Here is a 41,005-nt window from a genome sequence, read left to right as displayed (position 1 = left end):
AAAGTCCCAGAATATATTTCTGAGACTTTTTTTCGTCCGGTCTAATCCAGTAATTTCGCCACGAGCTTTACCGTCGAAATGCAGTCCATCAGGCCGTCGACCTGACGGGATTCGGAAATACCCGTCTTGCACCACAGGGCGAAATGCTCGCAGTTGTTTTCCAGCAAATCGTAGGATTTCTCGCCAATGCGCCGCCTAGCCCTGGCTATGGTAGACCGGGGCGTATACAGATGAAACTGTTCTTTCGGCTCTTCTTCGCCGACGATAGCTTCCAAGGCCGAGCGAAACATGTCCCACCACGAGTCATCCTCGTCGTCTCGATGGTCGTCCTCCGAAAAATCGCATACATAATAGGTTTCATCGCCGTCTAAAAACTCCTCCATGGAAGCCTCGTGGATGCAGGCCTCGTCAGCGTCAAACTTGAATTCGCCCTTCGGCGGCGCATAATGTATGACCCGGTCGTGGCCGACATATACGCCGAAATGGCGAAACAACCCTCGGTCTACGAATATGACGTCGCCTGCCTTTGCCTTCTTCTTTGCCATCGTTTCTACCTTCCTGTCTGTCCCATTGCGCTAGAGCCGCCGCTCAGCGCCTGCTTATCTCTATTATATCATATCGACTCAACCATAAACGCACAAAAAAACGCGGCCCCTCTGCCGGGACAGCCGCGTTTTGCCTTGCTTATAGAATTTTCGAAAGGAAGGACTGTGTCCGTTCTTCCTGAGGATGGAAAAAGATATCATCAGGCTTGCCTTCTTCGAGGATATAGCCGCCGTCGATGAATAAGACGCGGTCGGCCACTTCACGGGCAAAGCCCATTTCATGAGTAACGATAGCCATGGCCATGCCTTCCTTGGCCAGGTCCTTAATGACGTCCAGTACTTCCCGGACCATTTCCGGGTCGAGAGCCGACGTCGGTTCGTCGAAGAGCATGAATTTCGGCTTCATCGCCAAGGCGCGGGCAATCGCCACGCGCTGCTGCTGGCCGCCGGACAGCGTGCCCGGGTAGGCATCCTTCTTATCGGCCAGGCCGACCTTTTCCAGAAGCTTAATCGCCGTTTTTTCCGAGTTTTCCCGCGATTCGCCTCTTGTTTTCATCGGTGACAGGATGATGTTTTCCAGTACGGTCATATGAGGAAACAGGTTGAAGCGCTGGAACACCATGCCGACTTCCTTGCGGATGTTGTTGATGCTCTTGGCGTCGCTCATGCTGATGCCGTCGACGATAATTTCGCCGGCCGTCGGTTTTTCCAGATAATTGATGCAGCGCAGGATCGTGCTCTTGCCGGAGCCGGACGGGCCGATGATGACGACGACTTCCTTATCGTGTATGGTCAAATCGATGCCCCGCAGGACATCGTGCTTGCCGAAGCTTTTTTTCAATCCTTTAATTTCTATCATCCGTTGCAAACCTCCGTTCCAAGAAGCTGACGAGCTGGGCGATGCTCAGGGTCATGATTAAATACAGGGCCGCGACGGTCATCCAGATTTCAAAGGAGCCGTAGGTCTTTGCGATAATGAGCTGACCGCGGCGCGTCAATTCTTCAAAGCCGATGACCGAAACCAAGGACGTTTCCTTGGTCATGGAAATGAATTCGTTGCCCAAGGGCGGGATGACATTTTTAAAAGCCTGAGGCAGGATGATGTACCGCATCGTCTGCATCCACGACAACCCCAGGGAACGGCCTGCTTCCATCTGTCCCTTATCGACAGCCTGAATGCCGGCACGGAAGATTTCCGATACGTAGGCGCCGCTGTTGATCGAGCAGGCGGCAACGGCGGCGACAAAGGGATTGATGCGCTCGCCGATAATCATAGGCAGGGCAAAGTAAATCAGGAAGATCTGTACCAGCATAGGCGTACCGCGGATGATATTTACATAGCAAATCGCAATGACCCGCAGGATCTTAATGCTCGACAGGCGGCAGACGCTGGTGATCAGGCCCAGGATAAAGCCTAAGGCCACGGCAATAGCCGTGATTTCAATCGTAACGGCAGCACCGGTGAGCAGCAAGGGCAAGGAGTCTATAATAAGACTAAAATCAAATGACATAAAAAACACTCCTATTCCGCAACAATATGCATAAAACATGCAATTACCAGATAAATTATACCTTGACCTATTATAATTGCATTTTTATGCGTTGTCAACGCATTATTCCCTTATCGGCCCAACATATGAACAAGTTGGTACATATTATCGCTGATGGGGAAATGGAAATGCGGCGCTTCGGAATACGGCGTCGCGGCGATGCGGCGGCCAATGAGTCCGATAACGCAGTTATATGTTCCCGCCAGCAGGGAATCAATGGCTTTCTGAGCGTATAAGCCAGCCATGGTAGCGTCGAGGGCGCTGGGCGCGCCGCCGCGCTGTACATATCCGAGAACGGTCAGATTCGGTTCGAGATAGGTGTGCTCTTTGATGTAATCCACGACATCCGTTCCCTTAGCCGCACCTTCCGCAACAACGACGATGCTGCTCAGCTTGCCGATACGGTGCGATTCCGCCAGATGTTCGCACAGGCGCGGCAGGTTGACTTCGTGTTCCGGCACGAGGACGGCTTCGGCCCCTGATGCCATGCCGGCGTACAAGGCGATGAAGCCGGCGTTGCGGCCCATAACTTCGATGACGGCAACCCGTTCATGAGACGACGCCGTATCGCGGATTTTATTGATCGATTCGAGAACGGTATTGACCGTCGTATCGAAACCGATGGTGTACTGGGTTCCCATCATGTCGTTGTCGATAGTTCCGGGGATAACCATCGTTGGAATCCCGCAGTGGCTCAGCGCCTGGGCACCGCGCATGGAGCCGTCGCCGCCGATGACGACGAGGGCGTCGATTTCCAGGGACCGCAGGTAATCTGCCGCTTCCTTCTGCACGTCTTTTTCCATAAATTCCAGACAGCGGGCTGTGCGCAGGATCGTACCGCCGCGGTGGATGATGCCGCCGACAGTCCTGCGATCCAAGGTTATCGTTTCATGACGAAGCAGTCCTTCGTAACCGCGGATAATCCCTTCAACAGCCAAACCCTTTTCAATCGCATAGCGCGTTACGCCGCGAATAGCCGCATTCATGCCCGGGGCGTCGCCGCCGCTGGTCAATACGCCGATTTTACTAATCATAATGACATCATACTCCTTTTTCTCTGGCAATAAACTGCACTTTCTTTTCTTCTATCTTCTGGACAATCGTATCAACGATTTGCGATGCTCCGCCCCGCGTCGTATCGACGACACAATCGCAGTAGGGATAGATTTCTTCCCATTGGCGCATCATGTTATGGACAAATTCCCGTAAGTTGTCGTAATCGACGGTAGGCCGCTTCCCGATGTGGCGGCTCACCCGTTCTTCCACGCGGAACGGCTCCGACAAAAGGGCGATAATGAAACCATGGCGGTGTAAAATACGGTAGGTCTCTATACTCATGGGAAAATTGCCGCCAAAGGAAATAACCGCTTCGTGATAGCGGCTGACCTGCTGCAGGACGTTGAGCTCCCGTTCGCGAAACCCCTTTTCGCCGGCATGGGCGTAAAATTCGGCAATAGTCATGCCGACGGCCCGTTCGATACGCCGGTCCGTGTCGACAAACTGCCAGCCCAGCCGCTGGGCCAGTTTTCGTCCTATATGACTTTTGCCGCTCCCCATCATGCCTACGAGAACAATATTCCGTTTCATCGTCGCACCTCCCTTGCTTAGTATTCTCCATCTTTGGGTACGCTTTCTATTATAGCAAAATTTTTCTATCTTGCCACATGAAAATGATAGAAAAAGGCGCATTTTACATATAATTTCTTTCAAAAATATGTAAGATGCGCCTTGTATTTCTTTTTGGTCCCAATGATACTGCCGGATGACCGACGGACGAGGCGGGCTGTTCGCGACCCTGCGGGGGACGAAATGTCTACCCTACTCCGGGTAAATGCGGAACCATGCCGCATACATCGTCGGCAGGACTAGTAAAGTCAGCACGGTCGCGCCGAGAAGGCCGCCGGCAATGGCCACGGCCATCGGTCCCCAGAAAATGCTGGTCATGAGGGGAACCATGCCGAGAATCGCCGCCGCAGCCGTCAGCATGATCGGGCGGAACCGCAGGACGGCCGAGTCGATGACGGCGTGCCACGGGTCTTCGCCGGCAGCCAAATGCTGCTTGATCTGGTCGATGAGGATGACCGAATTGCGGATAATCATGCCGCCCAGGGCTAATATACCCAGGTAAGCCACAAATCCCAAAGACTTGCCGAGCAGCAGCATGGCAACGGCTACGCCGACGATGCCCATAGGAGCTGTAATCAGGGTCAGGGCCATGAGAGAGACGCTGCGGAGCTGGATCATGAGCAGGGTCATGATGAGCAGCACCATGTCCGGCACGGGCTTGAGCAGATACCCCAAGGATTTCTGGCTGTTTTCCAAATCGCCGTCTATTTCAATAGAGTACCCGAAGGGCAGACAGCTGCGAATGGCCGCCGTGTCATCGTAGGCCTTCTGCGTCGCATCGTTGGCCGTACCGGAGCGGATCGTCCCTTCGACGGTAATAGTCGGCTTCAAATCGCGCCGCCAGATAAGGCCCTCTTCGGCACCGTAGGAAATCGTCGCCACCTGCTCCAGCGGCACGTAGCCCGCCGTACCGGCATAGACGGGCAGGCTGCGGATACGGGATAAATCATTCCGCCCGTCCGGCGAAAGGCGAAGCTGGATAGCGATAGTCTTATCGGGAGCCCCGTAATACTCGGCAATCGTCGCGCCGCTCAGTTCCGTATACAGCGTCTGGGCAATGGTCTGGCCTGACGCGCCCATAGCCCGCAGCTTGTCCTGATCGAGGCGGACTTGGACGATTTCGCTCTTCTGCTCCCAGTTGAGGAAGACCTGGCGGACGTTCGGGTCCTGCCGCACCGCGTCGGCAGCTTGGGCGGCGTAGGCCTTCACCTTGTCGACGTCATAGCCGGACACGCGCAGCATGATGGGATAATCCGAAGGCGGCCCCAGAGGGATGCTCTTGATATTGCAGCGCACGCCGGGCTGTCGTTCTTCTATTTCGCGCCGTATATCCTCGGCTAGGGCTTCCCGGCCCTCTACGTCGGACGCTACGACGACGAACTGGGCGTAATTGTCGGCCGGAAGGACGGGCTCCAGAGTCAGAACGAAGCGGGGAGCTCCTTCGCCGACATAATAAGAATAATTTTTTATCTGGCCGGGCTTCGTATCCAGATACCGGGCCAACGCAGCTGCTTCCTTTTCCGTCGCCGCCAGCGACGAGCCTTCCGGCAAGGTCATTTCAACGATGATTTCCGGCCGCAGGGACGGCGGAAAAAATTCCTGGGGAATATACTTCATCAGCCCTGCCGAGGCAATACACAACACCGCCGTGCCGCCTATAACGGCCCGCCGATGAGACAGGCACCATACGAGAACGGCGCGGAACCCATCGTAAAAGCGGTTTTGGTACAGCGTCTCTTCCGTCTTAACCTCTTTCACCCGGATAAGATAGTACCCGAACAAGGGCGCAGCCATGACCGACACGAGCCACGACAGCACCAGAGCCGACAAGATAACCGGGAACAAGGCCTGACAAAATTCCGATGCCGCGCCGTCGGAAAAGGCCACGGGGATAAAACCGGCGCAGGTGACGAGGGTCCCCGTCAGCATGGGCTTGGCCGTCACCTTAAAGGCATGACAGGCCGCGTCGAGACGGTTCATGCCCCTCTCAAGCTGGACGCTCATCATTTCCACGGCGATGATGGCGTCGTCGACGAGAAGGCCCAGGGAAATGATCAGGGCCCCTAAGGATACCTTGTGCAGGTCAATGCCGGCCACTTCCATGACGCAGAATACGCCCGTCAGGACCAGGGGAATACAGCAGGCTACGACAAGGCCCGTCCGCAGGCCCAGGCTCAGGAAGCTGACGGCCAGCACGATGAGGATAGCTTCGCGGAGGGTATCGACGAAATCGTCGATAGATTCCTCGACGACCTTAGGCTGGTCCGATACCTGATGGAGCTCCATGCCGGCCGGTAAATTTTGCTTGACGTACTGCTGCATCTCTTCCAGATTGCTTCCCAGCTCCAATATATTGCCGCCGTTTTTCATAGATAAAGCAATGCCTACGGCAGGTTTACCGTCGAAAAACATCTTCGGGTCCGCCGGCTCCGTATAGCGCCGTTCGACAGAGGCGATGTCGCCGAGACGGAACAGGCGGCCGTTGGCGTTGATGGGCAGGTTGCGGATGCTTTCCAAATCGTCGAAAACGCCGCTGACGCGTAGGTATACGTTGTCCGATTCCGTATCGACCATGCCGGCCGGCGTCATGGCGTTCTGCCCGCTGACGGCGTCGGAAATAGCCGTCGGCGGAATTCCCAGCTCGGCCAATTTATCGTTGGCAATTTCTATATAGACTGCTTCCGACTGCTCGCCGACGAGCTCTACCTTGCTCACGTCCTCGACGGTCAGCATGATGCGGCGGATTTCCTCGGCCTTCTGCCGCAGCTCTTCATAGGAGTAGTCGTCGCCGGTCACGGCATACACCGAGCCGTATACATCGTCAAAGCGGTCGTTGAAAAACGGCCCGACGACGCCGTCAGGCAGCTCCGATTTCATGTCTTCCGTCAAGTTTCGCACCTCGTGCCACGTGTCGCGGATGGTGTCCCGCGGCGCCTGGTCAGTCAGGTACACGTAAATGACCGTCTGGCCGGGGCGGGAATAGCTTTTCAGGTAATCGAGGTTCGGCGTATCCTGAAGCTTCTTTTCGATTTTATCCGTCACCTGTTCTTCCATCTGCCGTGCCGTCGCGCCGGGCCAGGCGGCGGTGACGACCATTTGCCGCACCGTATAGGCCGGGTCTTCCATGCGGCCCAGCTTCATATAGGAAAAAACGCCGGCAATGGCGATGACGATGATGAAATACCAGACGAGGGTTCTGTTTTTAATAGCCAGTTCCGATAAGTTTCTCATGTGCCCTCACCTTCCGTCCGTACCTTCTGCCCTTCGCGCAGCATGTGGACGCCGGCTGTGACGACGACGTCGCCGGCGGCAACACCCGTCACGGCGACGGTATTATCGCCGAAGCCTTCGACGGAAACGGTCTTCAAGGACAAGGTCCCGTCTTTGCCGACGACCCAGACCTGCGGTGCATCGCCTGTCTGGTACAGGGCAGATAAGGGCAAGGTATACGAGCCGCTCCCGTCTGCCGCGCCGACATGCACGCTGGCCGTCATGCCCAGCTGCATGCCTTCCGGAGGCGACGGGACGGCAACGCGCACGGCGTAGGTACGGGAAGCCGCATCAGCCATGGGCGATACTTCCCGTACTGTCCCCTGAGCCGTCTGACCGGGCAGGGCCCAGAAGGAAAGGGTTACAGCCTGTCCGACAGGGAATTCAGCCAGCTTGTTTTCAGGCACGTCGATCTGCACCTCCAGTTCGCCCGAATGAACGAGGGTCAGCACAGTCTGGCCGGCGGCAACGACCTGCCCTACTTCGCCAGAAAGAGCTGATACGACGCCGTCGGCGTCAGCCGTCAAATTCGTATAGGACAGCTGGTTCTCCTGAGCCTGCTGCAGAGCCGCAGCCTGCTGGTATTGGGCAGCCGCCTGGTCGTAAGCCGTCTGGTACTGGTCGAGGGCGGCGGCGCTCACGGCGTCCTGGGAAAAGAGCTGCTTGTAGCGGGCCAGATTGGCTTCGGCTAATTGAAGCTGGGCTTGGGCCGCATTGACCTGGGCCTGAGCCTGATATACGGACTGGACGACATCCTTTGGGTCCACCGTCATGAGGACGTCTCCGGCATGGACGACGCTACCAAGCTGGACGTTGCGCGCCGTAATGCGTCCTCCGGCCTGAAAGGCCAGGGCGCTTTCATAGCGGCCCCGCACCGTGCCGGAGTAAGCGCCGGCTGCCCTTTCAGCTTCAGCGCCGACGGTAACAGTGCGGACCAGCTGCGGTCCTTCCGTCTGCGCCGGCTGCTGGCCGCATCCGGCCGCCGCTGCGGCAAACACGACGAGAGCCGCGACGTACAGCCACGTTTGCGATGCCTTCATATGTCATCCCTCCATTTCTCCGTCCCTTGCATCCCACGTCAGGACAGCAGCATTCTGCGCCGCCTGCTGCAGCCCCTGCAAGGTAGAGGCCAGCATCCTTTCATCCATATTCCGAGTCAGGGCCTGAATCCATACTTCCGAAATGTGCAGCAGTCCATCCCGTGCCTGCTGTCCCTGCTCCGTCAGATAAATATATTTAAAGCGCTTGTCCTTTTCATCCTGCCTGCGCCGTACATAGCCTTTTTCTTCCAGCGATTTGACGCAGCGGGCGATTAAGCCTTTGTCGACGGATAATTGCCTGCTCAGCTCATCCTGGCTGCAGCCGTCGCCGCGGTACAGCTCGACGAGCAGCACATATTCGCTGTAGCCGATGCGCCACGGCCGGCAGGCGTCGGTAATATAAGCCTGGGAACGGCGGTTCAGCACGCCGAAGGTATATCGTATCTGCGAGTAATCCATAGGTAAGGCCTCCTTTTCGCCAACCATTCAGTTGACTTAATCAACTATCTATATATAGTATAACAGAGTTATCCCATTGGCACAAGAACAAACAAGCCTGTCCTTCCCCCTATATCGTCATCACGGGGAAAGACAGGCTTTACGAATACATATATTGATGAAGTCAGGCGTTCCGCGTCAGCTTGTACAACAGGGCATTGCAGATCGCCGCGGCGACGTTGCTGCCGCCCTTGCGGCCTTTAGCGGCGATATAAGGCGCCCTGCCGGCCATAATAAGCTCCTTGGCATAGACGACGTTGACGAAGCCTACGGGAACAGCAATGACGAGCTCCGGCCGTATGTCTCCCTGCTCCATGAGCTCATGAAGGCGGATGAGGGCTGTCGGCGCGTTGCCGACGGCGATGATGACCGGCCCCTCGAGTCGGCAGGCCTTGTCCATGCAGGTGGCGGCCCGCGTCGTCCCCTTGGCCTTTGCTTCAGCAGCTACGTCGGCGTCGGCCATAAAGCAAACCTTGCGGCAGCCCAGCTTGTCGAGAGCGGCCTGGCTGATGCCCGTACAAGCCATGTTCGTATCGGTCACGATAGTACAGCCTTGCCGCAACGCAGCCAATCCCCGCTCCACGGCGGCATCGCTGAAGCGCAGCGTCCGGGCGTAATCAAAATCGGCGCTGGTATGGATGACCCGCTTAATGACGTCCTTTTCCATAGGCGGCAGGCAGATTTCCCCCAGCTCCTCTTCGATGATTTCCATGCTGCGCCGTTCGATGTCGGCCGGCAAAATATGTTCAATCTTCATGATGGCGTTCCTCCCTGTACATACGGCATGCGGCGACGAACCGGCGGGCCCAGTCCGGATTGCCCCAGAAATGAATGTGCGGATACGCCGCAACAATGCGGCCTTCGCTGTGCCCGCAGGGCCACGATCGCCTTCCCGACGCCTTTCGGGCCGTAAAGGCAGCGCCGTTGTCCGTGCTGTCGGAATAATGAAATTCGTGGGCGCAGATGGTATCGCCGCGGCGGCAGAGCATCGTATCTTCTTCGGCTGTCAGCGTGACGTAGCCGAATCGGGTCAGGTGATCCGTCATCTTCGAACTTCCCGGCAGGACGCCGCACCAGGAAACGGATTGCTCTCCTGCGGAAAATTCTTCCAACAGGTACATAAAGCCGCCGCACTCAGCAACACAGGGCATGCCATCTGACAAAGCCCGTTTTAAACTGCCCTTCATCGCGGCGTTGGCTGCTAAGGCTTCTGCGTAGAGCTCCGGATAGCCGCCGCCGAGGTACACGCCTTCGCAGTCAGGCAGCCTTTCGTCGTGGAGGGGACTAAAATATACCAGCTCCGCTCCCAGCTGCTTCAGCAAGGTCAGGCTGTCTTCATAATAAAAGCAGAAGGCTTCGTCCCTGGCCACAGCGATGCGGGCAGGCCCTGCCGGCTCCAGCACAGGCACTTCGTACGGCAAAGGCTGCGCTGACCGGGCCAGGGATACGAGAGCGTCCATATCGACAGACTGCATTGCCTGCTCGGCCAGCGCGTCTATTTTACTTCGGAAATCTTCAATCTCCCCGGCTGTGACCAATCCTAAATGGCGGCTGGCAAAGGCGCAGCCGGCCATGTCGGGAAAACAGCCGAAGGCGGTCAGTCCTGTCTCTTTCTCCCACGCGTCCTTAAAGTAGGCGTACACGCCGGGCTTGACGTGATTGACGATAAACCCGGCAATCCGGCTGTCCCGCCGGAAGGCCGCCGTCCCCTTGATTTGAGCCGCCAGGGACAGTCCCGCGCCGGAGCCGTCGACGACGAGGACGACAGGCGTATTCGTGACCTTAGCCAAATCATAAGCACTGGCCTCGCTCGTCGTGCCGACGCCGTCGTAATAGCCCATGGCTCCTTCCAATACGGCGATATCTGCGCCGTCGCTGCCTGAGGCCAGCAGATAGCGGGCCGTCGCCGCCCCCTGCCCGCCTCTTCCGAATAAAAACAAATCCAGAGTATGAGACGCTGTCTGGAGGACGCGGCTGTGAAATAAGGGGTCGATGTAATCGGGGCCGCTCTTAAAAGCTGCCGCCGTCAATCCCATCTTCTGCAGGGCCCGCAGAAGCGCGCAGACGATGGTCGTTTTGCCGCCGCCGCTTTTAGGGGCGGCAATCATCAGCCGCGGCGTCCTCGTCTCCTTCATAGGCGTCCCTCCTTCGGCAGCGCCGTCAGGATATAGACGGGATTTTGCCCCGTCATCATGTGGTACGGGCCGACGCGCCGGCTCTCTGCCGCGCTGAGCTGCGTAATATCCAGCGTATATCGGGTCTCATCTTTATAATAGGCCGTAATGTCGGCCAGCGTCTCGATGGTAATAGCCGTCATGACGATGCGGCAGGCCGCGTTTTTTCCGTATATGCCGTCCAGGATATTCGCCATCTTTCCCTTCGTGCCGCCGATAAAGGCGCAGTCCGGCGCTGGAATAGGCTCCATCGTTTCGGCGGCGTCGCCCGGGACGATGGAAACGTTTTCCACGGCGAAGCGGCGGCAGTTTTCCTGCACCAAGGACAATGCCTCTTCGTCGATTTCAAAGGCGTATACCTGTCCGAAAGGAGTCTGGCGAGCCAGCTCGACCGTGCAGGACCCCGTACCGGCTCCGATATCGTACACGCAGTCACCGGCCTGCGGCGCCAGATGGGAAACGGCGACAGCCCGGACGGAACGCTTGGTCATAGGCGCGCCGCCGCGGACAAAGGCATCGTCGGGCAGGCCATGGACCGGCGTCGTCGTCGGCAAGGGATGATCGTTGTATATCATCATGACGGCCAGGCCGCCAATATCCTGCCCCGCCATCTCGTCCGCCGTGCCGGACAGGATTTGCTCGTCTCCATAGGATAGATTCTGTCCAACATCGACGCGGACATGGCCCAAACCGGCCTGACACAGCTCCCGGCAAATCAGAGATACTGTATCGCTGCCGCCGGTCAGGCAGAATACCTTCTGATGGCCGTATACGGCGGCGGCGACAGACTCCCGGCGGCCGTGCCGGCTGACGCAGTATGCGTCGTGCCATGGCGTCCGCACCTTGGCGGCAAAATACGCGAGGCTGCTGATACCCGGGCAAGATATGACCGTACAGCCCGGAATGTCTGTCAGCAGCCGACCTAAACTAAAAAAGCCGACGTCGCCGGACACAACGACGGCCGCCGGCCCGTCTCCGTCTTCCATAGACGCTAGGACGCGCCGTATTTCCGACGGTTTATACGTTGAAATTATGTTCTTTCCCAAGGAGGAAAAGGCCTCGGTCATGCGCCTGTCGCCCAAGATAACCCGGCTTTCTTCGACAGCCCGTTTCCCCTGTATCGTCAAAAAATCAGGATGTCCCGGCCCCATGCCGACGATGTATACCTTCATGCCCTTTCCTCCCCGCAAGCTGCCTGCCGCAGCCGTTTTATTACGTCTTCCAATGAAATTCCCCTTTCCGCCGTCCGCTTCACGACGATAAGGACGGCGCCGGCCCGACGGGCTCCTTCTTCCTTTTCGCCATAGCCGCCGGCCTGCCCTGAGTCCTTGGTGACGACATAGGCCGCCTGGGTCTGGGCAAACATTGCGGCGTTCAGGTCGGCCGAAAAGGGACCCTGCATGCAGATAATATGGGCCGGGTCGTAGCCCAGAGACAGGGCTCGCTCCAGCGACGACGGCAGAGGCAGGATGCGCAGGTACATGCGCTCCCTGTAATCGGGAACGGCGGCAAAGATATCCAAATCCTTGCTGCCTGTCGTCAGGAATATCCTTCCCGTCGTATGGCTCAGCATGTCCGCTGCCTCTTCCATCGAGTCGACCGTGACGACGCCGCCGTGCTCCGTACAGGGCCGGACGACGCGGCAATAAGGAACCCTCCCTTCCCGACAGGCGGCTTGTATGTTGTCTGTCACTGCAGCGGCATAGGGATGGGTCGCGTCGACGGCCAGCCGTATATGATACTCGCGCAGAAAGGCAATCATAGCCTGCCGGTCCATGCGCCGCCGGACAATGCGGATATGATCGGCCTTCGGCAGCAGGGCCGCGCCGTAGTCCGTCGCGACGGACACGTATACCGTCAGAGGCAGTCCCGCCGCGTATTCCGCCAGCAGCCGACCTTCCGTCGTGCCGCCGGCAATCCAGACGGCCGTCACAGGACGTACCCGCGCGGCGTCACCATCTTGTCCTTCAGCACTTTGGTCTGGCTGTTGCCGATAAAGACAGTGGAAAACATATCCAGCACCATGTCCTGCAGCTGTGTCAGCGTCGTGATTTCCGCCGTCTCGCCGTCGCGGCCGATATGGCGGACGATGCCGGCCGGCGTATTCTTCGGCCGATAAGGCAGGATAATCTGACAGGCCTTGCGCAGGTAGCCGGCCCGTTTTTTGCTGGCCGGATTGTACAGGACGATGACGAAATCGCCTTCAGCGGCGCAGCGCAGGCGCTTTTCAATGACCTCCCAGGGCGTGAGCAAGTCGCTGAGGGAAATGAGGCAAACATCGTGTGTCAGAGGCGCGCCCAGCAGAGCCGCTCCCGAGCAGGCCGCCGTCACGCCGGCCACGACGACGACGTCGATGTCATCGCAGTCCGCCGCCATTTCATGCATGATGCCGGCCATGCCGTACACGCCGGCGTCGCCGCTGGAAACGAGGGACACGATCTTGCCTTCGCGGGCCTTGTCTATGACCAGGCGGCAGCGGTCTGCTTCCTTCGTCATGCCCGTATCCAACAGTTCTTTATGAGAATATTCCTCTTTTATCAGTCCAATATACGTAGTATATCCGATAATGCAGTCGCAGCGGTCCAGCACCTGACGGGCCTCGGCCGTCATGCCGGCAGGGCCGCCCGGCCCGATGCCGACGACATACACCGTATGCTTCATACCTTGTCCTCCTTCTTGCCGAACTGGACGACGTATTCTTCGCAGGCAATGGCTACAGTCACGCCGTCGCGGCCCGATTTTTCCAGCAGCAGCCGGCCGCCATGGCTGGATAAGACAGCAGCCCGCTCGCAGACGTTGTCCGTGCCGACAACGCGGCGCACAAACCCTGACGAAATGAATTTTCCCGGCGCGTCGTTGAGCTGCCGCGCCGTATAGTAGCGTACCGGCAGATGGCGTGCCCGGGCAAATTCCGTAATGCCTGCTTCGTCCCTTTTTATATCAATCGTGCTGACATCGGCTACGGCGTCCCAGCTCAGGTGGAGCCGTTCCATATCTTCACCGACGCGGCGGGCAATGAAATCGGCGCTCGCGCCGCGGCGGCAGCCTACGCCGATATGCAGGATCGGCGGACGGGCCACGACGGTCACGGCAAAGGGACGGCACTCGTCCTTTACCGTAACGGCCAGACCAGCCGGGCCCTGCCCAGCCTGCACCAAGCTGGCCGGCACGTCGCCGCTTAAGGGAAAGTCGCTGTACAATCCAGCCTGTCCCCGTTCGAGAAGCGCCGCGGCGAAGGCCTTGGCGTCGCTCAGGGACGACAGGCGCAGTCCCTGCACCGCCGCCCATTCGTCGACGGCAAAGAGATTGTTGACATCCGTCGCCGTCGTGATGACGGCATGGCCGCCCAGCCCCTTCGCCAGATACCGGGCGATGTTGTTCGCCCCGCCGATATGGCCGGATAACAGGGGAACGACGTATTCCCCTTTTTCGTCGACGACCAGCACGGCCGGGTCCTTCTCCTTGCCCCGCAGCTGCGGCGCGACAGCGCGCACAGCGATGCCTGCCGCACCGACGAAGACGAGGGCTTCGGCATTTCGAAAGGCCAGGCGGACACTTTCGGCTACATTCAGGGGAAAGGGCCGCAGCACGGCCGGATTCATAGGAATAAATTTATTCATCGTTTCATGGGTTACGACGAATCCCAATTCAGATAACACGGGGCCGATGCGCAGGCTCAGCGCCGTCCCCGCGGCGGTAAATGAAAAAACGACTGCTTCCATACCAATCTGCCTCCTCGTACGGGCATACCTTGCCGTATCCGGGCCGCCTTATTTCGTCTTTCCTTGGCGGTATCCATGGGTAAACGCAGGATCATATAATAAGCTTCTGTCATAGGCGCCGCCGAGAAACTCACCGACGAGGATGAGCGCCGTCTTGTCGATGCCCTGTGTTTTGGCCGTCTCGGCCAGCGTGCTGACAGTGCAGCGGCAGACCCGTTCTTCCGGCCACGACGCCTTGTAGACGATCGCTGCCGGCGTCTGTCCGTCGTATCCGCCTTTCTGCAGCTCCTCCTGCAGTCCTTCCAGCAAGCCGGCGCTGAGGAAAATGACCATCGTCGCCTTGTGGGCGGCATAATCGGCGATTTTCTGCCGGTCCGGCACAGGCGTACGCCCTTCCATGCGCGTGATGACGACGGACTGGCTCACGCCAGGCAGGGTGTATTCGGCCTGCAGGGCCGCCGCCGCTGCACAGAAGGAGCTGACGCCGGGCACGACGTCGAAGGCAATTCCCTTTTCCGCCAGGATATCCATCTGCTCGCGGATCGCTCCGTATACGGACGGGTCGCCCGTATGCAGGCGGACCGTGACCTTTCCTTCCGCCTCGGCTTGTTCCATGACAGAAATGACCTCTTCCAAGGTCATGGATGCGCTGTTTTTCACGACGCATCTCTCTTTAGCATACTCCAAAAGAACCGGATTCACCAGAGATCCGGCGTAAATAATGACATCGGCCTGTTCCAGCAGGGATTTTCCCCGCAAGGTGATCAAGTCGGGCGCGCCTGGTCCGGCGCCGATGAAATGTACCATGGCAGCCTCCTATTCCTTGACCAGAACGACGGAAAAATACGGCCCGTCTTCTGCGTCCTTCAGCGACGTATATATCTTCTCCCCGGCCATGCCGCACCGCTCGACCATAGACGCGGCGTCCAGCCTGCCGGCGGCGGCCAAATCCTGTTTCAAATCAGCCAGCGGCCCCGCCGGCTTCATGACGACCTTGCTTCCGTCCATGGCCAGCAATTCCCGGCGGTCGCTCCGATTTCCGGGAATAATCGTCAGCGTTTCGTCCCTTTCGCACAAGGGCCGTCCCAATCGGGCCGCGGCGGCGCAGAAGCTGGGCACGCCGGGGATGATCTCCGTCTTGTAGCCGTGTTTCTCGACGATGCGCTGGACGTACAGGCTTGACGCGTAGATCGTCGGGCAGCCTAGCGTAATGAGAGCCACGTCCAGTCCGGCCGCCAGATTTTCTTCCAAAGCCGACGCGCCGTCTGCATGGGCTTTAGCCAGAGCGGCTTCGTCGCGGGTCATAGGAAAATCGATGTTCAATATGTCTTTTCCCTGCAAATCTACGTCGGCCATCGCGGCGACGGCCTGCAGCAGAATGTCCTTGGCCGTCCCTACGCCGGCCCGTCCCTGCGGAGCAGCCAGTACCGGGCAGGCTTGAATTCGTTTTAATGCCTTGACCGTAATGAGCTCCGGGTCGCCCGGCCCGACGCCGATGCAATATAAGGTTCCCTTCATCATGGTATCTCCCTTGTCGTATGATGTAAAAGCAGCTTCTTCGCCCGGCTCGTACAGCCCAGAACGCCGTACGTATTAGAAAATAGGACGGCGCCGGTCTGCACTTCGCCGTGAACGCGCTGCTCCATATAATATTCTATCTTTTGGCACGTAAAAGCCATGACGGCCTCCCGCAGTCCTTCCTGCGTCAGGATGCGCACGGCTTCGTCCGTCGTCACGGCATCGTACACGGCCTGACCCGTCCGTCGGGACGCGCCGCACAGCATAGCCGCCAGAGACAGAAAGGACGTGCGCCCGTCGGCATAAGCCGAATGCGTATTCATAATCCCCTGGGCCACCTTGACCAGCTTGCCCAGATGGCCGATGAGCAGGATATCCTCAAAGCCGCAGTACAGGCCGTAGTCCAGGAGCTCGCCGACGTAGTTGCTGATCGTCACCCGCCTGGACACGTCAACGCCCAGCCGGCTGCGGCTGAAATCAACGCCGTAGTTGCCGAAGAAGGCTAGCAAATGCCTGTCACCGGCAGCCTTGCGGGCGTCCATTTCCAGCCGTATCGTGTCGACCAGAGCTTTCTCGCTCATGGGCTCGACGATGCCTGTCGTCCCTAAGATGGACAAACCGCCGACGATGCCCAGACGGGGATTGAAGGTCTTCTTCGCCACCGCTTCGCCGCCGGGAATAGAAATCGTCACGGCAAAGCCGCCGCCATAGCCGCAGGCCGTCTTCACGTCTTCCAAGGCCTGGCAAATCATGCGGCGCGGCACGGGATTGATAGCCCATTCGCCGACAGGGCAGGCAAGGCCCGCCTTGGTCACCGTGCCGATACCCTCTCCGCCTCGAATGTCGATACCTTGATCTGTCAAGGCCACGTCGGTATAGACGAACAGGCCGTTTGTAATATCCGGGTCGTCTCCGCCGTCCTTGACGACGGCGCAGCGCGCCCTGCCGGGATGTACGGCGCTGTCATGGATTTCCAAGGTCAGTACAACGCCCTGCGGCGTCGTAATCGATACGGCGGCTGCGGCCTCTCCCGTCAGGGCCATATGGGCCGCAGCCTTCGCCGCCGCAGCGGCGCAGGAACCCGTCGTATAACCGCAGCGAAGCTTTTTGCCGCCTGTTACGGAAAATAAATCCATAGACTCCTCCTTATCGTTCCAATCCCAGAGGAATCAAGGCCCTGCGGCCATCTGACGTCTGTACCAGCTCGGCCTGTACGCCGAAGACGCGGCACATCAGGTCCGGCGTCAGCACGTCGGAGGTACGTCCTGTACAGACGATTTCTCCGTCTTTCATGACGATGGCCTGCTGCGTGTACTGCAGGGCCTGATTCATATCGTGAAGGACGACGACGATGGTCAGTCCTAATTTTTCGTTTATATGGTTCAGAAGGCGCATCATGTGCAGCTGATGGCGCATGTCTAAATACGTCGTCGGCTCATCCAAATATAAAATCGACGACCGCTGGGCTAACAGCATAGCCAGCCAGACGCGCTGCTGCTCACCGCCCGATAACTGCTGAACCACGGCGTTGGCCTTGTCTTCCAGCCGGACGGCATGCAGGGCCTTTTCCACATACAATTCGTCCTTCGGCGACGCCGGGCGGTAAAACGTCCGATAGGGAAACCGCCCCATGCGCGCCAATTCGCGGACCGTCATGTCGTCGGGAGCCTGATGCAGCTGAGGCAGCACAGCAATATGACGGGCCAGCTCCCGCCGGCTGAAGGAAGTGATGTCCCGTCCGAAAATAGTAATCGTCCCCTTGTCCGGCCGCAGCATGCGGCTCATGGTCTTGAGAAGCGTACTCTTGCCGCAGCCATTGGGCCCGACGACGGCCGTGATGCTGCCCGTTTCAATGGAAAGGGTAACATCGCGCAGGATATCCCTGCCTCCTAGGGAAAGGGACAGATGCTCTGCCGAAACGGCGTAATCCATGGCTGTCACACTTCCTTCCGCAGGAGAAATAAAAAGAACGGCGCGCCGATAAAAGCCATGATCAAGCCTGCCGGCAGTTCGACCGGCGCGAAGATCACCCGGGCCAGCGTATCGCTCAGCGTCACGACGGCCATGCCCAGCAAGGCCGAGCCGGGAATGATATAGCTGTAATTCGTGCCGACGAGAAGGCGCACCATGTGCGGCACGACGAGGCCGACAAAGCCCAGCAGGCCGGCTACGCTGACCGAGCTGGCGGCCAATAAGGCGGCCACTGCCGTGAGCAGCACCCGGGCCAGCTCAATATTCAGTCCCAGCGCCCGGGCCATGTCGTCGCCGAGCTGCAGGACGTTGAGGTAATAAGCACCAATCAAAGCCAGCAGCAAGCCGGCGCACCAATAGGGCGCGACGACGGCCGCTTCATTCCAGCTGGCCGCCGAAAAACCGCCGACCATCCACAACAACGCGCCGTGTACCCTGTCGCTGTAAAATACGAGAATCCCCGAAATGCCGGCGCTCAAAAAAGCCGAAACGGCTACGCCGGCCAAAATAATCCGTACCGGCTTGATGCCGTTTTTCCAGGCCAGGGCGTAAATCGCTCCGGCCGCCGCCATCGCCCCGAGAAACGCCACGGGTGTCATGAGATAGGTCATGGCCGGAAACAGGACGAGAACGGCGATGCCTGTAATGCCCGCGCCGGCAGAAATGCCGATAATATGCGGGTCTGCCAGAGGATTGCGCATGACCGCCTGTAAGATAGCTCCGGCTACGGCCAGATTCGACCCGACCATGGCTCCCGTCAGCGCCCGGGGCAGGCGCAGATTCCACACGATCTGGTCTGCCGTCTGGGCCATTGGATTCCATAAAATAGAAAGCACCTGACCGGGAGGAATCACCGCCGCTCCCTGGGCAACAGACGCGACGACGCCGGCGAGGGCCGCCGACGCAAAAAGAGCCAGCATGAGGCAGCGCCAGGCCAGGCGGTTGCGCGGCCCTATCATGAGAAGGCCTCCGGATAGGCAAGCCGGGCCATATAGGCTACGGCGTCGGGATACTCGAGGCCGGGATTCAGGAGGAAGTACCGCTCAGGCAAAACGTATACCTTTCCTTCCTTTACGGCCCGCAGCGTCGCCCAGGCCGGATTCGACATGACATCCTGACGAATCCGCTCTTCTATTTTTTCCGCCGGCCCCATAGAGGTGAAGAAGATAATGTCGGGATCCTTTTCCGCCAGCGCTTCCATGCTGTAGGGAACCTTTTCCATCGTTCCGCTGGTCTGGGCGTCGGCGGCGACGTTATCCAGATGAAGCATTTTGGCCGCGCAGCCGGCAATGCTGGTTTCGAGCTGTACCGTCACCGAGCTGGGCGTCGCGTGGATGATAGCGACTTTTTTATGGTCCTGCGGCGCTTTGGCGACGATGGCCTCTATGGCCTCATCCATTTCCGCCGCCCGAGCCTCGGCCGCCTCTTTCTTGCCGTAAATCGTCCCGAAGACGGCTAAATTCCGCTTTACGTCGTCATAGGTCTTGCTGCGCAGGGCGATGACGGGAATGCCGTTCTGCTCCAGCAAGGACACCAGCTTTTGGTGCTGCACCTCGCTGGCTACGACCAGATCGGGCTGGAGCTCGATGATTTTCTCAACGCTCACGTTGTACACAGGCCCTACGTCTGGCACCGCTGCATATCGCTCAGGCAGCTCAGCGTCTTCGGCCTTGACCGTCGCCCGGCCGGCCAGCTCGCCGTCGAGGGCGTCGGCCATATTCAATAGGGACGTAGACAGGACGACGACGCGCCGGGGCTTCTCTGCCAGCCGTACGTTCCGGCCCATATCGTCCGTAATGACAGCATAGGCCCCGTCAGCCTGCCCGCTTCCCTGGGCCGTCGCGGCGTTCTGCGGCGCGCAGCCGGCGGCAAGCAGGGCAACCAAGCACAAACACAGACCGGCCCAAAGAAACCACCGTTTCGTATGCATCCTATCCCCTCCTGTCATCTGCTAAAAGCTGTATTTCGCCCCAGCCAGCCAGAACCGCCCGGCCGACGGGTAATCGTGGTACATGTCGTACCCTTCGTTGGTCAGGTTATTCACTTGGGCGTATACGGTAAAATCTTTCGTAACGTCATAGCTTACGCCGAGATTCCACGTCACGTAGGAGCCGTGCATGTAGTAATCGTCGTCGCGGCCCGTGCCGGCGTTCATGGTCATATTGACCTTCCAGGCCTTGTTGTGAAAATGCAGGCCTGCATGGTAGCCGTTGGGGCGGTTGAATGATTCGTCGGCATGCATTCCCTTGCCATCGCCTTCATCAATTTTCGTATGAATATAAGAATAGCCTAATTCATAATCCCACTTGTCGTTGATGGTCTTATTCATAGAAATTTCTACGCCGCGCTTTTCTTCTTTATTGAGATTGCGTACATAAGATTCTATCTCTCCTCTATCCCAGCGAATTGCGTTGGTCAAGCTACTACGGAAGAAATTAACGTCAAACTGAGTTTTTTCATCATATTGATATGTAATACCAAAATTCTGCGTATATCCTGTTTCAGCCTCTAAATCAGGATTTCCATACGAAGTTTTAGTATAAGAATTACCATGTTCATCTTTTTTTGGGGTTTCTAAATAATAATACAAATCATTCAGTTTCGGTGCGGCAAAAACGCGGCTCCAATTCGCATACACATTCCATTTTTCATTAGGCTGATAATTCATGGCAATGCGCGGCGTCTTGTGGAAGCCGAACTCGCTGTTGTCGTCCAAACGAATGCCCGGCGTAACATTCAATTTACCGAAAGTCATGACATTTTCCAAATAAACGGCCCGGTTTGTCCGTTCTTTATCAATATATCCCGAGGACACATTGGTTCCCTCATCCTTCGTCCATTCTACGCCGGCCGTCAGCACATTGTGATCGTCCAGCTTCCAGCTGTTTTCAGCCTGTACACCCTGATAGCGGGAATGGAAATGGTAGGTCCAAAGATTTTTGGAATAGTTATTGAAATAGCGGATAAAGCCCGGCGTATCGCCGTCTTCACCAAAGGTATACGTAAGGCTGTAGTTGTTGTTCAGCCGCTCAATCCGCTTGTTGGCCGTAATCGTCTGCAAGCCCGGCTGTTCATCGGAGTCGTCGAAGGTCGAGCCATGGCCCTGAAAATTCGTATGAGTAGCCCAAAAGGTCAAGGAGCTGCTGTCGTTCAGTTTCTGGTCGATGCGGGCCGTCAGGGAATCCTTATTGTAATCGCCGCGGCTTTCATCCGTATCGTATCCGTCGTCGTTGAACTGGTAATACTTCCGATGGCACAGGCTGCCCGTGACGTACCATGACGTATTGCCGCTGGAGCCGCTCGTCGTCAGGGAATAATTGTGCGTTCCCCACGAGCCCGTATTGACGTCCAGCGTCGTCCGGTTTTGACCGCCGCGTTTCGTAATGATGTTGACGACACCGCCGACAGCGCCGCTGCCGTAACGGACGGACCCGCTGCCCTTGGTCACTTCAATTCGTTCGATGTGGTCGACGCCGGGCAAGGTCTGCAAATCGACGGTCCCACGGCCATAGGCGGCGCTCTGAGGGTTCGTAATAGGCTGGCCGTCGACGAGGACGAGGACCCGGTCGTCGCCGTTCAGGCGGATGTAGGCCGACGTTCCCGGCACCTGTTCCGTCACGGTGACGCCATTTACCTGTTCCAGCGCCGTCTGCACGTCGATATATTGATTGCGTTCCAAATCTTCCGCCGTAATGACCGCCGTGTTCGACTGTTTTCCCTGCAACGCCTGAGCCGTCAGCACCGGCTGATAGCGATCAGCCGTTACGACGATTGTATCTGTATCTGCGTCCGTTGCCGCCGCGCCGACAGGTATGCTTCCTGCCAGCGACAAGCAGATCAGCGAAAGCAGCGTTTTATGTGATGTCATATATATGCTCCTTATATACTATATAGTACCATTAACGTATTCGAAAGGGAATATTCAGCTCTCTTTCCGAAGCTACAGCCTGACCGTAGCTGTTCTGCGCCGGTTCGTACACGCAGCCGTAGGCGATCTGCACGGCCGCCTCGTCCATGGCCGCATATCCCGACGAAGCGGAAACCGACGCGCTGGCGACGGAGCCGTCCGCACTGACGACGATGTGAACCGTCACGGTTCCGCCGATATTTTTCCGCCGCAGTTCTTCCGGATAGTAAGAATTCACGTCGGGCACCGATACGAGGCGGGCTTTCGTCGCCGGCCGCAGTCCGTCGCCGCCGGGAATACCGACAGCGCTTCCGCCGGAGCCGGGCTCGCTCCCCGAACCAGACGCTCCCTGCCCTGCGCCGCGGCCCTTTCTGTCCGACGAAAGTCCTTGCCCAGCCGCGGATTGCGTCTTATGAGCCGCCGCGATTTCCTTAGCCTGAGCGGCGTCGACGCCCGTCTCGGCCATGATCTTCTGTACCTCCCGCTGTTCCTGCACCTCTTCGGTATAGGACTCGTCGATGGCCGGCATCGGGCTGGCCGGCGCTTCATACGTCGGGCCGCTGTCTCCGCCGCCCAATTTCGGCAGGTTGTTTACCGAATCTTCATTATATACCGTCACGTCGATTGGCTCGGCCTGGGAACGGGTCTGGATAAAGGTGAACACGCCGGCCGCCGCCAGTACGACGAACAGCGCCCCATGGACGGCCAGCGAGACGAACAGAGCCAACCTCTTATCCTTTTCCTCGCGCCTCACTTCGCACCGCCGCTTTCCGCAGCCAGGCCGAAATGGGTAACGCCTGCGCCCTTCAGCTCATCGAGCAGGGCCATAACCTGTCCGTAATCCAGTCCCTGATCGGCCCGGATGACGACGGAAAACTGCCCGCTGCGGCGCTGCGCTTCGGCAGCCTGCCGCAATAAGTCGCCGCGGCTGATTTCCTTATCTTCCAGCCACAGCGTCCCGTCTTTTTTCATCGTCACGACGTAGTTGACCTTCGTCTGCGCCTCGGCGTGGACAGCCTGGGGCAAATCAACGCCTACCGTCTTCAAGTCGACCATGTACAGCGTGCTGATCATAAAGAAAACCAGGAGGAAAAACATGATGTCGATCATGGGGATGATCATGACCTCCGGCTTCGTAAATTGCCGTCTGTCCCGCAGTCTCATGATACTCGCTCCCGTTCCTTGGGCGGCATCAGCTCAAGAGCAGAAAAACACAGTTCCATGTCCGTGATGATGCGGTCCAGGCGCTGCGTAAAATAGGCGTGAACGGCCAGAGCCAAAATAGCTACGCACAACCCGAAGGCCGTCGCCACGAGAGCCTCGCCGACGCCGCCCGTAATGGCGATAGCCTGCCCCGATTCGACGTTGAAAATGCTGAACGACGTAATCATACCGCTAATCGTCCCGAGAAGCCCCAGCAAAGGAGCCATGGTAACGATGACGCTCAAATAATACAGGCGGCTGCGCAATTTAGCCAGCAATACGCCCGACTGTACTTCGACGAATGCGCCGCGCCGCTCGTCGTCGCAGGCAAAGGCGTCGGATAAAATCAACGCCAGACCGCCCTGCCCTTGACGGGCCGCTTCGCAGGCTTCATCATATTTTTTCAATTTCATGTACGTGTAAAATTGCTGGGCAAAGACCTTTCCGGCATCCATACGCTGATAAAAGAGCCAGCGTTCAACGCCTACGTACACGACAAACAACGAACAGGCCAGCAGGGCGTACATGACGATGCCGCCCCTTTGAAACAACTGCAGGCCTTCTGCTATGGATTCCATATCTCCCTCCCCGGCAATGCCGTCACCGTTTCCTAAATAAAAAAAGCCGCAGGGATATCCCTCACGGCTATTCGCGCACCATTGAATCTCCATTCCCATCGCTCGCAGGTCTATCGGTGATTATCAGTCAGGCAGTTCTTCTGGCTCGGATTCATAGCTCCGCTGCGCCTTCCCATACCTATGGGGTACAGTGACATATTGCAGCGTCGCTCCTCATTACAGCGGCGGGACCGCGCCGGAGTTTCACCGGACTTCTCTATTAAGTCTGCGACACCTGACCTGCATATAAATAGATTTCAATTAACTATAGCATGCCCCCTAGAGCCTGTCAATACGCGGATTTCTGTACGAACGGCTCCGTTTCGTCATAAAAGACGAAAAAAAATCAATACCATGTACATTCCCGACAGTATCAATGGTAGATGGGATTTATTCGATGGGGACGTCGCAGCGTCCCTTTCCTTCCTTCGGCAGCTGTGATCTACCTCATGTACGCAATACGGTACCCGCCGCCATTTTCTGCCAATGTCCGCAGCCGAACGATTCGTTTCGCCCTAGTTTTCACACAACTTCAATTTTTTAAACTGCCTATGCGGCAGACAACGATATTATCGCAGGTCAGCTCAATACCTTCATTTTCTAAACTGCCTATGCGGCAGACAACGCAATTTTCTTCTGGTTCCCGCCCTGTATAATTTTCTAAACTGCCTATGCGGCAGACAACGGGTCGCGGCCATGCATACCGTGCCCGATGAATTTCTAAACTGCCTATGCGGCAGACAACTACAGTATGTATCCGCTCGATTTGGAATTAAATTTCTAAACTGCCTATGCGGCAGACAACGCGTAGTACGTATGCGCAGAGCTTGGATATTTTTTCTAAACTGCCTATGCGGCAGACAACTCCATTTCGTTGCCGTTTTCGTCTCTCTGGATTTTCTAAACTGCCTATGCGGCAGATAACTATGATGATACTGCTGGTCGGATTTTTCCATTTTTCTAAACTGCCTATGCGGCAGATAACCTAATCACACACACATGTTCATGCATACCATTTTTCTAAACTGCCTATGCGGCAGATAACTTGATCATCGCCAATTCTTCATCCGTGCAATATTTCTAAACTGCCTATGCGGCAGATAACTATAAGCAGACGTAGACGGCATAGCACCAGAATTTCTAAACTGCCTATGCGGCAGATAACGCGTTCGACATATGCGCAGTCTTTGGATGTTTTTTCTAAACTGCCTATGCGGCAGATAACTTATCCCTTTTTATATCGATGAGGTCTTGCCTTTTCTAAACTGCCTATGCGGCAGATAACTGAAATAATCATGACGCTTGCAGCGATACAATTTTCTAAACTGCCTATGCGGCAGATAACTGTAAGAAAACATACTGCCATACGGCATACATACTGGCATGGCAGTATGTTTTCCTTATTTTACCCTAAATTTTTCCAGATAGCAAAAATCCGCATATTTCCAAGGATTTTCCTTTACTCATTTTATTTTGGTTAAAATTCGGGTACTGCGGAATGAGGACTCAATCCATAACTGCCAAAATGATTTTTCTCTCCTGGTTCAGCTTTCGTCCGTTTAATGAACAATCGGAATGGATTGTGGTTCGTCATGCTACACATCTGAATATACGGCAGCTGCGTCGCCCGATTTTTTGATTTCATAATCTGCAGTGCCTGCTCATAGGAAGTATCAGGATGGCGTTGGCTGTACCGTCTTGCTTTTTGATGGACGGAGCTGTCCGGCTGATATCGGCTGTACACAGCGTATCCTTTTATTTTTTTGTATGGTATTTTCTTTATCTTTCCAATAGCCACATAATCAGCAAAACGCCGCAATACGCCCTTTATATCCAATAGTTCCAATAGGTTTTCCTCTTCTGCCAAAATCCGCAGCTTAGTTCCTAACGAAGTGTCTTCATACTCTGGAAACGATACGGCAATATTCGTAATTCCCCGGGTATTTTTTAGATCTGCCAATGCAATATGAACTGCTGTAAATACTTTTCCCCAAAGAAAGTTTACAGAAGAGCTTTCATCAGGAAGCAGCGTGATCTCCTGATAATACTGCATAATATCATTCCTTTCCGCTTTGTCCGAAGACGCCGCCGCGCACTAATACGGCCATGACATAGTGTTCGTCTTCCTCACAGCCTAATGCCTCTCCTGCCGAGTATTTATCAAATAAGGTATAGAAATCCTTCTTGCTCGTGCCAGTCCGATAGGCTTTCCCCAAATTCGTAACAGCGCCGTACGTTTCTATTGCAATGGGACGCAGGACGTCGTCGTATTCCGGATACCACGTGTCGATAGTCCTCAAAGCATTGCCTAATTTTTGAGAATGCATAGCCGCTGTATCGTTTACAGCGTATAAAATCTTGCTTTTTTTACCCTTCTTGTCGAGGACTAATTCTTCGCTCGGATATACTTCTTGTCCACGACCCAACAGCACATTGGCTTCGACTTCAAGGAAAAGATACGGCTTAGTGCCGCACAAGGCATCGGCAATACAGTTTGCCAGAGCTAAGACATTCGTATCTTCATCGTCAAAGTCCCGTAAGCCGTAGTCATACGCATTAAATACCCATTGGACTTCCGGCTCTTTTGCCGTCACGATAATTTCAATTCGCTCTGCGCCGACGCGATTTCTCCATAAAAACCGTCCGTTGGCAATATTGAAAGCATACCGCTTCGCTAACTCGGTAAAGCCGTAGCGGTCTTTATAGGCTTGGATCATGCTGTTGATTTTCTGATAGTGTTCTTCATTATTGCAAGCTGACGGCTGCTGCACCGGCAGAAATTTCAGCGTAAAGCAAAGGGTTAACGTATCGCATTCCATAGATAAGGAAGCACTGTCTACAGTTTGCAAGTTGGCTTTTTCTACTTCTGCATTCAGCTTAGCCGGGTCATTTTTAACGGCGTTCTTCAGCCGATTGGAAATAGTGCCCCGCACCGATTTTTCTGCTAAACGAATCGGAGTCTTTTCCTCTTGCCTCGTATCCCACCGTGTTTCATACATATATCCGTCAGAAGGAACCATCCGCTTTTCAAAGGCCAATACAGACGCAATACCAGAATCTTTTTTTGTCATAACAAACTCCTCCTTTTACTGCAGCTTCTGATTTCTGCAAATATACAATCCCTCTTCTTCATCGTATTCATAGTGCCACATCATGTCGTCAATATCATCAAATTGATACGGCATCTTAAACTCACCCAGCGTAATGATATTTTCGGCAAAGCGATGCGGTTTTGTCATATCCCGTTGATGAGATACCTGCATCAGTGGCGATATCGCCTTAAATCCTACAGAAATGGGAATCATCCAGCCGGGTATTGCTCTTTCGTACGTCCAGTCCGTACGACCCGATTCATCATCCGACTCGGCATGGCAATGAATCTGCAAAAATTTCAGCAACGTATCCAGCCCATCTTCGGAACCAGCGGCTTCCTGCGCCAGTATATCCTGTCGTTCAATCAACACATATCCAGGCATCATCCTAGCAATGAGCGGCTTATATCCATATTCTTTTTCCTCGTCAATATATACGATTTCTGCTTTGCCGGCTTTGAGAACATCTCCGGAAGCGATTTTCATAGTGGACAGCACCATAGTAATCGCATGTTCACACCGCTCTTTATATTCCGGCCGAACCCGGCTCGTTTCGATTACCAAGGTTACCGTCACATGAACTCGCGCTTCGGCAATAAACGGCGGCCGTTCGTAGGCTCCGCCTTTCTTTTTCAGCGGATTGGCCGTCCCGATAATCGAGTTTCTGTACCCCTTTTGAACCTGTAAATGACAGGAATGGCAGACAACAGCCGTTTTAGAAAATGTAATATCTGAAAAAATGGGGTCCCATACCGCTAGGTTCCGCTGCAGAGTATGCACAGCTCCCAGCCATGCCGTCATTGCCGGAAAGCCAATGGTATAGGTGCTGCTCATCGCATTAGCGTTGTGAATTTGTACGTCAGGCAATACAATGTAGGTTTTCATCACTCGCATCTCACCGCCTTATCCAGTTCATCTCTGAACTTGTGCTTAAAAAAGTGCATTTCTCCATCCCCTAAGATGCAGCATTCTTTCTTTAATATGTATTCATACGTACGTATTACCCATCGTCCAAAATCAGCACTCAGCTCCTCACGCCATTCTTCTTCTTTCCGCTGCAGCGCATAATGAGGATCCAGCCAAATTTTCTGATGCAGCGGCAGGGACGTATAGGTTCCGTCGCTGCTCCATCCTTGGCCCTCGCGGCGAAGGGCATAGGCCGTCATCATGGCCTGGGAAATGAGCTGATCTATATGCACTCTTACGGCGTCGCGGATTTGTTTATTGTTCCTATCCTCTTTAAACAGTACATGAAGTTCCTTAAATATGTACTTATAATTTCTAAACGAAAGGGATTCCCTAAAAAAATTTCTTTTAGGCTTTCGCACTTGCCGGCCAGACAGTACCGGCGGAAGCGAAGGCAGCAAGTACGCCGTTCCGCTGTTGGCGTTGTTTAGATAGCTGATATTCTGGGGTTTCGTCCCGCCGAAGGAAATAGCCGTCAAATCCCAAAGTTCATCATAATCAGCACCAGCCTCGCGGTACTGCTTCCGCTGTTCGTCTAATTGTTTAACCTTTCCTTTCAGTTTCAGTAATACGCTGGAAGACGGCATGACCGTCAGCAAATGATAGGCATTGGCTCCCACAGGAAAATATACTTGTTTAAGCAGGCCGTCGGTCGTGTCGGGGAGGCTCGGCCGACTGCATTGTAGGACGCGTTCTTTGAAGGTATGGTACAATGCTTCGTCGATATGCAATGCTTTAAATTCTTCTTCGACCAAAGAACTTCCCGTTACTACATGGAAAAACACGGTATGCCCATCTTCCAAAGGTTTACCAAATAATAATTTAGCCGTCCCCATATACGCGGCGTTGACAGAAACATCGGTATCATGAGCTGAATTCGACGTAACAACATACCCTTTACAAGGAGAATCAGACGTATCGTATAGGGTTACTTTAGCGTCCGGATGGGAAAACTTTCCGACATGCGTAGCTATCTTGCAGAAGGGAATCTCATCTATCCGTTTTTGCATCCATTCCGTCACTGACAGCTTCTTGCTTTCTGCCTGTTCCTCTATGTACGTCTTGAGCATTCCCATAATCATCACTCCGTTTCCATTATATATTATCCGTGTTTTTTTTTATTTAAATTAATTATACTACAGTTGAAATGAAATAACAATCATTTGAACATGTCTCCATTCCTAAATGGATTACCATGACACGCCTTATACTGGCTAGTCAAATATGATATATATTCCTTACAATAAACATACAACTCTCTAATGGGAAAAACGCTGACGTCCAATAAAACCAGATAAAATGCAATCATATATCCGAAAAAGAAAAAAAGCCAGCCAATTCAGGCTGGCAAACAAAAAAGTTCATGCAAACAACATCGGCATTATGACAGAAAGTATACAGTTCCGGAAACGCCGTTAGTTCACATCCACAAAGCAAATAGCTTGTTGAACTGCCTTTGCGGCAGACACTCATAAATTAAAAAAAACACTTTCTAAACTGCTTATCCAGCAGGCATCTTTATTATACCATGGACATAAAAGATAAAAAATACATAAAACAATGCCGAAGTTGTCAGTGCTGCCGCCGACAAAAGTCATCGTTCATACGTCTCTGCCAGTTTGAAATAGTTTCATGCCTATAACTCTGTTTTCATCTCATCTTTTTGAATATGCCGAATTGATCGTCATAAAACCATGTTTCATCGCCGCTATCAACGGGTAAAGTAATTTCTCCGTATTTTTTAGATAGCGTCTCCAACAGTTCTTCTTCTGAAAGGTCGTCGTCTTCTGGAATGCGGCAACGAAGCGCGCTCTCATATGTACGCGGCAGCCATATTCTTTCGTCCCCATATTCTATATTATCTGGTTCAATATGCAGCGTATCTCCGCAGTCAATACATTCGCCGTCTTCATACATAGAAAAGTGAATCTTCCCGTCTCTATATACGCCTATGAGCTTCCTATCAGGCTGGCCTTCACGAAACCGGTTGAATGTCTGCGGCAGCGCCGTAAGCCACCAATATTCGTCAATCCAGCCGGACAGTCCCTGCGGCCCTGGCTCGGTACTGTTAAAATCTTCCATCGTCATATGTTCTAAGTCGATTAACAGGGAAACGTCTTTTTTATCGATGCCATTCATGACAGGCTTTCGTATACGCAGTACGGCGTCAATTTTTTTATGAAAAGTTTTTTTATCTATAATATCATGCAGGTCGTGGCTACGGAGATGATACGGCTTGACTTCGTATCCCGGCTTTATAAAGGCCTGCTGTTCTCCTTGCAGAGCCCTCACATTGTACTGCATTACAGCAATATTCGGTTTTATAATGTCCGCATACACCTTGCGATGACGCAGCACGCGCCCGGCCAGCTGAATAAAAGAACGATACGACGACGGCTCGACGACAGCCCAGTCAAAATCATGGTCTCGGCCAATTTCTTCTACAGGCGTTGCGACGACGATAAACAAGACGTTATCTTCCTCAACACTATCTAAATGACGGCGAATCACCGGGTCTTGTATATCTATCGGAACGGAGCTGTCGTACTTTCGTTTCAAGACGGCGTCTAAATATTTTTCCTGCTCATGGCGCATAATCAGAATCTGCCGGCTATGATAGGTCATAATCCGAATAGCATATCCTTTCGGCAGAATGCATTCGCTGCTCAGCAAATACAAGCTGCACGCCACGCAAGGGCTGGTATTAGCCAGGCGGATAAGGCCAAAGGACACGCGTTTTTTCGTCCTTTTATCCATGACGTAATTATCATCATGCAGGGCAATTGCCGCCTTCTTGGCCGCCTCAAAAAATTGGGGAATCCGGCTCCCCCCTTCCGGAGCCTCCGGAATGTTAACGATTATGCCTTTTCGCTTGATGAGCTGCTTTTCCAAATGCTGTACCCGTTTATCGACAAAAGCGCCATGCATTACTTTATAGGCCTGAAAGTCACCCATGGCAATCCGGCCTGCTACGGTCTTAAACTCATCGCACAAGACGACACCACACTGCTTTGTTTCAGTAAAAAACTGATTATAGCAGGCTAAGCCGCGCATATATGCCCGGAACATACCCTGAGCCAAATCAGGCGGTATCGTCGCCGAAGATATGGCTACGATCCGTCCCATCATTCCGGCTAAATGAACTAATCGTGAAATGGCAATTAAATCTTTTTTATCAAAATCATCAATTTCATCGATGACCAAGTCGGACGACATGAGGCGCAGCAAGGGAAGCACATATTTTCCGCCGCGTATGGTCTCTGTCGCAGCCATCATATAATCTATCGTCGCAGTCAAGACGGGCTTATACAAAAAGGCCTTATACTTTTGCGGATTATGCTGGAAAAATATGTCTAAAAACACTGTCTGTTCTGCACTGCATGTATCTTCATAGTCCAATTCCTCCTGCAGCAGGGCTTCTGTTTCTCCTACAGATGACATATCCTCTTCAGCTATTTTATCTTGTTCATGAAGCGACTGAACAACGCTGGAGCCAATCATAACAGCTAATTCGCTTTTATCCAGTCCGATGCGAGTTCTATATTCGTCTCCTGTCTGCAGCGTAAGGGTCCGCAATCCAAGAGCCAAAATATAGCGAAGAGATTTTCCATCTTCTGATACAGCGTTCATGAGCTTAGCATTGGCAATCGTTTTCCCGCATCCCGTACTCGCCATATTTACGATGAAATAGGCCATCTTCCCTCGTTCTTTCTGCCGGAACTGCTTGATTTTCTCGACAGCTCTATCTTGCCATCGGAAAGACTTAGGACTTTGCTTTTTCAAAAAAGCGATATCTTCTGCCTTTTCCATTTGGGCAGCAAAGTTCGGCAATTGATGAGCTATCTGCAAGGCCTGTTCCATAACAGAAACAACATGCTCTTCCAAGGATTGTTTTAATTCTTTATTGCAATCCGTATTGGCCCATAACTCAACAGGACTCCACGAATGCTTCTTTTTATGCGTTGATTTTCCTGCACCTTCACAAGGCAGCGAGGAAATGTAATGGTCAGACAGCATCAGACACAATCGGGCATAAGTGACTATGCTGCGAAAGGCCAGATTACCCTCCCGAATCAGCATACATAAAGCCGCTTCTTCGCGAAGCATCTTGGCAGCCCATTTTTTCAAAGCTTTTTGCCAAAGGAGCCCGTCATCCCACAACAATCCTTGACGAAAAGAAAAGCACTGTTTTTCTTTTTTCCTTTCGTCTTCATTACTACACCGTCTGCTGTATCCCCAGGAAGAACATATGCGTTCTATCAGTTGCTGAAAGGAGTACACGCCGTCGCTTTGGTATCCGTTTCTTGTATTATCATCCTCTATATACGGCAGCCGGTGATGAGATAGGATAATCCACGCCAGCATACTAGCAACAGGCGGCATAGGGCCTAACGTCCCCATATTCTTGCCTGCCAACTCAGCCAATGCTTTCGTATTAATTGTTCCTTCTGCCAAGGCAGTCAGCCATTTCTTATCGTCATCGTATGCGTCCGTATACCGCACTAAGGCTTCCAACAGCTTGCAGGATATCCATTCATGGCGAAACGGATCGGCTTCCAATTTTCCTTTTCCAGCAGCTCTTAATTTATGCTGAAACAAATCCGACGCCTTACCCCAGTCATGAAGCAGCGCTGCCAAGGCGGCAATCGCTTTAATCAGGGACAAATACTGCCAATCGTTTTCCCATTCACTGTGTACGATATTTTTTGACGTATAATGCACTGGCACAATTCCTTCTTCATTAAACTTGCTGCGCTTTCCTACGATCCATACCAGCTCGCTTCGGCTGCGAGAACGAATCCAATGACACGAAACAGCCGTACTCTTTGTCGCGCTGCGCCGCAACAGTGTCCTAACCGTCGCAAGCCCCTCTTCCGTAATGACCGTTTTCCAGGTATCCGTACCAATTCGCAGGGCAAAGCTGTCCAAAATCCTTCTGACAACAGGAATGGATTTTCCTTCGCTTTTACTGACAAAAATTACCATCATACGACATCACCCCCACTGCGGGCAAACATTGTGCTGCACTCCTTGACCTGAGAAAACATAAAATCCAGCGCTTTGTGTTCTGTAAACTTCTGCAAGCAGACCTGCCTGAATTCCTGATCGGTCGTATTCCTTTCCGCACAAATAAAGGCCCAAGGCAGGACGATGGCATCCTTTATCAAATCGGCCACATCAAAAACCAGAGCGCCGCGCCGCGTTTTTCCATGCATGACAGCAAACCCATGAGGAATCCCCAATACCCATAAGGTACAGGCTGCCAGCCCATAAGCCAGATAATTGCCATGATTTAAAAAGACATTTGCTTTGTCATCGCCTTGCTGCCGTCTTGTAAATTCTCCCCAGTCCGATTGATTGGCCGCATACTTGTAAAGATTTTTCGTAAAAGCAGCTTCTTTCGTAAGCAGTTCCGTCACGTTTCTCGCCTTGGGAATCTCTTTTTCATAAGTCTTTAACGCTTGTTTTATTTCCAAATCGTCACAATCAAACAGTTCATCCTGCAGTTCCCTGTCCTTACCCCAGACAGTACGTAAAAACTGGCACCGTTCCTGTTGAAACGCCTTAGCCGCCTCCAAGCGCTTCGCCTCGTCAAACCAAAAGGACAGCCATCCCTGCACATATACAGTCGGCCTGTATTCGCTCTGCGGATTCAGCCATTCTATTTCCGAACCGGCAAACAAAGGCGTACTGCCTCCTCCGCAGAACCCAACCAGAACGCCGGCACTGGCCAATAACCGCATAGCCGCCTGCGTAATAGACGTACCTGTTCCCAATAAAATTACCGTCGTATTGGCAATCGGAATGTTCCAGTACAAATTTTCCTTTTCCGTCTCTGTCAAATACACAATACGGCCGTTCTTCTGCATGACACGGCATTTTTCTAAGTAGAAAATATTAGCTCGCTTGGAATGAAGAATCGGTTTTAAATCGGAAGATGTTAGGTTCTGTTTCATAGGGCATCTCATCCTTTATAAAGATATTCTTTAAGGCAAGGTGTTGCTGTTTTCATTTATTAGTTACCGGTATCCATCAAGAAGCCTCGCAATTACGAAGCATGCTGCGAGGATTCTTTGAACATTTCAATCCACGCTCCCACATGAGGAACGACGAAAGCAGCAAGATTATCTACTTAGGTACCCCGCAATTTCAATCCACGCCCCCGCATGAGGAACGACGTCTAACTCTATTTATGACGATATGCCGATGATTATTTCAATCCACGCCCCCGCATGAGGAACGACTTGCTGCAGCTACAGGACGAGTTGACGAACTGCAAATTTCAATCCACGCCCCCGCATGAGGAACGACACTTCCTGCTTGGCAAATTCAATGCTGTTCGACGAATTTCAATCCACGCCCCCGCATGAGGAACGACTTCAGTATCGCCATTAAACATAGCCATCCCATCGATTTCAATCCACGCCCCCGCATGAGGAACGACCTCTCCCACCACCTCGTGCGGTAATGCCTAAAGCTATTTCAATCCACGCCCCCGCATGAGGAACGACCGGACGTATTCTGCATATATACCATCGTGTTCCAATTTCAATCCACGCCCCCGCATGAGGAACGACATACGATAACGGCGACAACGATGTTTAGCCGGTCATTTCAATCCACGCCCCCGCATGAGGAACGACCGCTACATTTAGTATACTACAAAAACAACCTCAGCAAATATAGGCATTAATGACTATATTCAGTAATTTATACCGATTTTTCGCATCACCAAACAGCATCTTTCCATGTATGTTAGTGCGGAACTAAAGGGAAAATGCCGCATGCTTCCGGTTCGCACAAGCGGCCTTATGATATTTTTCCCTATCCGTATGGGTTTCTTTAGTATACCATATGAAATCTCTTTATCGTTCATTGTATCATTGCTTACATCGTCCTGTGTATTCCTGAATCCAACAGCATTTTACACTTTCTCCGACAGCGTAAAATAATTGTGGAAAAACTTTAGAGTACAAAAGTTAAAGAATATATACCGTAACGGGAATGCTAGTGTCAGCACGTTGCTGTATGCTGTCTATAACGTAACTATAGTAGTAATATTAACAGATTAAGAGAACTATCAAAAATGGCCTGTCAAAAAAATTCCCACAACAACTTTACACTATCCTTTCTCCCATCTCGGTCAAACAAATTTGACATTTTGTTCTTTCCGTGCTATAGTTCAAATTAAACACCTGTATTGTACAGTATAGAGGAGGTATATTTCATGAAAGTTGTGTTATTAAACGGCAGCCGCCGTGAAGGGGGCTGCACGTATACAGCCTTATCCGTTGTCGCCGATGTCCTGAAGGAAAACGGCGTCGACGCAGAAATTATTCATGCCGTACCGACAGACGATGTCGTCAAAGCCGTTGCCGAAAAAGTCAAGGAAGCCGATGGATTGGTCGTCGGTTCGCCGGTATACTGGGCTTCTCCGTCGGGCGAAATTATTTCCTTTATGGACAAGCTAGCCGGCGTGGCTGGCTCTGCTCTGATCCACAAACCGGCCGCCGCCGTCGCATCGGCTCGCCGGGCCGGCACGACAGCTACGCTGGACGTACTGAATAAGTATTTCTCCTATCATCAAATGCCCATCGTTTCGTCCAACTACTGGAATGTCGTTCACGGCAATACGCCTGACGAAGTAAAGCAGGACGCCGAAGGCATGCAGATCATGCGCGTTTTAGGCCGCAACATGGCTTGGCTCCTCAAATGCATTGAAGCCGGCAAAACCGCCGGCATTACGGCTCCTGAAACAGAAGCTAAGGTCATGACCAATTTCATTCGGTAAATTGCCCGCAAAAAAAGACTGGCTTGCTCCACGCAGGTCAGTCTTTTATCGTATAACCAATAGGACCTTTCGTTTTCTCTTACCCATTGACAGGCCTATGCATCATGCCGTACCATGAACATATATGCTTCGTTTTTTCATACCGCATCAAAGGAGGATGTATCATGGGATTTTTTAGTGAAATGATGGGCAACGCGTCGGAAATAGATATTGATGAAATCCGTGAGGACTACGCCAAGTTTCTGGCACCGGGCGAGCGCATCGAGCACGCCTACCGGCTGATTCGCGATTTGTTCATCTTTACAGATAAGCGGCTCATTCTTGTCGACGTGCAGGGATTGACCGGAAAAAAGACGGAATACCTCTCGATTCCCTACAAGAGTATTACTCACTTTAGTATCGAGACAGCCGGCCACTTCGATTTAGACGCCGAGCTGAAAATCTGGATTTCCGGCATGGGCACGGAGCCGTTGTGCAAGCGGTTCAACAAGAGCCTGAACATCTATGCGCTGCAACAACTACTGGCGCAATACATTTTAATCTGATACGTGCAAAGAGGCCTGATCGCAGCAGGCCTCTGTTTCCTATGGGCGCATTTCAGCAATTTCCCGTATACACATGGGACAAATACGTTCCGGCAATATCCCTCAGGCGATATACGGTTTCTACCTTCGTCGGCCCCCGGTCGGTCATGCGGTACTGCGGGAAAAAGCGGGTAACGTGAAGGGGGATGTCTGCGTCCAGCGACGCAATCCATTTCGCTTCGGCTTCCATTTCGTCCTCGCCCTCATTTTCACCGGGGACGAGCAGCGTCGTCAGCTCGACGTGGCAGTCCCGGGCCGCTCTGGCGATAAACGCCTTGACCGTTTCCAGATTTCCGCCCAGCTTCTGGTAATATGCGTCGGTAAATCCCTTCAAATCGATATTCATAGCGTCTATATAGGGCAGCAACTCTTCCAATACGGGAAGTTCAGCAAAACCGTTAGTCACCATGACGGTCTTCATGCCCCGCTCATGAACCAGACGCGCCGTGTCGCAGACAAATTCATAGCCTACGAGAGGCTCGTTGTACGTAAAGGCGATACCGATATTTCCGTGGCTTCGGTACGCCTCCGCCAAGGCCGCCAGCTGGGCCGGCGTAATCTCCCGCCAGGGAATGTTGGCATGACCGGCCATGGATATTTCATGGTTTTGGCAAAACGGGCAGGCTAAATTGCAGCCGAAGGTACCGACGGAAAGGATCATGCTACCGGGATAAAACCGGCGCAAGGGCTTCTTCTCGATGGGATCCAGCATAAGAGACGTAATCTTGCCGTAATTGACGCTGACAATACGGTTTTGTTCTCTCTTCCGGGCCCGACAGCGGCCGTACTGGCCTTCGGCCAACGTGCAGTGATGGGGACAGACGGGACAGCGAAGCAAGCCTTCTCCCTGCGTTCTTTGGGACAGCGTAGTGTTCGTCATCAATAGTGTCTCACCACCTCAAACCGTTCCAGCTGTACGTCCTCGTCGGCGGAGATGCCGGCTTTGCGCTTGGCAATGGCCACCTGTGCCTGTACCGTATCAACGCCCTCCAGATTGGGCAGGAGCAGCCCTCTCCGGCTGCCTTTGGTCACGATGACGCCGTACCGCCGTACGTCCAGTTCTTCTTCTGATGCGATGATTTCAGCTGGGCTAAGCACGTCGACGCTGTATTCCAGCCGCTCTAATTCATCTTCCCTTACAGCATGAAACCGCGGGTCCTTTGTCGACGCGCTGACGGCATTTTCGATGATTTCCTCAGCGATGCTGTTTCGTACCGGCCCAATCGTGCCGATACAGCCCCGCAGAGCACCTTCTTCCTTCAGGGAAACGAATACGCCGGCCCGGTTGGCATACATTTCGTCAGGAAGTCCGTCAGGCACGCTGATTTTTTTGCCCGTCCGTATGTACGTTTCTATGGTCTGCCGTGCCAGGCGCACGTACGCGTCTTCCGCCTCTTTCCGCCGGGCAGCCTGCGCGCAGACTCGTTCTTCATACTGACGCAGGAAATCGCGCTGCGGCGCAGCCCCTTCCGTTTCATACACGCAGACGCCGTAGCCTACGCCGAAAGGCCCTTCATAAGACAGGCTTTCGGCTTTGACAGCCAGACAATCTAAGGCGCCGGCCATGATGACGAAGGAGCGCTGACCGCATTCCGCCGCCTTGGCGCAAAACTCCTCGGACAAATCGAAAAGACGGCCAAAGTCGCCCCTTCCCATGATGTCCATGATTTCCGCGTCGTATACAGGCCCTTCGGCCTGAAAACCGTACGGGCCGTCGTCTTTGAGCTTATGGGATAAATCGCCGCTGGCGATGACCGCAATGCGCCGCTCTAATAGCTCCGCCGTTTTTTGAATGCACTGGCCCAGCTTATAGTGCTGGGAAAAAGGCAGGCCCGACAGGCCGATGCGCACCGTTTGGTACCCTTCGTAATACTGATTCAGGAACCAAAGGGGAATCATCGTCCCGTGATCCAGACTGCTGTCCCGTTCGCCAAGGGTACCGGCCGAAACGCCGCATCCTGCCGCCTTGCGGGACAGCATATCGACAAATTCTGCATCATACTGCACTTTGATTTCTACCTGGGGAGCCCGGAAGGCCCCGAAATTCCCCTGCGCCCAGCGGCCCGGAGAAATATGAAAATAATCGGCATACATGACCGAATGAGGCGACAGGACGACGACTGTATCGGGCTTCCACGATGCCAGCCTCTTGGCCGCTTCATGATATGCCTGTATCGTCGCCTGAATCCCCCGTTCCTGTCCTCGCCCGACCTCTGGAATAATGAGGGGCGGATGGGGAACCATGATTGCACCTAACATTGCCATACTACATCCCTCCCTGCAACATTCTTGCCGTATACAATCGTCATATACAGCAAGACTTTTTTTATTTTATTATAATCCACAACACGGCCAGTCTACAACTGCCGCCCGACTGCAACGCAAAAAAGAGCCTGCGTTTCCACAAGCTCTCTGTCGATTTCCTTATAAACCGTTCGTATACACATCGTTGATAACTGCCTGCGCCCGTTCCGTTTCCTTCTTCCGAATCAGACGGTCCCTGTCGCTGACAATAGCCAGCATCTCGTCGACGACCATTTCCAGACTCGGCTCGCTGACCCGATATAAATAACCAATCATCCGCATCGCCGTAAAATCCGTGTTCAGCGTATGATAGGCAATTTCCTGACAAAAGGGCTGGGGATATCCCTTGCTCAGCAGGAGCTCGTATAATTCATCAGTCTTCGTCGCCATGAGCCGCCTCCACTTTCTCAAAACGGTATTTCTGCGACGCCGCGGGATACTTGTCATGATCTACTTCGCTCATGAACATGGCGTACGGCCGGGCGCATATCTTAAAGGGCGCGTATAAGGCCTGATACACGACGAGCCGCTCGCCCGACTCCGTATGTTGGGCAAAGGCCAGCACCTTATACAAATATTCTGATGTGTCAGCTGACACCCATTCCCGCTTAAAATGGCGCACGATGTCGCCAGCGCAGATATCCCGTACGGGCACATCCTCTTTCGGCGGCTCCGGCTCTGTCGCAACCTCTATGTAGTCGCCGCGGCGCAGGGAAACGGTTTTGCCTGAAGCAGTGACAATCGTCACGCCTTCGTCCCCCGCAGCGGCAACGTCAAAGACATCGCCAAAGGCATAGCCGGCGTCATCCTCTATGTATCTCTGTATAATTTTAATCTTCCCCATAATCCATTCCTTTCAATGCAAATATAACAATCCGCTCCCGCTCGTTGTTTCCTTCCAAGTCGCGGCAATCGATTTCATCAAACACCGTCAGCCCGTCAGTAGCCAGCAAATAAGCCATATACTCATCGGAGGGGTAATAGAAAAACAGCAGTATGTCCCGCGGCGCGGCATAATACGATGCCAGAATACGGCTCATGGCCTTCTGCAGGATTTGCAGGGAAAAAGGATTGAAAAAGTAAATGCGGTCTACTTCCTCCGGCACGGCAAAGTGCTCGGCATTAGCCAGCAAGAAGGATACTCGTCTCGAAGCAGTTCCTGACGTTAGGTTCTCTATCGCCTTTTCGTAAATCCGCTCGTCGTACTCGACGCCAATAGAATGACAACGCGTCTGCCAAGACAGGAAGAAATCGACCCGTCCCTTGCCGCATCCGTAATCGAGAAGAGTATTCCCCTTGCGGATATAACCGGCATTAGCCAGCCGCTCCAGCACCGAATAGGGCGTCGGCTCATAAGGGTAGCGGTACACGTCGGCGTGGGTATCGTCCCGCCCCGTCGTCTTAATCTGCAACAGTTTATCCCATTCGCTATCGGTCATCGTCAAATCAATATCCCTTCCAAGTGGTCCAGCTCGTGCTGGCAAATCTGAGCCGGCAGGCCGCGCAGTTTCTGCCGCCGCTTCTTCCAGCTCATATCGTAAAATTCCACTTCGATATACTCATACCGCGTCGTCTTGCGGACGCCGTCCAACGACAGACACCCTTCTTCCGCCTCATAGGGTCCTTCCTTCTTCAGCACGACGGGATTAAACATGACGATATCAGCCGCGCCCATATGAACGACGATGACGGCTTTCCGCACGCCGATCATATTCGCCGCCATGCCTACGCACCGATCGCGATTCGCCTGCAGCGTATCCAATAAATCCCGGCCAACAGCCATATCGGCTTTAACAGCCCGTTCAGCCTTTTGTCCTAAAAAGAATATATCTCTTACGATTGGTTTAATCATAGTCAAGTTCCTCTAATTCTTTTAATTTTTTATTATCATGGGCCGCTGATTACAAATTTTACAGCTTGCGGCTCAGCATTTCGTACCTCTGTCAAAGCTTTATAAAAGGCCAGATAAAAATCTGTAATAATCCCAATATGTTGGATCAAAAACTCACATTGAATATCATAACTGCTTTTATATAATTTATCAAATAAAATGCCCCTATTATCCGATATGTCATATAATTCAATTACCCGCAATTGGTTCAGAATAGTATCTTCGTACGTATTTTTCAGGATGACATATCAGATTTTTATATACTTCATACACATTTCTCAAGAAATCATCCATAACGGCAACTGGATAGATATTCTCTCCCCAATGTTCAAACTCACCCTGGCGGCTTGCTGTATCATATGCTTCATTTTCATTTTTCACATTGAATGTACCAAATATCCATTCAAGTAAAGCCTCAGAACAATCTTCTTCGACGCTAATTGCGCAATTTGGTTTTCTGTACCAATACTCCCACGGCCTACGGTATTGACCTTCTATGTTTTCATCAATACAAATTCCATATTGTGTGTTCCCACCGCCCATCGTTCCTTGCTTTATAAACAAGCGCGTAAATTTATCCTGTATGTTGTAAATATTTTCATTATATACATAACGTAAGAATTCATGTCCCATGAAGGCTTCACCCCTTACTGATATATATTATTTATATCATATACATTGATAAACAAGTGCTTATGCTTTATTTATAATTCAATAAACTTCTTCATATGATTA

At 53.3% G+C, this 41,005-nt stretch carries 39 protein-coding genes, 2 CRISPR repeat arrays and 1 riboswitch; of the genes, 2 read left to right on the top strand and 37 right to left on the bottom strand.

Going from position 1 to position 41,005, the window contains the following annotated elements:
• Positions 1-41 precede the first annotated feature (41 nt).
• The 30 genes from E0L13_RS09205 to cas1f form a co-directional block, all read right to left on the bottom strand.
• Positions 42-545 (bottom strand): lecithin retinol acyltransferase family protein, encoded by a 504-nt coding sequence (locus E0L13_RS09205; RefSeq protein ID WP_168061957.1) that lies wholly within the window; start codon positions 543-545, stop codon positions 42-44.
• A gap of 139 nt (positions 546-684) precedes the next feature.
• A complete protein-coding gene (locus E0L13_RS09200; RefSeq protein ID WP_168061955.1) occupies positions 685-1,404 on the bottom strand; it encodes an amino acid ABC transporter ATP-binding protein in 720 nt (239 codons plus the stop codon).
• A complete protein-coding gene (locus E0L13_RS09195) occupies positions 1,391-2,056 on the bottom strand; it encodes an amino acid ABC transporter permease (RefSeq protein WP_087478689.1) in 666 nt (221 codons plus the stop codon). Before E0L13_RS09195 ends, E0L13_RS09200 begins: the two co-directional genes overlap by 14 nt.
• A gap of 110 nt (positions 2,057-2,166) precedes the next feature.
• Positions 2,167-3,129 (bottom strand): ATP-dependent 6-phosphofructokinase, encoded by a 963-nt coding sequence (locus E0L13_RS09190; protein WP_087478688.1) that lies wholly within the window; start codon positions 3,127-3,129, stop codon positions 2,167-2,169.
• A gap of 7 nt (positions 3,130-3,136) precedes the next feature.
• A complete protein-coding gene (locus E0L13_RS09185) occupies positions 3,137-3,682 on the bottom strand; it encodes a shikimate kinase (protein WP_154877039.1) in 546 nt (181 codons plus the stop codon).
• Positions 3,683-3,913: 231 nt separating this feature from the next.
• The gene (locus E0L13_RS09180; protein WP_168061953.1) at positions 3,914-6,952 is read right to left on the bottom strand and encodes an efflux RND transporter permease subunit; all 3,039 of its coding nucleotides are present in this window, start codon (positions 6,950-6,952) and stop codon (positions 3,914-3,916) included.
• Positions 6,949-8,031 (bottom strand): efflux RND transporter periplasmic adaptor subunit, encoded by a 1,083-nt coding sequence (locus E0L13_RS09175; protein WP_168061951.1) that lies wholly within the window; start codon positions 8,029-8,031, stop codon positions 6,949-6,951. The genes E0L13_RS09180 and E0L13_RS09175 overlap by 4 nt, the downstream gene beginning before the upstream one ends.
• A 3-nt stretch (positions 8,032-8,034) precedes the next feature.
• On the bottom strand, positions 8,035-8,490 hold the full coding sequence (locus E0L13_RS09170; RefSeq protein ID WP_168061949.1) for a MarR family transcriptional regulator: 456 nt from the start codon (positions 8,488-8,490) through the stop codon (positions 8,035-8,037).
• 163 nt (positions 8,491-8,653) lie between these two features.
• Positions 8,654-9,286, bottom strand: a complete 633-nt coding sequence (locus E0L13_RS09165) for a precorrin-8X methylmutase (RefSeq protein ID WP_168061947.1) — start codon at positions 9,284-9,286, stop codon at positions 8,654-8,656.
• A complete protein-coding gene (locus tag E0L13_RS09160) occupies positions 9,276-10,664 on the bottom strand; it encodes a cobyrinate a,c-diamide synthase (RefSeq protein WP_206081606.1) in 1,389 nt (462 codons plus the stop codon). Before E0L13_RS09160 ends, E0L13_RS09165 begins: the two co-directional genes overlap by 11 nt.
• The gene (gene cbiE, locus E0L13_RS09155; protein ID WP_168061945.1) at positions 10,661-11,875 is read right to left on the bottom strand and encodes a precorrin-6y C5,15-methyltransferase (decarboxylating) subunit CbiE; all 1,215 of its coding nucleotides are present in this window, start codon (positions 11,873-11,875) and stop codon (positions 10,661-10,663) included. Before cbiE ends, E0L13_RS09160 begins: the two co-directional genes overlap by 4 nt.
• On the bottom strand, positions 11,872-12,636 hold the full coding sequence (gene cobK / locus E0L13_RS09150) for a precorrin-6A reductase (RefSeq protein ID WP_168061943.1): 765 nt from the start codon (positions 12,634-12,636) through the stop codon (positions 11,872-11,874). The genes cbiE and cobK overlap by 4 nt, the downstream gene beginning before the upstream one ends.
• Positions 12,633-13,364, bottom strand: coding sequence for a precorrin-3B C(17)-methyltransferase (gene cobJ, locus E0L13_RS09145; RefSeq protein ID WP_168061941.1), 732 nt, complete (start codon positions 13,362-13,364; stop codon positions 12,633-12,635). The genes cobK and cobJ overlap by 4 nt, the downstream gene beginning before the upstream one ends.
• A complete protein-coding gene (locus E0L13_RS09140) occupies positions 13,361-14,425 on the bottom strand; it encodes a cobalamin biosynthesis protein (protein WP_168061939.1) in 1,065 nt (354 codons plus the stop codon). The genes cobJ and E0L13_RS09140 overlap by 4 nt, the downstream gene beginning before the upstream one ends.
• A 48-nt stretch (positions 14,426-14,473) precedes the next feature.
• A complete protein-coding gene (cobM, locus tag E0L13_RS09135; RefSeq protein ID WP_168061937.1) occupies positions 14,474-15,232 on the bottom strand; it encodes a precorrin-4 C(11)-methyltransferase in 759 nt (252 codons plus the stop codon).
• A gap of 9 nt (positions 15,233-15,241) precedes the next feature.
• Complete coding sequence (gene cobI / locus E0L13_RS09130; protein WP_206081605.1) at positions 15,242-15,943, bottom strand: precorrin-2 C(20)-methyltransferase; 702 nt, start codon at positions 15,941-15,943, stop codon at positions 15,242-15,244.
• A complete protein-coding gene (cbiD, locus tag E0L13_RS09125) occupies positions 15,943-17,079 on the bottom strand; it encodes a cobalt-precorrin-5B (C(1))-methyltransferase CbiD (protein ID WP_168061933.1) in 1,137 nt (378 codons plus the stop codon). The genes cobI and cbiD overlap by 1 nt, the downstream gene beginning before the upstream one ends.
• Positions 17,080-17,089: 10 nt before the next feature.
• A complete protein-coding gene (locus tag E0L13_RS09120; RefSeq protein WP_168061931.1) occupies positions 17,090-17,875 on the bottom strand; it encodes an ABC transporter ATP-binding protein in 786 nt (261 codons plus the stop codon).
• Positions 17,876-17,880: 5 nt separating this feature from the next.
• Positions 17,881-18,873 carry an iron ABC transporter permease gene (locus E0L13_RS09115; RefSeq protein WP_168061929.1) on the bottom strand — a complete coding sequence of 331 codons (993 nt, stop codon included), beginning with the start codon at positions 18,871-18,873 and terminating at the stop codon, positions 17,881-17,883.
• Positions 18,870-19,844: an ABC transporter substrate-binding protein gene (locus E0L13_RS09110; RefSeq protein ID WP_168061927.1), complete on the bottom strand. Its 975-nt coding sequence runs from the start codon at positions 19,842-19,844 to the stop codon at positions 18,870-18,872. Before E0L13_RS09110 ends, E0L13_RS09115 begins: the two co-directional genes overlap by 4 nt.
• Before the next feature lie 21 nt (positions 19,845-19,865).
• Positions 19,866-21,782, bottom strand: coding sequence for a TonB-dependent receptor (locus E0L13_RS09105; protein WP_168061925.1), 1,917 nt, complete (start codon positions 21,780-21,782; stop codon positions 19,866-19,868).
• Positions 21,783-21,813: 31 nt separating this feature from the next.
• Positions 21,814-22,548 (bottom strand): TonB family protein, encoded by a 735-nt coding sequence (locus E0L13_RS09100; RefSeq protein ID WP_168061923.1) that lies wholly within the window; start codon positions 22,546-22,548, stop codon positions 21,814-21,816.
• Positions 22,549-22,571: 23 nt separating this feature from the next.
• The gene (locus E0L13_RS09095) at positions 22,572-22,985 is read right to left on the bottom strand and encodes a biopolymer transporter ExbD (protein ID WP_168061921.1); all 414 of its coding nucleotides are present in this window, start codon (positions 22,983-22,985) and stop codon (positions 22,572-22,574) included.
• Entirely contained in the window at positions 22,982-23,602 is a 621-nt protein-coding gene (locus E0L13_RS09090) for a MotA/TolQ/ExbB proton channel family protein (RefSeq protein WP_168061919.1), read from the bottom strand. Before E0L13_RS09090 ends, E0L13_RS09095 begins: the two co-directional genes overlap by 4 nt.
• Before the next feature lie 112 nt (positions 23,603-23,714).
• Positions 23,715-23,895: riboswitch (cobalamin riboswitch) on the bottom strand.
• Positions 23,896-24,178: 283 nt separating this feature from the next.
• Positions 24,179-24,986: direct repeats of the CRISPR family, unit length 28 nt; unit sequence TTTCTAAACTGCCTATGCGGCAGATAAC.
• 132 nt (positions 24,987-25,118) lie between these two features.
• Positions 25,119-25,694, bottom strand: coding sequence for a type I-F CRISPR-associated endoribonuclease Cas6/Csy4 (gene cas6f / locus E0L13_RS09085; protein WP_168061917.1), 576 nt, complete (start codon positions 25,692-25,694; stop codon positions 25,119-25,121).
• A 4-nt stretch (positions 25,695-25,698) separates the two neighbouring features.
• Complete coding sequence (gene csy3 / locus E0L13_RS09080) at positions 25,699-26,712, bottom strand: type I-F CRISPR-associated protein Csy3 (RefSeq protein ID WP_168061915.1); 1,014 nt, start codon at positions 26,710-26,712, stop codon at positions 25,699-25,701.
• Positions 26,713-26,727: 15 nt separating this feature from the next.
• Positions 26,728-27,618, bottom strand: coding sequence for a type I-F CRISPR-associated protein Csy2 (gene csy2, locus E0L13_RS09075; RefSeq protein WP_206081604.1), 891 nt, complete (start codon positions 27,616-27,618; stop codon positions 26,728-26,730).
• Positions 27,618-28,775: a type I-F CRISPR-associated protein Csy1 gene (locus E0L13_RS09070; RefSeq protein WP_168061910.1), complete on the bottom strand. Its 1,158-nt coding sequence runs from the start codon at positions 28,773-28,775 to the stop codon at positions 27,618-27,620. The genes csy2 and E0L13_RS09070 overlap by 1 nt, the downstream gene beginning before the upstream one ends.
• A 574-nt stretch (positions 28,776-29,349) precedes the next feature.
• A complete protein-coding gene (gene cas3f, locus E0L13_RS09065) occupies positions 29,350-32,688 on the bottom strand; it encodes a type I-F CRISPR-associated helicase Cas3f (protein WP_168061908.1) in 3,339 nt (1,112 codons plus the stop codon).
• A complete protein-coding gene (cas1f, locus tag E0L13_RS09060; RefSeq protein WP_168061906.1) occupies positions 32,685-33,656 on the bottom strand; it encodes a type I-F CRISPR-associated endonuclease Cas1f in 972 nt (323 codons plus the stop codon). Before cas1f ends, cas3f begins: the two co-directional genes overlap by 4 nt.
• A gap of 123 nt (positions 33,657-33,779) precedes the next feature.
• Positions 33,780-34,343: a CRISPR direct-repeat array (repeat unit 32 nt; unit sequence ATTTCAATCCACGCCCCCGCATGAGGAACGAC).
• A 584-nt stretch (positions 34,344-34,927) separates the two neighbouring features.
• Between cas1f and E0L13_RS09055 the strand changes: the two genes are divergently transcribed.
• Positions 34,928-35,491: a flavodoxin family protein gene (locus tag E0L13_RS09055; RefSeq protein ID WP_168061904.1), complete on the top strand. Its 564-nt coding sequence runs from the start codon at positions 34,928-34,930 to the stop codon at positions 35,489-35,491.
• A 164-nt stretch (positions 35,492-35,655) separates the two neighbouring features.
• The gene (locus tag E0L13_RS09050; RefSeq protein WP_168061902.1) at positions 35,656-36,036 is read left to right on the top strand and encodes a PH domain-containing protein; all 381 of its coding nucleotides are present in this window, start codon (positions 35,656-35,658) and stop codon (positions 36,034-36,036) included.
• Positions 36,037-36,088: 52 nt separating this feature from the next.
• Here the strand turns inward: E0L13_RS09050 and amrS are convergent, their stop codons facing one another.
• The 7 genes from amrS to E0L13_RS09015 all read right to left on the bottom strand — a co-directional run bounded on the left by amrS (position 36,089) and on the right by E0L13_RS09015 (position 40,903).
• On the bottom strand, positions 36,089-36,955 hold the full coding sequence (gene amrS / locus E0L13_RS09045) for an AmmeMemoRadiSam system radical SAM enzyme (protein WP_168061959.1): 867 nt from the start codon (positions 36,953-36,955) through the stop codon (positions 36,089-36,091).
• On the bottom strand, positions 36,955-38,340 hold the full coding sequence (gene amrA, locus E0L13_RS09040; RefSeq protein ID WP_168061900.1) for an AmmeMemoRadiSam system protein A: 1,386 nt from the start codon (positions 38,338-38,340) through the stop codon (positions 36,955-36,957). Before amrA ends, amrS begins: the two co-directional genes overlap by 1 nt.
• A gap of 159 nt (positions 38,341-38,499) precedes the next feature.
• The gene (locus tag E0L13_RS09035) at positions 38,500-38,769 is read right to left on the bottom strand and encodes a hypothetical protein (protein ID WP_087477003.1); all 270 of its coding nucleotides are present in this window, start codon (positions 38,767-38,769) and stop codon (positions 38,500-38,502) included.
• Positions 38,753-39,223: a DUF1653 domain-containing protein gene (locus E0L13_RS09030; protein ID WP_087477004.1), complete on the bottom strand. Its 471-nt coding sequence runs from the start codon at positions 39,221-39,223 to the stop codon at positions 38,753-38,755. The genes E0L13_RS09035 and E0L13_RS09030 overlap by 17 nt, the downstream gene beginning before the upstream one ends.
• Complete coding sequence (locus E0L13_RS09025; protein ID WP_087477005.1) at positions 39,210-39,818, bottom strand: methyltransferase domain-containing protein; 609 nt, start codon at positions 39,816-39,818, stop codon at positions 39,210-39,212. The genes E0L13_RS09030 and E0L13_RS09025 overlap by 14 nt, the downstream gene beginning before the upstream one ends.
• Positions 39,819-39,820: 2 nt before the next feature.
• On the bottom strand, positions 39,821-40,231 hold the full coding sequence (locus tag E0L13_RS09020; RefSeq protein ID WP_168061898.1) for a peptide deformylase: 411 nt from the start codon (positions 40,229-40,231) through the stop codon (positions 39,821-39,823).
• Positions 40,232-40,459: 228 nt separating this feature from the next.
• Positions 40,460-40,903, bottom strand: coding sequence for a hypothetical protein (locus E0L13_RS09015; protein ID WP_087477007.1), 444 nt, complete (start codon positions 40,901-40,903; stop codon positions 40,460-40,462).
• Between the last annotated feature and the right edge of the window lie 102 nt (positions 40,904-41,005).

Origin of the sequence: Megasphaera sp. SW808, from assembly GCF_012027795.1 — a bacterium.
Taxonomy (GTDB): Bacteria; Bacillota; Negativicutes; order Veillonellales; family Megasphaeraceae; genus Megasphaera; species Megasphaera stantonii.
This window is presented reverse-complemented; position numbering and strand designations above follow the sequence as displayed.

What these genes read in the sequence shown, in the direction of transcription:
- E0L13_RS09090 (WP_168061919.1), bottom strand. Translation starts at nt 23,602, where the DNA reads ATGGAATCCATAGCAGAAGGCCTGCAGTTGTTTCAAAGGGGCGGCATC.
- E0L13_RS09190 (WP_087478688.1), bottom strand. Translation starts at nt 3,129, where the DNA reads ATGATTAGTAAAATCGGCGTATTGACCAGCGGCGGCGACGCCCCGGGC.
- E0L13_RS09195 (WP_087478689.1), bottom strand. Translation starts at nt 2,056, where the DNA reads ATGTCATTTGATTTTAGTCTTATTATAGACTCCTTGCCCTTGCTGCTC.
- E0L13_RS09115 (WP_168061929.1), bottom strand. Translation starts at nt 18,873, where the DNA reads ATGATAGGGCCGCGCAACCGCCTGGCCTGGCGCTGCCTCATGCTGGCT.
- amrA (WP_168061900.1), bottom strand. Translation starts at nt 38,340, where the DNA reads ATGGCAATGTTAGGTGCAATCATGGTTCCCCATCCGCCCCTCATTATT.
- cas3f (WP_168061908.1), bottom strand. Translation starts at nt 32,688, where the DNA reads ATGATGGTAATTTTTGTCAGTAAAAGCGAAGGAAAATCCATTCCTGTT.
- E0L13_RS09200 (WP_168061955.1), bottom strand. Translation starts at nt 1,404, where the DNA reads ATGATAGAAATTAAAGGATTGAAAAAAAGCTTCGGCAAGCACGATGTC.
- E0L13_RS09205 (WP_168061957.1), bottom strand. Translation starts at nt 545, where the DNA reads ATGGCAAAGAAGAAGGCAAAGGCAGGCGACGTCATATTCGTAGACCGA.
- cas6f (WP_168061917.1), bottom strand. Translation starts at nt 25,694, where the DNA reads ATGCAGTATTATCAGGAGATCACGCTGCTTCCTGATGAAAGCTCTTCT.
- E0L13_RS09015 (WP_087477007.1), bottom strand. Translation starts at nt 40,903, where the DNA reads ATGGGACATGAATTCTTACGTTATGTATATAATGAAAATATTTACAAC.
- csy2 (WP_206081604.1), bottom strand. Translation starts at nt 27,618, where the DNA reads ATGAAAACCTACATTGTATTGCCTGACGTACAAATTCACAACGCTAAT.
- cobI (WP_206081605.1), bottom strand. Translation starts at nt 15,943, where the DNA reads ATGAAGGGAACCTTATATTGCATCGGCGTCGGGCCGGGCGACCCGGAG.
- E0L13_RS09140 (WP_168061939.1), bottom strand. Translation starts at nt 14,425, where the DNA reads ATGGAAGCAGTCGTTTTTTCATTTACCGCCGCGGGGACGGCGCTGAGC.
- E0L13_RS09055 (WP_168061904.1), top strand. Translation starts at nt 34,928, where the DNA reads ATGAAAGTTGTGTTATTAAACGGCAGCCGCCGTGAAGGGGGCTGCACG.
- E0L13_RS09105 (WP_168061925.1), bottom strand. Translation starts at nt 21,782, where the DNA reads ATGACATCACATAAAACGCTGCTTTCGCTGATCTGCTTGTCGCTGGCA.
- E0L13_RS09180 (WP_168061953.1), bottom strand. Translation starts at nt 6,952, where the DNA reads ATGAGAAACTTATCGGAACTGGCTATTAAAAACAGAACCCTCGTCTGG.
- E0L13_RS09095 (WP_168061921.1), bottom strand. Translation starts at nt 22,985, where the DNA reads ATGAGACTGCGGGACAGACGGCAATTTACGAAGCCGGAGGTCATGATC.
- E0L13_RS09185 (WP_154877039.1), bottom strand. Translation starts at nt 3,682, where the DNA reads ATGAAACGGAATATTGTTCTCGTAGGCATGATGGGGAGCGGCAAAAGT.
- cbiD (WP_168061933.1), bottom strand. Translation starts at nt 17,079, where the DNA reads ATGGATTTATTTTCCGTAACAGGCGGCAAAAAGCTTCGCTGCGGTTAT.
- E0L13_RS09020 (WP_168061898.1), bottom strand. Translation starts at nt 40,231, where the DNA reads ATGATTAAACCAATCGTAAGAGATATATTCTTTTTAGGACAAAAGGCT.
- E0L13_RS09175 (WP_168061951.1), bottom strand. Translation starts at nt 8,031, where the DNA reads ATGAAGGCATCGCAAACGTGGCTGTACGTCGCGGCTCTCGTCGTGTTT.
- csy3 (WP_168061915.1), bottom strand. Translation starts at nt 26,712, where the DNA reads ATGACAAAAAAAGATTCTGGTATTGCGTCTGTATTGGCCTTTGAAAAG.
- E0L13_RS09165 (WP_168061947.1), bottom strand. Translation starts at nt 9,286, where the DNA reads ATGAAGATTGAACATATTTTGCCGGCCGACATCGAACGGCGCAGCATG.
- cbiE (WP_168061945.1), bottom strand. Translation starts at nt 11,875, where the DNA reads ATGAAGGTATACATCGTCGGCATGGGGCCGGGACATCCTGATTTTTTG.
- cobJ (WP_168061941.1), bottom strand. Translation starts at nt 13,364, where the DNA reads ATGAAGCATACGGTGTATGTCGTCGGCATCGGGCCGGGCGGCCCTGCC.
- E0L13_RS09025 (WP_087477005.1), bottom strand. Translation starts at nt 39,818, where the DNA reads ATGACCGATAGCGAATGGGATAAACTGTTGCAGATTAAGACGACGGGG.
- cobM (WP_168061937.1), bottom strand. Translation starts at nt 15,232, where the DNA reads ATGGTACATTTCATCGGCGCCGGACCAGGCGCGCCCGACTTGATCACC.
- E0L13_RS09120 (WP_168061931.1), bottom strand. Translation starts at nt 17,875, where the DNA reads ATGGATTACGCCGTTTCGGCAGAGCATCTGTCCCTTTCCCTAGGAGGC.
- E0L13_RS09035 (WP_087477003.1), bottom strand. Translation starts at nt 38,769, where the DNA reads ATGGCGACGAAGACTGATGAATTATACGAGCTCCTGCTGAGCAAGGGA.
- E0L13_RS09050 (WP_168061902.1), top strand. Translation starts at nt 35,656, where the DNA reads ATGGGATTTTTTAGTGAAATGATGGGCAACGCGTCGGAAATAGATATT.
- E0L13_RS09070 (WP_168061910.1), bottom strand. Translation starts at nt 28,775, where the DNA reads ATGGGAATGCTCAAGACGTACATAGAGGAACAGGCAGAAAGCAAGAAG.
- E0L13_RS09160 (WP_206081606.1), bottom strand. Translation starts at nt 10,664, where the DNA reads ATGAAGGAGACGAGGACGCCGCGGCTGATGATTGCCGCCCCTAAAAGC.
- cas1f (WP_168061906.1), bottom strand. Translation starts at nt 33,656, where the DNA reads ATGAAACAGAACCTAACATCTTCCGATTTAAAACCGATTCTTCATTCC.
- E0L13_RS09110 (WP_168061927.1), bottom strand. Translation starts at nt 19,844, where the DNA reads ATGCATACGAAACGGTGGTTTCTTTGGGCCGGTCTGTGTTTGTGCTTG.
- E0L13_RS09030 (WP_087477004.1), bottom strand. Translation starts at nt 39,223, where the DNA reads ATGGGGAAGATTAAAATTATACAGAGATACATAGAGGATGACGCCGGC.
- amrS (WP_168061959.1), bottom strand. Translation starts at nt 36,955, where the DNA reads ATGACGAACACTACGCTGTCCCAAAGAACGCAGGGAGAAGGCTTGCTT.
- E0L13_RS09170 (WP_168061949.1), bottom strand. Translation starts at nt 8,490, where the DNA reads ATGGATTACTCGCAGATACGATATACCTTCGGCGTGCTGAACCGCCGT.